Source organism: Streptomyces sp. NPDC044044, from assembly GCF_056434405.1.
The window spans coordinates 564,993-607,500 of the sequence record NZ_JBWKFG010000009.1; the positions used below are offsets into that span (position 1 = coordinate 564,993).

31 protein-coding genes (1 of these 31 running past the window's edge) are annotated in these 42,508 nt (G+C 71.7%); 14 read left to right on the top strand and 17 right to left on the bottom strand.

From position 1 onward, the window contains the following. The 4 genes in view from AC07AG_RS33355 to AC07AG_RS33370 are tightly spaced (at most 36 nt apart) and all read right to left on the bottom strand, a layout consistent with a single transcriptional unit that may run on beyond the window. Positions 1-568 carry the 5' portion of a 5-oxoprolinase subunit B family protein gene (locus tag AC07AG_RS33355; RefSeq protein WP_478759882.1) on the bottom strand. The gene continues 53 nt to the left of window position 1, outside the view, so the window shows 568 of its 621 coding nt (coding positions 1-568); its start codon is at positions 566-568; its stop codon lies off the left edge, out of view. Further along, positions 565-1,332 (bottom strand): LamB/YcsF family protein, encoded by a 768-nt coding sequence (locus tag AC07AG_RS33360; protein WP_478759884.1) that lies wholly within the window; start codon positions 1,330-1,332, stop codon positions 565-567. Before AC07AG_RS33360 ends, AC07AG_RS33355 begins: the two co-directional genes overlap by 4 nt. Before the next feature lie 36 nt (positions 1,333-1,368). Beyond that, positions 1,369-2,151: a putative hydro-lyase gene (locus AC07AG_RS33365; RefSeq protein ID WP_478759970.1), complete on the bottom strand. Its 783-nt coding sequence runs from the start codon at positions 2,149-2,151 to the stop codon at positions 1,369-1,371. A 5-nt stretch (positions 2,152-2,156) separates the two neighbouring features. Beyond that, the gene (locus AC07AG_RS33370) at positions 2,157-3,458 is read right to left on the bottom strand and encodes an MFS transporter (RefSeq protein ID WP_478759886.1); all 1,302 of its coding nucleotides are present in this window, start codon (positions 3,456-3,458) and stop codon (positions 2,157-2,159) included. A gap of 173 nt (positions 3,459-3,631) precedes the next feature. Here AC07AG_RS33370 and AC07AG_RS33375 point away from each other — a divergent pair, with 173 nt between their 5' ends. The 4 genes from AC07AG_RS33375 to AC07AG_RS33390 all read left to right on the top strand — a co-directional run bounded on the left by AC07AG_RS33375 (position 3,632) and on the right by AC07AG_RS33390 (position 11,681). Continuing rightward, positions 3,632-4,348 (top strand): GntR family transcriptional regulator, encoded by a 717-nt coding sequence (locus AC07AG_RS33375; RefSeq protein ID WP_478759887.1) that lies wholly within the window; start codon positions 3,632-3,634, stop codon positions 4,346-4,348. A gap of 80 nt (positions 4,349-4,428) precedes the next feature. After that, entirely contained in the window at positions 4,429-5,955 is a 1,527-nt protein-coding gene (locus AC07AG_RS33380; RefSeq protein ID WP_478759889.1) for a hypothetical protein, read from the top strand. A 55-nt stretch (positions 5,956-6,010) separates the two neighbouring features. Beyond that, positions 6,011-6,904, top strand: a complete 894-nt coding sequence (locus tag AC07AG_RS33385; RefSeq protein ID WP_478759891.1) for a hypothetical protein — start codon at positions 6,011-6,013, stop codon at positions 6,902-6,904. Positions 6,905-6,986: 82 nt separating this feature from the next. Beyond that, positions 6,987-11,681 carry a coiled-coil domain-containing protein gene (locus tag AC07AG_RS33390; protein WP_478759892.1) on the top strand — a complete coding sequence of 1,565 codons (4,695 nt, stop codon included), beginning with the start codon at positions 6,987-6,989 and terminating at the stop codon, positions 11,679-11,681. On the opposite strand, the gene AC07AG_RS33395 is transcribed toward AC07AG_RS33390, so the two are convergent. From AC07AG_RS33395 to AC07AG_RS33410, 4 genes are all read right to left on the bottom strand, one after another. Next, positions 11,678-12,805: an aromatic ring-hydroxylating oxygenase subunit alpha gene (locus tag AC07AG_RS33395; RefSeq protein WP_478759894.1), complete on the bottom strand. Its 1,128-nt coding sequence runs from the start codon at positions 12,803-12,805 to the stop codon at positions 11,678-11,680. The two genes, AC07AG_RS33390 and AC07AG_RS33395, sit on opposite strands and share 4 nt — an antisense overlap. Positions 12,806-12,828: 23 nt before the next feature. Next, a complete protein-coding gene (locus AC07AG_RS33400; RefSeq protein ID WP_478759972.1) occupies positions 12,829-15,234 on the bottom strand; it encodes a GcvT family protein in 2,406 nt (801 codons plus the stop codon). Positions 15,235-15,329: 95 nt separating this feature from the next. After that, positions 15,330-16,415, bottom strand: a complete 1,086-nt coding sequence (locus AC07AG_RS33405) for an S-(hydroxymethyl)mycothiol dehydrogenase (protein ID WP_478759896.1) — start codon at positions 16,413-16,415, stop codon at positions 15,330-15,332. Between the two features lie 226 nt (positions 16,416-16,641). Beyond that, positions 16,642-17,493 (bottom strand): IclR family transcriptional regulator, encoded by an 852-nt coding sequence (locus AC07AG_RS33410; RefSeq protein ID WP_478759898.1) that lies wholly within the window; start codon positions 17,491-17,493, stop codon positions 16,642-16,644. 191 nt (positions 17,494-17,684) lie between these two features. On the opposite strand from AC07AG_RS33410, the gene AC07AG_RS33415 reads away from it, so the two are divergent. Then, on the top strand, positions 17,685-18,005 hold the full coding sequence (locus AC07AG_RS33415; protein ID WP_478759900.1) for a bifunctional 3-phenylpropionate/cinnamic acid dioxygenase ferredoxin subunit: 321 nt from the start codon (positions 17,685-17,687) through the stop codon (positions 18,003-18,005). Further along, positions 18,002-19,159, top strand: coding sequence for an NAD(P)/FAD-dependent oxidoreductase (locus AC07AG_RS33420; protein ID WP_478759902.1), 1,158 nt, complete (start codon positions 18,002-18,004; stop codon positions 19,157-19,159). The genes AC07AG_RS33415 and AC07AG_RS33420 overlap by 4 nt, the downstream gene beginning before the upstream one ends. 91 nt (positions 19,160-19,250) lie before the next feature. Here AC07AG_RS33420 and AC07AG_RS33425 read toward each other — a convergent pair whose 3' ends face one another. Continuing rightward, the gene (locus AC07AG_RS33425) at positions 19,251-19,712 is read right to left on the bottom strand and encodes a hypothetical protein (protein WP_478759903.1); all 462 of its coding nucleotides are present in this window, start codon (positions 19,710-19,712) and stop codon (positions 19,251-19,253) included. A gap of 441 nt (positions 19,713-20,153) precedes the next feature. Between AC07AG_RS33425 and AC07AG_RS33430 the strand changes: the two genes are divergently transcribed. Genes AC07AG_RS33430 through AC07AG_RS33450 form a run of 5 tightly spaced genes read left to right on the top strand, consistent with a single transcriptional unit; the run spans position 20,154 to position 28,333 of the window. Then, positions 20,154-23,153 (top strand): sensor histidine kinase, encoded by a 3,000-nt coding sequence (locus AC07AG_RS33430; RefSeq protein WP_478759905.1) that lies wholly within the window; start codon positions 20,154-20,156, stop codon positions 23,151-23,153. After that, positions 23,150-23,590: a roadblock/LC7 domain-containing protein gene (locus tag AC07AG_RS33435; RefSeq protein ID WP_478759907.1), complete on the top strand. Its 441-nt coding sequence runs from the start codon at positions 23,150-23,152 to the stop codon at positions 23,588-23,590. Before AC07AG_RS33430 ends, AC07AG_RS33435 begins: the two co-directional genes overlap by 4 nt. Positions 23,591-23,599: 9 nt before the next feature. Beyond that, the gene (locus tag AC07AG_RS33440) at positions 23,600-24,004 is read left to right on the top strand and encodes a DUF742 domain-containing protein (RefSeq protein ID WP_190084953.1); all 405 of its coding nucleotides are present in this window, start codon (positions 23,600-23,602) and stop codon (positions 24,002-24,004) included. A gap of 23 nt (positions 24,005-24,027) precedes the next feature. After that, on the top strand, positions 24,028-27,747 hold the full coding sequence (locus tag AC07AG_RS33445; RefSeq protein ID WP_478759908.1) for a hydantoinase B/oxoprolinase family protein: 3,720 nt from the start codon (positions 24,028-24,030) through the stop codon (positions 27,745-27,747). Next, a complete protein-coding gene (locus AC07AG_RS33450) occupies positions 27,728-28,333 on the top strand; it encodes a GTP-binding protein (RefSeq protein ID WP_351168855.1) in 606 nt (201 codons plus the stop codon). The genes AC07AG_RS33445 and AC07AG_RS33450 overlap by 20 nt, the downstream gene beginning before the upstream one ends. Positions 28,334-28,440: 107 nt before the next feature. Here AC07AG_RS33450 and glpK read toward each other — a convergent pair whose 3' ends face one another. From glpK to AC07AG_RS33475, 5 genes are all read right to left on the bottom strand, one after another. Then, positions 28,441-29,961: a glycerol kinase GlpK gene (gene glpK, locus AC07AG_RS33455; protein ID WP_478759909.1), complete on the bottom strand. Its 1,521-nt coding sequence runs from the start codon at positions 29,959-29,961 to the stop codon at positions 28,441-28,443. A gap of 14 nt (positions 29,962-29,975) precedes the next feature. Beyond that, on the bottom strand, positions 29,976-30,731 hold the full coding sequence (locus tag AC07AG_RS33460) for an MIP/aquaporin family protein (RefSeq protein WP_478759910.1): 756 nt from the start codon (positions 30,729-30,731) through the stop codon (positions 29,976-29,978). A gap of 395 nt (positions 30,732-31,126) precedes the next feature. After that, on the bottom strand, positions 31,127-32,317 hold the full coding sequence (locus AC07AG_RS33465; protein WP_478759912.1) for a lipid-transfer protein: 1,191 nt from the start codon (positions 32,315-32,317) through the stop codon (positions 31,127-31,129). Further along, positions 32,314-32,757 carry a Zn-ribbon domain-containing OB-fold protein gene (locus AC07AG_RS33470; RefSeq protein WP_478759973.1) on the bottom strand — a complete coding sequence of 148 codons (444 nt, stop codon included), beginning with the start codon at positions 32,755-32,757 and terminating at the stop codon, positions 32,314-32,316. Before AC07AG_RS33470 ends, AC07AG_RS33465 begins: the two co-directional genes overlap by 4 nt. A 102-nt stretch (positions 32,758-32,859) precedes the next feature. Then, positions 32,860-33,666, bottom strand: a complete 807-nt coding sequence (locus tag AC07AG_RS33475) for a M15 family metallopeptidase (protein WP_478759913.1) — start codon at positions 33,664-33,666, stop codon at positions 32,860-32,862. A 97-nt stretch (positions 33,667-33,763) separates the two neighbouring features. Here AC07AG_RS33475 and AC07AG_RS33480 point away from each other — a divergent pair, with 97 nt between their 5' ends. Beyond that, entirely contained in the window at positions 33,764-34,297 is a 534-nt protein-coding gene (locus tag AC07AG_RS33480; protein WP_478759915.1) for an NUDIX domain-containing protein, read from the top strand. Here AC07AG_RS33480 and AC07AG_RS33485 read toward each other — a convergent pair. Continuing rightward, positions 34,288-36,672: a glycoside hydrolase family 31 protein gene (locus tag AC07AG_RS33485; RefSeq protein WP_478759916.1), complete on the bottom strand. Its 2,385-nt coding sequence runs from the start codon at positions 36,670-36,672 to the stop codon at positions 34,288-34,290. The two genes, AC07AG_RS33480 and AC07AG_RS33485, sit on opposite strands and share 10 nt — an antisense overlap. Before the next feature lie 215 nt (positions 36,673-36,887). Here AC07AG_RS33485 and AC07AG_RS33490 point away from each other — a divergent pair, with 215 nt between their 5' ends. Together AC07AG_RS33490 and AC07AG_RS33495 are read left to right on the top strand one after the other, a co-directional pair. Next, positions 36,888-38,870, top strand: coding sequence for an acetoacetate--CoA ligase (locus AC07AG_RS33490; RefSeq protein ID WP_478759917.1), 1,983 nt, complete (start codon positions 36,888-36,890; stop codon positions 38,868-38,870). Positions 38,871-38,946: 76 nt separating this feature from the next. Beyond that, entirely contained in the window at positions 38,947-39,840 is an 894-nt protein-coding gene (locus AC07AG_RS33495) for a hypothetical protein (protein WP_478759919.1), read from the top strand. Between the two features lie 58 nt (positions 39,841-39,898). Here AC07AG_RS33495 and ptsP read toward each other — a convergent pair whose 3' ends face one another. Both ptsP and AC07AG_RS33505 read right to left on the bottom strand, forming a co-directional pair. Next, positions 39,899-41,569 (bottom strand): phosphoenolpyruvate--protein phosphotransferase, encoded by a 1,671-nt coding sequence (gene ptsP / locus AC07AG_RS33500; RefSeq protein WP_478759921.1) that lies wholly within the window; start codon positions 41,567-41,569, stop codon positions 39,899-39,901. A gap of 77 nt (positions 41,570-41,646) precedes the next feature. After that, positions 41,647-42,096: a PTS sugar transporter subunit IIA gene (locus tag AC07AG_RS33505; protein WP_478759923.1), complete on the bottom strand. Its 450-nt coding sequence runs from the start codon at positions 42,094-42,096 to the stop codon at positions 41,647-41,649. Between the last annotated feature and the right edge of the window lie 412 nt (positions 42,097-42,508).

A 42,508-nucleotide genomic window follows, 5' to 3' on the forward strand; every position in this document is an offset into this window, starting at 1 on the left:
GCGCGGCAGGCACGCGCGCGTGGTCCCACAGGACGGCGTCCGTCGTGCCGATCAGCTGCCATCCGCCGGGTGAGGAGCGCGGATACGTTCCCGTGTACGGCCCGGCCAGGGCGACGCTGCCGGCCGGGACGCTCGTGCGGGGCGTGGCCCGGCGTGGCACTTCGTAGCGCTCCGGCAGCCCGGTGAGATAGCCGAAGCCGGGGGCGAACCCGCAGAAGGCGACCCGGAATTCGGCCGCCGAGTGGATCCGCGCCACCTCCGTCACCGGCACACCCCAGTGGGCCGCCACATCCGCCAGGTCGGGGCCGTCGTAGCGGACCGGGATCTCGCGCACGTCCTCGTCGCGCGCCGACAGCGGCGGGATCTCCAGGGCGGCGAGCTCCGCGCCGACGCGGTCCGGCTCGTCGAGGCCGTCCAGGAGCACCGTGCGGGCCGCGGGCACGATCTCCCGTACGCGGAGCAGGCCCGCGGCCCTGCGGCGCAGCAGCTCGGCGTGGAGCGCCTGCGCCTCGTCGCCGTCGGCGAGTTCGACGAGCAGCGCCAGATCGCCGACCGGGAGCACCCTCACGCGAAGGCCTCCACCCGGACGCCCGCCGACGCGAGGCGCGCACGGACCTGCCGGGCGAGGGCCACCGCTCCCGGGGTGTCGCCGTGCAGGCACAGCGAGCGCGCGCTGACGTCGATCCGCTGTCCGTCCTGGGCGGTGACGGTCCCGAACCTGGCCATGCCCACGGAGCGTTCGACGACGGCGTCCGCCTCGGTGATGACGGCGCCGTCGCTGCCGCGCGGCACGAGAGTGCCCTGCGGGGTGTACGCGCGGTCCGCGAACGCCTCGGTGACGACGGGGAGTCCGGCCTTGCCGGCCACCTCCAGGAAGCGCGATCCGGGCAGCCCCAGGACGGGCAGCGTGTGATCCGCGAGCAGGACCCCCTCGACGACGGCGTGCGCCTGCTCCTCGTCGTGGACGACGCGGTTGTAGAGCGCGCCGTGCGGCTTCACGTACGACACGCGCGTGCCCGCCGCCCGCGCGAAGACCTCCAGGGCGCCCATCTGGTACGCCACTTCGGCCGCCAGCTCGTCGGCCGGTACGTCCATGGAGCGGCGCCCGAAGCCCGCCAGGTCGCGGTAGGAGACCTGGGCGCCGATCCGCACGCCCCGCGCGGCGGCCTGCTCGCACACGCGGCGCATGGTGGCCGCGTCCCCCGCGTGGAAGCCGCAGGCAACATTGGCGCTGGTGACGACGGAGAGCAGCTCCTCGTCGTCGGTCAGGCGCCAGCGGCCGAAGCCCTCACCGAGGTCGGCGTTGAGATCGATCACGGCATCGGTCGTCATGCGGGTGGTTCTCCTGTTTCCGTCCGGGTGGCCCGCTCAGGCCACCCGGTACTGCTCGTCACGTGCGTCGGTGATGAACATCTGGCCCGGCGCGTGCGTGATCGCGAACGGCGGACGCGAAGCCATCACGGCGGCCTGCGGTGTCACTCCGCACGCCCAGAACACCGGGATGTCACCGGGCTCGGCGGCCACCGGATCACCGAAGTCGGGCCGGGCCAGATCGTCGATGCCGAGCCCCGCCGGGTCGCCGCAGTGCACCGGACTGCCGTGCACCGCGGGCAGCAGGGAGGTCTCCCTGATCGCCGCCGAGAGGTGCTCGGGCGGCACATGGCGCATGGAGACCACCATGGGGCCGTGCAGCCGTCCCGCCGGGCGGCAGGGGTGCGCGGTCACGTACATGGAGACGTTGCGGCCCTGCTCGACATGGCGCATGGGGACGCCGGACTCCGACAGCGCCCACTCGAAGGTGAAGCTGCAGCCGATGAGGAAGGACACCAGGTCGCCGCGCCACCGGTCGACCACGTCCGTGGGCTCGTCGGTCAACTCGCCGTCCTCCCACACGCGGTAGCGCGGCAGGTCCGTCCGCAGATCGGCGCCGGGCGCCAGGGGAGTGGTCCAGGAGCCCGCGTCGGTGACGTCGAGCACCGGGCAGGGCTTCGGGTTGCGCTGGCAGAACAGGAGCATGTCGTACGCCCAGTCGGCGGGCACGGCGATCAGATTGGCCTGGGTGTGGCCGGCGGCCCAGCCCGTGGTGGGCCCGCTCGTGCCCGCACGGAAGAGCGCGCGGGCTTCCGCGGGGCTCTGCAGCGCCGTGGTCATGGAGCTCACACCAGCTCCTTCCCGCGTGTCTCGGGCAGCCCGAGAAGCGCGAGCACGGCGATCGCGTAGCCGATCGCGCCGAAGATCAGCGCGCCGCCCACGCCCCAGCTGTCGGCCAAAAAGCCGACCATGGTGGGGAACACGGCGCCCACGGCGCGGCCGGTGTTGTACGTGAAGCCCTGCCCGGTGCCGCGCACGGCCGCCGGATAGAGCTCGCTGAGGAACGAGCCGAAGCCGCTGAAAATGGCCGACATGCAGAAGCCGAGCGGGAAACCGAGCACAAGGAGAAGGCCGTTGGCCCCGTCCGGGATGTTTGTGTACGCCAGGATGCTGGCCGCGGAGAGGAACGCGAAGAGCGTGATGTTCCGTTTGCGGCCGAGGATGTCGGTGAGATAGCCGCCTGCCAGGTAGCCGATGAAGGCCCCGGAGATCAGGAACGTGAGGTAGGCGCCCGTGCCGACCACGGTGAGGCCGCGCTCGGTTTTCAGGTACGTGGGAACCCAGGTGGCGAGGGTGTAGTAGCCGCCCTGTACGCCGGTGGACAGCAGGACCGCGAAGAGCGTGATGCGCAGGAGGCCGGGCTTGAAGATCGCGGTGAACGACCCCTTGTCCGCGCTCTTCTTGCGCTCCTCGGCCGCGTCCGGGGCGTCGTGCACATTGCGTCGTACGTAGACGACGAGCAGGGCGGGCAGCGCGCCGGTCCAGAACATCACGCGCCAGGCGAGGTCCTCGTCGAAGACCTGGAACACCACGGTGTAGACGATCACTGCGAGCGCCCAGCCGATCGCCCAGGCGCTCTGGATCGCGCCGAGCGTGCGGCCGCGGTTCTTGGCGGTGGCGTACTCGGCGACCAGGATCGCGCCGACCGCCCACTCGCCGCCGAAACCGAGGCCCTGGAGGGCGCGGAAGACCAGCAGGGTCTCGTAGTTGGGCGCGAAGCCGCAGGCGACGGTGAAGACGGCGTACGTGACGACCGTGATCATCAGTGCCTTGACCCGGCCGATCCGGTCCGCCACCACCCCGGCGATCGCGCCGCCTATCGCGGAGACGACCAGCGTGACCGTGGTGAGCAGGCCGGTCTGGCCGCTGTCCAGGCCGAAGTACGCGGCGATCACGACCATGCTCAGCGGCAGCGTGAAGTAGTCGTAGGAGTCGAGGGCGTAGCCGCCGAAAGCGCCGCCGAAGGCGCGGCGGCCACGCGGGCCGAGGGCACGCAGCCAGCCGAACGCGCCGTCTTCGTTGGGGGGTTCGCCGTCCACGGGAGGTGTGTCGGTCGAAAGGGCCTGGGGCGGAGGGGGTGTGCTCATGGGCACCTCGCAAGAGGGGGGACGGAGGGTGCGGAGCGGGCAGGGGTGGTGCGGAGCGGGCAGGTCGTCCGGCACGGGCGGGGACAGTGCCGTGCCCGACAAGGTAGAGGATCGTTGAACGATCCCTCAATACCCATGTTGTTTCGTTCTTGCATCTGCGATTGAATCCGGGCATGGCTGAGGGAATGGCTGACGCGCGCGGACTGGCCGACGACCGTGCGCTCCTGGGGCGCACCAGCACCGCGGAACGGGTCTCGGACATCCTCCGGAGCCGCATCGCGGAGGGCTACTTCCCGCCGGGAGCGCGCCTGTCGGAGGACAGCATCGGCGGCGCGCTCGGCGTCTCGCGCAACACGCTGCGTGAGGCCTTCCGCCTCCTCACGCACGAACGGCTGCTCGTCCACCAGCTCAACCGTGGGGTATTTGTCCGAGTTCTCACGATTGATGACGTGGAGGACATCTACCGCACCCGACGCCTCGTCGAATGCGCGGTCGTCCGCGGACTCGGGGATCCGCCCTTCGCGCTCGACGGACTCGTGAGCGCCGTGGCGGACGGCACGAAGGCCGCGCGCGAGCGGAAGTGGAAGGGCGTCTCCACCGCCAACATCCACTTCCACCGGGAACTGGTCGCCCTCGCGGGAAGCGCCCGCACCGACGAGGTGATGCGCAGCGTCTTCGCCGAACTGCGCCTGGCCTTCCACGTGGTGGACGATCCGCGCCGGCTGCACGAGCCGTACCTCGTACGCAATCGGCAGCTCCTGCAGACCCTCCAGGAGGGCGACGCCGCACAGGCCGAGAGGCTGCTCGCGGTCTACCTGGACGACTCGCGGCGCGGCCTCGTCGAGGCCTACGGCCAGCGCGTGGCGGAGGGCGAGCGGGCGGGTTCCTGAGCCCCGCGGGGGCTGCGGCCGGCGCTGTCAGATCTGCGCCGTTTCGACCGTTGTCAGACCGAGGATCTAGTCTGTGCACCGTGACTTCGCCTGCCGTTTCGGACACCGCTCCGCCCCAGCTCAGCGCGGGGCCGAGGCCCGCACCGGGCCCGGCCGCCGACGAGGGCCTGGCGCGGCGGCTCCGCGCGCTCGCCTGCACGGCGCCGCTGCACGACCTGGACGTGCGCAAGGCCAACCTCGCGGGCGAGTACTCGGTGTACGCGATGGCGGAAGTGGCCCTCTCCGCCATCGACCTCGTCACCCTGAACATGGACTTCGACACCGGCGCCGACCACGAGCAGATAGTGGCCAGGCTGCTCCCGCGCGTCGGAGCCCAGGCGCCCCGGCGCCCCGTGGCCGAGCACGAACGCGTCGCCCGCTGGGTCCTGGAGAACCTGATCAACGTCGGCAGCGTCGACCGCGGCTTCCGCGCGGTGTACGGCACGTTCGCGCCCGACGGCACCTATGTGCGCAGGGACTACGACTTCAAGCTGATCGAAGAGGTCCCCGGGTACGGCGGGAGCGTCTACCTCCGTACGACGGACGAGGCGGTCAACGTCCTCGTGGGCGCCCTCGACACGGACGTCACGAGCGCCCAGATCGCCGCCGAGGTGAAGCTCGAGGTGCTCATCAGCCGTGGCCGCCTCGCCGACGCCCAGCTCGCCGCCGAGCAGGCGCGGTATCGGACGGTGCAGTATTCGGAGACGCTCCGCAGAGCCCTGGACGCCACCCGGCGCAACGTCCGCGCGGTGGACTGGCTCCAGGCCGTCCCCGACATGATCGCGGAGGCGCTCGACCACGTGGCCGACCGCTATCGCCACGAGAACGCGATCCTGACGAACATCCGCAAAGCACGCGACGAGTCCGAGGACCCCGAGCAGAAGCGCCGCGCCGCCGAGCTCGTCGACATCGTCAAGGACTGCATCCGCCGCCACACACAGCTCCAGTCCCGGCTCCTGGACGCGGGGCCCCTGTTCCGCGCCGAGCAGGACCGCCAGGCCTTCGCCGCGCCCACCTCGCAGACCGGACTCGATCTGTACGGCCAGGTTCTCGCGCCGCTCCTGCCGCTCCCGGTCGAGCAGGCCAGCCGCGTGACGAACGCGTTCTTCGCGCGCGGCACGGGACTGCGCACCCCCGTCTCCGTCCGCGTCGGAGACCTCGTCGACATACTGCTCACGCCGCCGCAGGAGCGTGAACACCTAGGCGTGGAGATGCCCGAGCCCGACCTCATCGCCACGCCGGACGACAGCCGCTTCAGCGAGGAGCAGCTCGCCGGTGCCATGGAGCTGCTCGACCTGCCGGCCGACGCGCCACGGCGCCTGTCCGGACTGCTCGCCGACGCCCGCCGCCGCGACACCGAACTGCCGTACCTGGTCGCCCTGCTCGCCGTCCACGCGGCCAGCCCGCCGGTCGGCACCGCCTACCGCCAGGGCGAGGAGAAGCTCCTGTTCGCCGTGGACGACGGCACCGAACTCGACGACCCGGAATTCGGCGGCGCCGACCTCATCGTGGGCACGGCACTGCTCGACGCCGCCGGCATGGCGGCCGGCCGGACGGAGGCCGCGTGAACACTCCCGCCCCTCTCAGGACTCACCAGCACGACCGCCGCAAGGAGCACAAGCCGTGACCGAGCACCCCGCAGAGCACACCGCGTGGGTCGAGCCCGAGGCATCGGCGGCGCCCGCCGCGAGTGCCGCCGTCACCCCGGCCGACGCCGCCGACGCCGCGCGCCTCGTCGCCTTCGGGCTCCAGCCCAAGCTCCAGCCCGCCCGCGACCAGGAGTACGCCGAGCTGCTGCGCCGGTACCGCGAGGACCCGCCGTTCGCGCGGCTCGCCGACGCCGTCGCCGCCGGGCTCGGCCTCGTCGTCCTCGAGGTGTCCCCGCGCGCGGGGATGGCCGTGACGGCCGCCGAGGACTCGGTGTTCGCCGTCCGCATGGGCGACTACGCGCGCCGTACCGCCGCCGACTCCACCGACCGCTTCCTGCACGGCCTCGCCCATCTCGCCGTCGCCGCCCTGGCGTTCCCGCGCCCCGAGGACCTCGCCGACGACGGATACATCGGCCGGGTCACGGTCAACGGCGTGGACGCCTTCGTGCGCCAGGCCTGCCACCGCCTGGAGGAGCGCGCCGAGGAGCAGGGCGAGAACACCGACCCGCAGACCGACACCCCCGGCCTCGAGGCCGCCTGGCGGATCTGGGCACGGCGCAGCTCGACGGGCGCCACCAAGGACGCCCGCCGCCTCGCCGGGTCGACCACCGGGATCATCGGCAAGGCCGTCGGATTCCTCACCGACTCCGGGTTCCTGCAGCGCACGGGCGACGACTCCGGCGGCACGTACCGCACCACCGCCCGCTATCAGCTGCAGGTGCGCGACATGGCGGGCGGCGCCGCCATGGCCGAGCTCCTGGAGCTCGGCATCGTGCCCGTCACGGACGGGTCCGCGACCCTGTTGCCCCCCGATGAGACCGACGACCTGGAGCTGGCCGCCGACGCGGGTCTGCCCTTCCACTCCTGAGGCCCCGACCCACCCCTGACGCCCCGACGTCACACCGCAACTTCCTGTTGTTCCGCACGACTTACGACGAGAGTCCGCCGCCATGTACGAGCTGTCCCGGGTCCGCCTCTACTCCATCGGCCCCGCCGGTGCGCGCTACGCCGACACCGTGCTTGACCTGCGCGGCGTCGGCGCGGAGGTGCCCGACCCCGCGCCCGCCCAGGCGGAGTTCTTCGAGGAGGAGCCGACCGGGCCGCCGCGCCGCCCGGCACCCGCGGGCGTGCTCTTCCTGGAGAACGGCGGCGGCAAGTCCGTCCTGCTCAAGCTGATCTTCTCGGTGATGCTGCCGGGCCACCGGAACACGCTGGGCGGCGCGAGCTCCGGAGTGCTGCGCAAGTTCCTGCTCGCGGACGACTGCGGGCACGTCGCCCTGGAGTGGCAGCACACGCTGACCGGTGAGTGCGTCGTCGTCGGCAAGGTCAGCGAATGGCGCGGGCGGCAGGTCTCCAACGACCCGCGGAAGTTCGCCGAGGCGTGGTACTCCTTCCGGCCAGGACCCGGGATGAGCCTCGACTCGCTGCCGGTCGCCGAGTCCACCGCCGTACGGCCGTCCGTGGAGGGCGTGTCGGGCGCGCAGGGCCGCAGGCGCACCATGAAGGGCTTCCGGGACGCGCTGACCGAGGCGGGCAAGGCGTACCCCCACCTCGAAGTGCACTGGGAGGAGATCCACGACCGCTGGATCGAGCACCTCGGCGACCTGGGCCTCGACCCCGAGCTCTTCCGCTACCAGCGGGAGATGAACGCCGACGAGGGCGAGGCCGCGGGTCTCTTCGCGGTCAAGAAGGACTCCGACTTCACCGACCTGCTGCTGCGCGCCGTCACGGACACACGGGACACGGACGGCCTCGCCGACCTCGTCCACGGCTTCGGCAACAAGCTGGGCCGCCGCTCCGAACTCATCGCCGAGCGGGAGTTCACCGCGGGCTCCGTCGATCTGCTCGGGCGGATCGTCGACGCCGCCGACACGCGCTCACGCGCGCGTGACGTGCACGCGGGAGCCGAGCGCCGCACCCGGACCCTCGCCCGCCGCCTCTCGGCGCGGGGCGTCACCGAGCGGGGCCGCGCCGGGGAGCTCTCCGAGCGGGTCACCGCAGCCGCGCACACCGTCACCACGGCGGAGGAGGCACGTGGCAGGTCCGCGCTGATCTCCGCGGAACTCGCCTTCCGGCACGCCTCGTTGGCGCTCACCGTCGCCGAGAAGGCCGCCGCCGCGCAGCGCCGCGAGCTCGCGGACGCGCGCCAGCTGCACTCCGCCTGGCAGGCGGCCGAAGCCGTCCTGCGCCACCGCGCCGCAGCCGACCGCTCCGCGCGCGTGGCCTCCGCCATCCTGGAGGCCGAGCGGGACGCGGCGCCCGCCCTCGCCGCACGCTCCAAGGCGGCGGGCGATCTCGTCCGGGTCCTGCACACCGCGGCCGAGGGCGCCGAGTCCCTCGCGAACGAAGAAGAGGAGCGCTCCGCCGCCCTCCAGGAGACCGGCGAGGCCGCCCACCGCGACGCCACCGTCGCCGCGACGGAGGCGCAGCGCGCCCGCAGCGAGGCCGGACACCTGCGCCAGCGCCTCGCCGAGGTCGAGCAGGAGACCACGGAGGCGGTCCGCGCCGGCTGGCTGGACGACACCGCGCCGGACGCCGACCCGGCACGCGCGGCGCTGGCCGCGAGCGATGCCGAGAAGACCACGGTGACCGCCTGGGACACCGCCCGCGAGACGTCCCTGCGCGCCTCCGAGCACGCCAAGGAAGCGGCCGCGGCCGAGGCCCGCGCCGAGCTCACCGCGGCCCGCGCCTCGGACGCCGCGGACGCCGCGGAGCACGCGTACGACGCGGAACGCCGTGCCGCGGAGTCGATCGCCGAGGACGAGCGCCTCGCCGAGCTGCTCGGCCTGCCGGGAGCGAGCGCCCTGGGCGGAGTGCCGCTGCCCCGGAAGAGCGCGGCCGGTGCGGACCCGGACCCCCGCGGCCCCGCGGGCCCCGGCGCGGACGGGGAGACCGGCACCGCCAGCAGCCCCCTCGCCGAAGGCCCCCTCTCCCTCGTCGAGTTGGACCGCAGCGCCGACGACCTGCGCACGCTCCTCGAAGACGGGGTCGCCTCCGCCGAGCGCCAGCTCTTCGAACTGCGCACCGCGGCCGCCGACGACTCCCGGATCCTGGGCGCCCTCGGTGACGGCGGGCTGCTGCCGCCGGGCCCTGACGTCCTGGCCACCGTCGAGTTCCTCGGTGAGCACGGCATCCCCGCCCTGCCCGGCTGGCGCTACCTCGCGCAGGCCGTCGACCCCACCGACCACGCGCGCGTGCTCGCCGCCAGGCCCGAGCTGGTCGACGGCGTGGTCATCACCGACCCCGCCACCCACGCACGGGCCCGCGAAGCGCTCGCGGGCGCCGCCCTGCTGCCCCGCTCCGCGGTCGCCGTCGGCACCGCCGCCGCCCTCCTCGCGCCGACCCCCGGTGCGGACGCACAGGGCGAGGACGTCTTCCTCGTACCGCCGAACCCCGCCATGCACGACGAGCACGCCGCCGACGAGGAGCGGACGACGCTCCGCGCGCGGGCGGCCCAGCGCGACGAGGAGATCAGGGCGCTCGCCGTCCGTCTCGCCAAGGACCGTGAGCTCGCCGCGCGGCTCGCCTCCTGGCGCGGCGGCTGTCCGGCCGGGCGCATCGAAGAGCTCGCCGTCGCCGCACGCAACGCGCGCGCCTTCGCCGAAGAGGCCGAGGCCGAGCTCGCCGAGGCCCGCACGGTCCGTGCCGAGGCCGACGAGGCCGCGGCCGAAGCGGCACGCGCGCGTGACGAGCGGCAGGAGGCCGCCCAGCGCGCGCGGCGCGTCGCCGACGCACTCGCGGGCCTCGCCTTCCGCCTGCGCGAGCGCGCGGGCTGGCAGACCAAGCTGCGCGAACTCGCCGACGACGCCGTCGAGTCCGAGGCCCGCGCCCAGACCTGCCTGGACCGCGCCCGCGCCGCCGACGAGGACCGCCGCGCCGCCCAGCGCGCGGCCGACGACGCCCGCCGCACCGCGCGTGCCCTGCGCGCCGAGCGCGCCGAGATCGCGGGCGCTCCCGAGGACCTGCCCGAGGAGGCAGGCGCCCCCAAGACCTCGCTGCCCGCACTCCGCGAGGCCTACCGCGCCGCGTCCCAGCTCTACGAAAAGGTCGGCGTCGGCGCCGACCTGCGCGCCGAACAGGCCCGCGCCGAGAGCGACGAGAGCGGCGCACTCGCCGAGCTCGACCGGCTCAGCAACAAGGTCCGCACCCGCGCCGCCCTGCTCCTGGAGGGCACGGACGGCTCCGACGGCCCGTCCCGGCAGGCCGCGTCCGCCCGCGCGGAGGCCCAGGTCCAGCTCATCGAGACCCGCGCCTCCACCGCGAGCGAGCAGCTCGGAAGGCTCCGCGGCGAGGCCGAGCGCCTGGCGCCGCAGGACGGCGACGCGCACACCGAGCTCCCCGAGGACCTCGTCCCCGCCGACGCCGAGCAGGCACAGACCCTGCTGCGCACCGCGACCACCGAACTGGCCGCCCATACCGACGCGTTGAGCCAGGCCAAGGACGCGCACGCCACCCTCCTCCAGGCTCACCGCGCCGCCGAGGACGCCGCCGGAGGCTTCGACGAGACGGCGGCCCTCCTGCGCGACCTGCTGCGCGATCAGCACCAGGACACCGAGGGCGCCGCAGCGGCCGAAGAGCCCGAGCCCTACCCCGGCACCCTCGAAGAGGCCCGCCAGTCCGCGTCCGAGACCCGGCGCTCCCTGCGCGGCTGCGCCGCCGACCTCTCCGCCGCCGAGGCCGCCGTCCGCGAGGCCAGCGACATCCTCGTACGGCACGCGAACTCCACCCGCTACGAGCAGGTGCGCACCCCCGCACGCCAGCAGATCCGCGAACTGCCCGCGTCCGCGCTGCCGGAGCACGCCAAGAAGTGGGCCGACGCCTTCGCGCCCCGTCTGCGCGTGCTCACCGACGAGCTGGAGCAGCTGGAGCGCAACCGCGACAGCATCGTGGACCGCCTGCGCGGGCTCGTGGAGTCCTCGCTCGCCACGCTCAGGTCGGCCCAGCGCCTGTCGCAGCTGCCCGAGGGCCTGGGGGAGTGGTCGGGCCAGGAGTTCCTGCGCGTCCGCTTCGACGAACCCGACCAGGCGACCCTGACGGAGCGCCTCGGCGAGGTCATCGACGAGGCCACGCGGGCTGCGGTCAAGAAGAACTCCGACATGCGCCGGGACGGAATGTCCCTGCTGCTGCGCGGAGTCCAGGCCGCCCTGGAGCCGCGCGGCATCGCCGTGGAGATCCTCAAGCCGGACGCCGTGCTGCGCGCCGAGCGCGTGCCGGTCGGCCAGATGGGCGACGTCTTCTCCGGCGGCCAGCTGCTCACCGCCGCCATCGCGCTGTACTGCACGATGGCCGCCCTGCGCAGCAACGACCGGGGCCGCGACAAGCACCGGCACGCCGGCACGCTCTTCCTCGACAACCCCATCGGCCGCGCCAACGCCACGTATCTCCTGGAGCTCCAGCGGGCCGTGTCGGACGCGCTCGGCGTGCAGCTCCTGTACACCACCGGCCTGTTCGACACGACGGCACTCGCGGAGTTCCCGCTGGTCATCCGCTTGCGGAACGACGCGGACCTGCGCGCGGGCCTGAAGTACATCAGCGTCGAGGAGCACCTGCGGCCGGGCCTGCCGCAGCAGGACCCGGCCGAGGAGACGGTGCACGGCGAGATCACGGCGACGCGCATGTACAAGCGCCCGGCGCCTACGGCCTAGCCCAACAGGCCGGTCAGCCACTCGTGGAACTGCCCGATGTGGTGCTCGGTCGGCACGAGCACCCCGCCCCCGCGATAGGCGCGTGACGCCATCGCGGGCTGGGTGCGCTCGCAGGCCTCGAAGTCCTGTTCGTTGACCCGGTGGAAGAGCTCCACCGACTTGGTGAGATCGACGCCGGACGCCACGACCTCGGGTGCGTACAGCCAGTCGCACTCGACGACCGTGCGGTCCTCGGCCAGCGGGAACATCCGGTGCAGGATCACGTGGTCGGGGACGAGGTTGATGAAGACGGTCGGCTTGATCGTGATCGCGTAGTAGCGGCGGTCCTGGTCATCGGCGACCTCGGGGAGGCGGCCGAAGCCCGCGCTGCCGTCGACGGTGAATCCGCTGACCTCCTCGCCGAACGAGGCGCCGTGCCCGACGTAGTACTGGGCGGCGAATCCGTCGGCGAACTCCGGCAGGACGTCGGTCAGTTCGGGGTGGATGGTCGCGCAGTGGTAGCACTCCATGAAGTTCTCGACGATCAGTTTCCAGTTGGCGCGCACGTCGTACGTGACGCGCTTGCCGAGGTCGAGTCCTTCGGTTCCGTAATGCTCAATGGATGCGGCGTCGCCCAGCCGCTCCACGGCCGCACCGATGACGCTCTCTTCGAAGGAGGGCGGTTCGTCGGACAGACACACCCAGGCGTAGCCGAGCCACTCCCGCAGCGCGACCTTGACCAGGCCGTACGCGGTGCGGTCGACGTCGGGCATCTTCACCAGGTTCGGCGCGGCGATCAGCTTGCCGTCCATGTCGTACGTCCAGGCGTGGTACGGGCATTGGAGGGCGCGGCGCACCTCGCCCGACTCCTGTGTGCACAGCCGGGCGCCGCGGTGGCGGCAGATGTTGAGGAACGCGCGCAGCTCTCCGGAGCGGGAGCGGGTGACAAGGACGCTCTCGCGGCCGATCTGGACGGTGCGGAAGGCGCCGGGTTTGTCGAGGTCGGCGGCGCGCACCGCGCAGAACCAGAGCGACTCGAAGACGCGCTCCTGTTCCTGGCGGAAGATCTCCGGGTCGGTGTAGAAGTGGCCCGGCAGCGTGGTCATCAGGCTGGCGGCTGACGGGGCCTCAGGGGTCGTCGTCACGGTGGCGTACTCCTCAAGCGGCTTCAGCGGCGGATGCGGGTCATCTTCGGGTCGAACAGCGGTTCTTCGGCGACCGTCGCGGAGACCTTCTCGCCGAAGTACTCGATGTGCACGCCCGTGCCCGCCTCCAGGGGCGGCAGCCACGCGTAGGCGACACAGCGGCCCAGCGTGTAGCCGTACGAGGCGCTGGTGACGTACCCGGACGGGACCCCGTCGACGGACACCGGCTCCTTGCCGAGGACCACGGCGGCCGGATCGTCCAGCAGCAGCGCGGTGAGCCTCCGCGCGGGGGAGCCGAGCCGTTCGAGCGCGGCACGGCCCACGAAGTCGCCCCGGTCCATGCGGACGGCGAAGCCGACACCCGCCTCGTACGGGGTGTGCTCGGCGGTCATGTCGTGGCCCCACGCGCGGTATCCCTTCTCCAGGCGCAGGCTGTTGAACGCCGACCTCCCGGCCGCGATCACGCCGTGCCGCTGCCCCGCCTCCCAGAGCGTGTCCCAGAGGCGAAGGCCGGTGTCGGCGCTCGTGTAGAGCTCCCAGCCCAGTTCACCGACGTACGACAGCCGCATCGCCGTCACCGGGACCTGGCCGATGTAGGTCTCCTTGGCCTTGAAATAGCCGAACGCCTCGTGCGAGAAGTCGTCACGCGTGAGCGGCTGGACGAGGTCGCGGGCGAGGGGGCCCCAGACACCGATGCAGCAGGTGCCCGACGTGATGTCCCGCAGGTGCACGTCGTCGGGGGAGTGGCGCAGCAGCCAGTCCAGGTCGGCCGGGCTGTTGGCGCCGACCTGGAAGCGGTCCGGGGCGAGCCGGGCCACCGTGAGGTCGGATCGGATGCCGCCCGCCTCGTCCAGGAGGAGGGTGTAGGTCACCGCGCCGGGCTTCTTGGCCAGGTTGTTGGAGGTCATGCGCTGCAGGAAGGCGAGCGCGCCGGGCCCCGACACCTCCAGGCGGCGCAGGGGAGTCATGTCGTAGAGGGCGACCTTCTCGCGGGTCGCCCTCGCCTCCGCCGCCGCGATCGGCGACCAGTGGCGGGCCGACCAGGCGTCGCGTCCGGGGACCTCGACGTCCGCGAGGAGCGGGGCGTTCGCCTCGTACCAGTGCGGACGCTCCCAGCCGCCGCCCTCCAGGAAGACGGCGCCCAGCTCCTGCTGCCGGGCGTAGAAGGGGCTGACCCGCAGGGGCCTCGGCTGCTCCATGGGCTGCAGGGGGTGCAGGACGTCGTAGACCTCGACGAACTGCTGGGCGCCGCGTTCGGCGACGTACGCGGGGGAGCGCTGGGCGTCCTCGAAGCGGGTGAGGTCGCAGTCGTGCACGTCGACGGAGGGCCGCCCGTCGACCATCCACTCGGCGACGGCCTTGGCCACGCCCGCGGAGTGCGTCACCCACACCGCCTCGGCCAGCCAGAAGCCGCGCAGCGCACGGGACTCGCCGAGGACCGGCATCCCGTCCGGGGTGAAGGAGAAGACGCCGTTGAAGCCCTCCGCGACGTCGGTGCCGCGCAAGGAGGGCAGCAGCCAGCCGCAGTCCTCCCAACTCGGCGCGAAATCGTCCTCGGTGAAGGGGTACGAGGACGGCATCTCCGCGGACGCGTCGTACGCCGGGACCGTGAACGCGTCCACGGGCAGCGGACGATGGGCGTACGAGCCGATGCCGATGCGGTCATCGTGCTCACGGAAGTACAGATCGCGGTCCTGGAAGCGGAGGATCGGCTTCGAGGCCTCCGTGCGCGGGTCGTTGACGCCCGCGAGCTCCGGGAGCGGCCCGGTCTTCGCGTACTGGTGGGCGAGCGGGAGGAGGGGTATGTCCACGCCGGCCATGCGCCCGATCACCGGACCCCAGAAGCCGGCCGCCGACACGACGTGGTCGGCGGGGAACGTGCCCCGGTCGGTGACGACGCCCGTGACGCGCCCCGCCTCCTGTTCTATGCCGGTGACCGTGTGCCGGTCGAGGAACCGCGCGCCACGCGCGCGTGCCCGTTCGATCTGCGCCCGGCAGGCGAGCACGGCGCGGGCGAGCCCGTCGTCGGGGGTGTGCAGACCACCGATGATCTTGCTCTCGTCGACGAGCGGCCACATCTCCTTGCACCGGGCTGCGTCGACCAGCTCCGCGCGGATGCCCCAGGACGCGGCGTATCCGGCCTTGCGGTGCAGGTCGGCCCAGCGCTCGGGCGTGGTGGCGAGTTCGAGGCCGCCGACCGGGTTGAAGCAGGACAGGCCGTCCACTTCCAGGGCCCCGAACTTCTCCACCGTGTACGTCGCGAAGGCGGTCAGGGTCTTGGACGGTCCTGTCTGGAAGACCAGGCCGGGGGCGTGCGACGTGGAGCCGCCGGGGGCGGGGAGCGGACCCTGTTCGAGGACCGTGACGTCGGTCCAGCCGCGGGCGGTCAGCTCGTCCGCGAGGGAGCAGCCGACGATGCCGGCGCCGATGACGACGACGCGGGGGGATCCTTCCGGGGGTGTGGGTGTGGGTGTGGGTGTGGGTGTGGGTGTGGGTGTGGGTGCGGGCGTGGGCGCGTGGCCGCTCACAGGACCACCACCGAACGCAGGACCTCACCGCGGTGCATCCTGCCGAACGCCTCCTCGACCTGGTCGAGCGTGATCGTCTCGGAGACGAATGCGCCGAGGTCGAGCCTGCGGGTGAGGTACTGGTCGACGAGGATCGGGAAATCGCGGGTCGGCAGACAGTCGCCGTACCAGGACGACTTGAGGGCGCCGCCGCGCGAGAACAGGTCGATCAGCGGCAGATCGATCGTCATATCCGGGTCGGGCACGCCCACTTGGACCAGCACACCCGCGTGATCGCGCATGTAGAAGGCCTGTTTGTACGTCGACGGGGTGCCGACCGCGTCGATTGCGACGTCGACCCCGAAACCGCCGGTGAGTTCGCGGACCGCGTCGACCGGGTCCGTGCCACGGGAGTTGACGGTGTGCGTGGCGCCGAACCGGGTCGCCCCGTCGAGCTTGGCCTCGTCGATGTCGACGGCGATGACGCGGCGCGCGCCCGCGAGCGATGCCCCGGCGATCGCGGCGTTGCCGACCCCGCCGCAGCCGATGACGGCCACGGTGTCGCCGCGGCCGACCCGGCCGGTGTTCACGGCGGCTCCGTAGCCGGCCATCACGCCGCAGCCGATGAGCCCGGCGGCCTCGGGGCGGGCCGCCGGGTCGACCTTCACGGCCTGCCCCGCGGCGACCAGGGTCTTCTCGGCGAAGGCGCCGATGCCGAGGGCGGGGCTCAGGGGGGTGCCGTCCAGGAGGGTCATGGGCCGGGCGGCGTTGCGCGAGTCGAAGCAGTACCAGGGGCGGCCGCGCAGGCAGGAGCGGCAGCCTCCGCAGGGGGCGCGCCAGGCGAGCACCACATAGTCGCCGGGGGCGAGATCGGTGACGTCGGCGCCGATGGCCTCGATGGTGCCCGCGGCCTCATGGCCGAGCAGGAACGGGAAGTCGTCGTTGATCGCGCCTTCCCGGTAGTGCAGATCCGTGTGGCAGACCCCGCAGGCCTGCACGGAGACAAGTACCTCTCCCGGTCCGGGATCTGGCACGACGATCGTCTGCACCTCGACGGGTGCGCCCTTTTTCATGGCGACGACGGCACGGACCTCGTGTGGCACGGCCAGGCTCCTCTGCTGTTGCGCACTGCACGACGGGTTGCGCTATGAGAGACATACTGGGAACGCCATCAAGAGGCCGTCAAGGGGTGGGAGTTAACCCTTGGCAAATCGCCTGGGCGCAGCGAAACGCGATCGACACGTGACCGGGGGCGCGGCGGAAACGGGACGAGGGCGGAGCCAGGAATCCCCGGCTCCGCCCTCGTGTCAGGCGTCTAGTGGCGTCCCGTCAGAAGCCGTAGCCCATCCGCCTCGACAGCTCCACGGCGGCGGCGACCGTGCGCTTGGCGAGCTCGGTGAGCCGGTCCTCGGTCAGCCGGTACACGGGCCCCGACGCGCTGAGCGCCCCGATCACCTTGCCGTCGTGCGCGCGCACCGGCGCGGCGACGGCGGCAAGGCCCACCTCGAGCTCCTCCACGGCGATGGCGAACCCCTGCTCGACGACGGTCTCCAGCTCGCCGCGCAGGGCCACCGTCCCGGTCACGGTGTGCTCGGTCAGGCGCGGCAGCGTCCGCGCGACCAGGCCCTCGCGCAGTGTCGTCGGCAGGTGGGCCAGCAGGATCTTGCCGCTCGATGTGGCGTGCAGCGGGGTGCGCCTGCCCAGCCAGTTCTGCGCGGTCACGGACGCGGGGCCGCGGGCCTGCATGATGTTGACCGCGGCGTCGTCGTCCAGGATCGCGATGTTGACCGTCTCGCCCAGCTCGTCGGCGAGGTCGCGGCAGACCGGGCCGCCCTCCTGGGAGATGTCCAGACGCACTGCCGCCGCCCCCGCGAGGCGCAGTACGCCGGCCCCCAGGAAGTACTTCCCGCGGTCCTTGGCCTGTCCCACAAGGCCCCGGTTCTCCAGGACGCCGAGCAGCCGGAAGGCCGTCGACTTGTGCACCCCCAACTCGTCGGCGATCTCGGTGACCCCGGCCTCGCCGAGCCGGGCGAGTATCTCCAGGACGCTGACCGCGCGGTCCACGGACTGGACAGATCCCGGGGCCCCTTTCGGCTGCTTCTCGCGCGACTCGGGCTGGTCCTCGGGTCGGTTCTCGCGCGGATCCTCGTTCTGATCAGGCTGTTTCCGCGTGCCGGTCATATCTCAACTCTCACCACCTCGCGGCCTGTTGAAGCCGCATCTTCGGGAAGCCCTTGACGCGGTGGGCATCCCGACCGGATTCTGTTGCGCATAGCGCTCCCTCGTGCGCCATGCGAAACATCATGTTACCGAAGGGTCCTGGGCCGAGAAGGTGTCAGGACCGGGCCGAGAGAGATCAAGAGGGGGGCCCAATGATTCCCGTCTGCCGCCTTGAAGACCTCCCCGCGGGCGAATCCGTCCGTGTCGACACCACACCGCCCATCGCGGTGTTCAACGCCGACGGCGAGATCTACGCCATCGACGACACCTGCAGCCACCAGGACGCCTCTCTCTCCGAGGGCTGGCTCGAAGGATGCCTGGTCGAATGCCCGCTCCATGCCGCCTCGTTCGATCTCCGAACGGGGCGTCCGACCTGCCTGCCGGCCCGCCGCCCCGTGCGCACCCATCAGGTGAGCGTCGACGACGGCACGATCCACGTCCACCTCGTGGCCGAGGAGGGTTCCGCCGCATGAGGACCATCACCGTGGTGGGCGCCTCGCTCGCCGGGCTCTACGCGGCGCGCGAGCTGCGCGCCCAGGGATACGACGGACGGCTCGTGATCATCGGCGACGAGCCGCACCCACCGTACGACAGGCCGCCGCTGTCCAAGGACTTCCTCACCGGGAAGGCGGACGAGGATCAACTCGCCCTGTCGGACGACGAGGAGGCGGACGAACTCGCCGCCGAATGGCTGCTCGGGGTGCGCGCCCGCGCCCTGGACCCGCGGGGCCGCACCGTGCTCCTGGACGACGGCAGGACCGTCGCGAGTGACGGGGTGGTCATCGCGACCGGGGCCTTTGCACGCCGCCTGCCGGGCCCGTCCCTGGCGGGGGTGCACACCCTGCGCACCCTGGACGACGCCCGCGCCCTGCGCGCGGACCTCGCCGCGTGGCCGCAGCGGGTCGTCGTGATCGGCGGCGGCTTCATCGGCGCCGAGACCGCGTCCTCGTGCGTGGCGCTCGGGCACGACGTGACGGTCGTCGAGGCCGCCCCGCTGCCGCTGCTTCCGCAACTGGGCGCGGACATGGCAGCGGTGTGCGCCGGACTGCACGCGCGCGGGGGAGCGGAGCTCGTGACGGGCACCGGTGTCGCCGCGCTGCACGGCGACGCGACCGTGCGCGCGGTGGAGCTCGCCGACGGCCGCATGCTCCCCGCCGATGTGGTGGTCGTCGGGATCGGCGCCACCCCCAACACCGGCTGGCTCGCGGGCTCGACCCTCGCCCTGGGCGACGGCGTGCTCTGCGACGACGGCTGCGTCACCGGCATTCCGCACGTGGTCGCCGTGGGCGATGTCGCCCGCGTGGGCACCACGCGCGCCGAACACTGGACGAGCGCCACGGAGCAACCCCGCGTCGCCGTACGCAACTTGCTGGCCGGCCACACCGCCGAGACCGTGCGCCCGCTGCCGTACTTCTGGTCCGACCAGTACGGCTCCCGCATCCAGTTCGCGGGGCGGCGGCGCGCCGACGACGCCGTGCGCCTCCTCGAAGGCTCACTGGAGGAAGGCAGTTTCCTCGCCGCTTACGAGCGGGAGGGGCACACCACGGCGGTCCTCGCGGTGGACCGGCCGCGCCCGTTCATGCGGATGCGGCGCGGGCTGCTGGCCGCGGTGCCTGTCGCGGCCTGACTCCCGGTGCGCGAGTCCGCGCCGGTGTGCTCCCAGAGGCTCCCAGAGGCCTGAGTGCCCCTAGAAGTGCGGCAACTGGCGGCCGACTCCGCTAGGAGTGCGACAACTGGCCTGCTCCGCCACGCCGCCGTATGCGTTCCTCGCTCCGTGCCGCCGTCCGGGCCTCCCGACGGGCCCGGCGCCGCTCGCGGCGCAGCTGACGCGCCGTGCTGCTCGGGACCGACACCACGCCGTGCCGCTGGTTCCACACCTGCCGGGTCACCCAGACGTCGAGGACGCCCCAGGTGGCGACCACGGTGCTCGCCACGCTGCTCAGCACCATCGGGAAGGACAGCCAGGATCCGGCCAGCGCGCACAGGAAAGCCGTCATCGCTTGCATCAGGGTCAGCGCCACGATGATCACGGCGCGCACCGCGGCCGTACGCACCGGATCGGGCAGGCGCCGTCTGCGCGCCGGCTCCTCGATCCACAACTCCCTGCGGTCCTCGCCGGACTGACGCCTGGATGTCTCGTGCTCATCCTCGGTCGTCCTCCGGCGCTCTGCCGTGCCCATCAACTCGTCACTCCCCCGGTGCCCCACGGGCCGTTCGATGAGATGTCGGCGGACCCGACTCCCCAGTGGCTGCCCGGTATACGCGGCTTTATGTCACCTGGGTACGGCATGCGGTCCCCTGGCGTCCGCTGTCCCCAACTCCCGTACTGAAGGACGTACGAGAGGCCCGGAAGATTCCCGCCCGGTTCGGGAAAGCGAAGAGATCCGGCCAACTGGGGCGACAGGCAAAGGGGAATGTGCCGAGTGGCATGTGCCACACGCGGGATGCAATCTCCCGAATTGGAGGGACAACTGGGGACGTCGCTTTTACGTCACGGCTGAAATCCATCCGGACGTGCCTTCGAGTTGCTCCTGGGTCAGTAGTAGGCTCACGCCGTTTGTTGACGCACATGTGTGCCCCTGGCCATAGCGCGGCCGCAGGGGGCCGATCTGGGGGAGGCCATGCGCTTTCGCGGGAAGTCCATCCGCCGGAAGATCGTGGCATTGCTGCTGGTGCCGCTCATTTCCCTGACCGCGATGTGGGGTTTTGCCACCTACCTCACCGGTCAGTCGGCCAAGGACCTCATCGACGTCTCCAATGTCGTCGACAAGATCGGGTATCCGATCGAGGACACCGCCCGGGTCGTCCAGCAGGAACGCCGCCAGACCCTCGTCTATCTCGCCGACCCCCGCGCATCCGACGCGCTCGCGGCCCTGCGCCGCAGCCGCACGGCCACCGATGACATGGTCGCCAAGGTCGTGGAGAACGCCGAGCACCCGGACGTGCGGGACGAGGTCACCGGACAGTCGGCGGATCGCCTCGCCTCCCTCCTCGACTCCTTCGAGGGCATCGAGTCGCTGCGCCGCACGGTCGAGGAAGGCACGATCACCCGCGCCGGCGCGCTGAAGATGTACACGAAGCTGATCGACCCCTGCTACGGCTTCCTGATGACCCTCCACGGTCTCGACGACGTGACGATGGACCAGCAGGGCCGGGCGCTCGTCGGCGTGACCCGCGCGCGTGAACTGCTCTCCCGCGAGGACGCGTTGCTCGGCTCCGCGCTCGTCGCGCGCCGGCTCACCAAGGCCGAGATCCGGGAGATATCCGACCTCAGGGCCCAGCGCACGCTGCTGTACGAGGTCAACCTCGCGCAGCTGCCCGACGACGAACGCGCCGGCTACGAGCGCTACTGGAACGGCGCACAGACGACCGAGCTGAGGGCCGCGGAGAAGGCAGTCGTCGAGTCCTCGCCCGGCACCCCGCGCTCCGTCACGTCGGCACGCTGGGACGCCGCTTCGGGCAAGGCGCTCAAGGACCTCGCCGAGCGCGACAAGGCGGCGGGCGACCGCTTCCAGAACCGCGTCGAGCCGGTGGCCGTCGGCGTCATCGTGCGCGTCGCCGTGGCGGGCGTGTTCGGTCTGCTCGCCCTGCTGTTCTCGGTCTTCATGTCCGTACGCATCGGCAGCAGCCTCATCCGTGACCTGCGCCGCATGCGCCTGGAGGCCCACGAGGCGTCCGGCGTCCGGCTGCCCGGCGTGCTGCGCCGCCTGGCGGCGGGCGAACAGGTCGACGTGGAGACCGAGGCACCGCGCCTGACGTACGAGAAGGACGAGATCGGCCAGGTGGGCCAGGCGCTCAACACCCTGCAGCGCGCCGCGGTCGAGGCCACCGTCAAACAGGCCGACCTGCGCCGCGGCGTCTCCGAGGTGTTCGTCAACCTCGCACGGCGCAGCCAGGTTCTCCTGCACAAGCAGCTCACCCTGCTCGACACCATGGAGCGCAGGACCGAGGACACCGACGAGCTCGCCGACCTCTTCCGCCTCGACCACCTCACCACGCGCATGCGGCGGCACGCGGAGGGCCTCGTGATCCTCTCCGGCGCCGCCCCCTCCCGGCAGTGGCGCAAGCCCGTCCAGCTCATGGACGTCGTCCGCGCGGCCGTCGCCGAGGTCGAGGACTACGAACGCATCGAGGTGCGCCGCCTGCCGCGCATCGCCGTCACCGGGCCCGCGGTCGCCGACCTCACCCACCTGATGGCCGAACTCCTGGAGAACGCCACGGTGTTCTCGCCCCCGCACACCGCGGTGCAGGTCCTCGGTGAGCACGTCGCCAACGGCTTCACCCTGGAGATCCACGACCGGGGCCTCGGCATGGCGGCCGACGCGCTCCTGGACGCCAACCTCCGCCTCGCGGAGACCCCGGAGTTCGAGCTCTCCGACACCGACCGCGTCGGCCTCTTCGTGGTGAGCCGCCTCGCCCAGCGCCAGCGCGTGCGCGTCTCCTTGCAGCCCTCTCCGTACGGCGGGACCACCGCCGTCGTGTTCATCCCCGAGACGCTGCTCACGGACGACGTACCGGACACGAACGGCATCGGGTTCCGTCTCGACCGTCCGCAGCCCAAGGAGGCCCTGGGCCGCGACACCGCGGGCGACAAGCAGGCCGCGCTCGGCCAGGTGCCCGTGCAGCTTCCGGGACTTCCCGCGTCCCTCCTCGACGGTCCCGTCGAGCTCGAGGCGCCGGTCGGCATGGCGGGACTCGACCCCTTCCCCGGCGCGCTCGGCGACCTCGGCGACGACGACAGCGAACGCGGCGGACTCTTCCGCCCCCGCCGCCGCATGGCCGGCGTCCAGAGCGACGAACAGCACCAGCAGGCCCGCGACGAGCGGGAGACGGGCGAACGCGAGCCCGCCCGCCCCGGCGACCTGCCCTCGCGAGGCGGAGGCAGCGTCGGGACCGGCAACGGCCGAGGCTTCGGCGCCTCCGTTGACGACACGCCCCCCGAGGACCCCGTCGAGCTGCCCCGCCGCAGGACCCCGAAGCTGGTCTCCTCGCACGGCCGTCCCGTGACGCACAACAGGCCGCGAGGCGCGGCGGATGACGACGAGGCGGCACCGGAGCGCTCAGAGCGCCCCGCGCGCTCCCAGGCCCCCGCGGGCCGCCCTCAGGGCGGCGCCGTGGACCGGGACCGCGGCACCGCGGCCGAGCCCATCGACCTGCCGCGCCGCCCCGAGCCCCAGTCAGCCTGGCCCGACCTCTCGCCGCCGCACCGCGACGTCACCGCGGCCGACGCCCCGCCGGACCTGCCGAGGCGCAGCCGGCGTACGGAGTCCACACGTACGGAGTCCACCCGTACGGAAGCTCCGCGCGCGGAAGCCCCGCGTACGGAGACCGAGCCCCGCGCCGGCCAGGCGCCGGCGCCCACCACCGCCCCCGGCGGACTGCCCCGGCGCGTCCGCCAGGCCAATCTCGCCCCACAGTTGAAGGACGGGCCGGACCAACGCACGGAACGCGACTCGGCACCGGCCACGACCAGGCCGGAAGAGCGCGACGCCGACGAGGTCCGCAGCCGGATGGCTTCGCTCCAGCGTGGCTGGCGGCGCGGCCGTGAAGAGAACGCCGCGGGCGAAGACGCCCTGGACGGCACAGCACCAGGAACGACATCTGAGGGGGACGGTCGATGACCGCACCGAAGGCCGACGCACGTACCGCCGCATCCGGGGCAACGGGAGAGCTGAACTGGCTCCTCGACGACCTGGTGCAGCGGGTCGCCAGCATCCGCAAGGCGCTCGTGCTCTCCGGCGACGGCCTGCCCACCGGCGTATCGAAGGATCTGACCAGGGAGGACAGTGAGCATCTCGCGGCTGTCGCCTCCGGCTTCCACAGCCTCGCCAAGGGCGTCGGACGCCACTTCGAGGCGGGCAGGGTCCGCCAGACCGTGGTCGAGCTCGACGACGCCTTCCTTTTCGTCACGGCCGCGGGTGACGGCAGCTGTCTCGCCGTCCTCTCGGACGCCGACTCCGACGTAGGTCTGGTCGCCTACGAAATGACGCTGCTGGTCAAGAGGGTGGGTGTGCATCTGGGTACGGCGCCGCGCACCGACCTGGCCACGGGAGGGTAGCGGGAGGGTATGAGCGAAGACGGGCAAGGGACACAGGGGACGCATCGCTGGTTCGACGACGACGCCGGGCCCGTGGTGCGGCCGTATGCCATGACGCGCGGCCGGACCACCAGTCCGGCCCAGCACCGCCTCGACCTGATCGCGGTGGTCATCGCGGAGGCCCGCGCCGGTGACCCGGAGGCGGACCGGACGCTGTCCCCGGAGCACGTGGACATCGTCGGGCTCTGCCGTGACAGCCCCCAGTCGGTCGCCGAACTGGCGGCCGAGCTGGACCTCCCCATCGGCGTGATCCGTGTGCTCATCGGCGATCTCGTCGACGACGAACTGGTGCACGTGACACGTCCCGTACCCCCCGCGGAACTGCCGGACGAGAGTATTCTGCGCGACGTGATCAACGGCCTCCGGGCGCTCTGAACAGCGCGGAAGCGGGGAGAGACGTGACTGGCTGGCAGTTCTGGGTCGACAGGGGCGGCACCTTCACGGACATCGTCGCGCGGCGTCCCGACGGGCGGCTGCTCACGCACAAACTCCTGTCGGACAACCCGTCCCGCTACGCAGACGCGGCCGTCGCGGGCATCCGTGAACTCCTGGGCGCCGCCCCTGGCGTCCCCGGCGACACGGCGGACGTCCCCGTCGACGCCGTCCGCATGGGCACCACCGTCGCCACCAACGCCCTCCTGGAGCGCAAGGGCGAGCCCACCGCCCTGGTGATCACCCGCGGCTTCGGTGACGCCCTGCGCATCGCCTACCAGAACCGTCCGCACATCTTCGCCCGCGAGATCGTCCTCCCGGAGCTGCTGTACGACCGGGTCATCGAGGTGGACGAGCGGGTCACCGCCGAGGGCGAGGTCCTGCGGGAACCCGACCTGGAGCAGCTGGCCGGGCCGCTGCGCCGGGCGTACGAGGACGGCATCCGGGCCGTCGCGGTGGTCTGCATGCACAGCCATCTGTACCCGGCCCACGAGCGGGCGGTCGCCGACCTCGCCGTGCGCACCGGCTTCCCGCAGGTCTCGCTCTCCAGCGAGGTCAGCCCGCTGATGAAGCTGGTCCCGCGCGGCGACACGGCGGTCGTCGACGCCTACCTGTCACCCGTCCTGCACCGCTACGTCCAGCACGTCGCCGACGAGCTCCGGGGCGTGCGGCTGATGTTCATGCAGTCGAACGGCGGCCTCACCGAAGCGGGCCAGTTCCGGGGCAAGGACGCGATCCTGTCCGGGCCCGCGGGCGGCATCGTCGGCATGGCCCGTATGTCGCACCGCGCGGGATTCGACCGTGTCATCGGCTTCGACATGGGCGGCACGTCCACGGACGTGTCGCACTACGCGGGCGAGTACGAGCGGGTGTTCACCACGCAACTCGCGGGCGTGCGGCTGCGCGCGCCGATGCTGGACATCCACACCGTCGCGGCGGGCGGCGGCTCCGTGCTGCACTTCGACGGCAGCCGCTACCGCGTGGGCCCCGACTCGGCGGGCGCCACTCCGGGCCCGGCGAGCTACGGAGGCGGCGGCCCGCTCACGGTCACCGACGCCAACGTCGCCCTCGGGCGCATCCAACCCGCTCATTTCCCTCGGGTGTTCGGGCCGGAGGGCGACCAGCCGCTCGACGGGGAGCTCGTGCGCGACCGCTTCGCCGCGCTGGCCCGCGACATCCGGGAGCACACCGGTGACGATCGCACCGCGGAGCAGGTCGCCGAGGGCTATCTGCAGATCGCCGTCGCCAACATCGCGGCCGCCGTCAAGCGCATCTCGGTCCAGAAGGGGCACGACGTCACCCGCTACGCCCTCACGACGTTCGGCGGCGCGGGCGGCCAGCACGCCTGCATGGTCGCCGACTCGCTGGGCATCCGCACCGTCCTCGTACCGCCGATGGCGGGAGTGCTCTCCGCGCTCGGCATCGGCCTCGCCGACACCACCGCGATGCGCGAGCAGTCCGTGGAGGCCCGCCTCGAACCGTCCGCCATGGAGCGCGTCCTGAAGACCGCCGACGACCTGGAGGAAGCGGCCCGCGCCGAACTCCTGGCCGAGGACGTGCCCGAGGACCGCATCCGCGTCACACGCCGTGCCCAGCTGCGCTACGACGGCACCGACACGACGCTCACCGTGGAGCTCACGGAGCCGGACAGCATGACCCGCGTCTTCGAGGAACGGCATCGCACCACCTACTCCTTCACCCTGGACCGCCCCGTCGTCGTCGAAGCCCTCTCCGTGGAGGCGACCGGCCTGACCGAGCAGCCCGATCTCTCCGTGCTCGTCGGTGACGCGCGCCGAGGCGCCCCGCGGACCGTCAGCCTGCACACGGGCGGCACCTGGCGCGACGTGCTCCTGCACCGGCGCGAGGAGCTGCCGCCCGGCGAGACCGTCGACGGGCCCGCGATCATCACCGAGGCCGGCGCCACGACGGTCGTGGACGACGGCTGGCAGGCGGCCATGACACGCGAGGGACACCTGGTCATGGAACGCGTGGCGGTGCCGGAGGGTTCCGAGGCGAGTACGGCTGCCGACCCGGTCCTCCTCGAAGTCTTCAACAACCTCTTCATGTCGATCGCCGAACAGATGGGCGCTCGCCTGGAGTCCACGGCCCAGTCGGTGAACATCAAGGAGAGGCTCGACTTCTCCTGCGCGCTCTTCGACCCGGACGGCAATCTTGTCGCCAACGCCCCGCACATCCCCGTGCACCTGGGCTCGATGGGCACCAGCGTGAAGGAGGTGATCCAGCGCCGGGGCAGCGGCATGCGCCCCGGGGACACCTACGCGGTCAACGACCCGTACCACGGGGGGACCCACCTCCCGGACGTCACCGTCATCACGCCGGTCTTCGGCACCGCGGGGGAGCTGGACACCGCGGGGGAGCAGAGCACCTCGGGAGATCAGGACACCCCGGGCGAGGAGATCCTCTTCTACGTGGCATCGCGCGGGCACCACGCCGAGATCGGCGGCATCGCACCGGGCTCCATGCCGGCGAACAGCCGCACCATCGAGGAGGAAGGCATCCTCTTCGACAACTGGCTGCTCGTGGAGGGCGGCCGCTTCCGCGAGGCCGAGACCCTGAGCCTGCTCACCGACGCCCCGTACCCCTCCCGCAACCCGGCCACCAACCTCGCCGACCTGCGCGCCCAGATCGCCGCCAACCAGAAGGGCGTCGACGAAGTCGCCCGCATGATCGAGAACTTCGGGCTCGATGTCGTCCAGGCGTACATGAGGCACGTGCAGGACAACGCCGAGGAAGCAGTGCGCCGCGTCATCGACGCCCTGGAAGAGGGCGAGTTCGCCTATCCGACCGACTCGGGGGCCGTGATCCGGGTCCGTGTCTCGGTGGACCGCGAGGCCCGTTCGGCGACCATCGACTTCACCGGTACGTCCCCCCAGCTCGCCACGAACTTCAACGCGCCCTTCGCGGTGGTCAACGCCGCGGTCCTGTACGTCTTCCGCACCCTGGTGGCCGAGGACATCCCGCTCAACGACGGCTGCCTGCGCCCGCTGCGCATCGTCGTGCCGCCGGGCTCCCTGCTCTCCCCCGAGCCGCCGGCGGCCGTGGTCGCGGGGAACGTGGAGACGTCACAGGCCATCACAGGCGCCCTGTACGGCGCCCTGGGCGTCCAGGCCGAGGGCTCGGGGACGATGAACAACGTCACCTTCGGCAACGACCGCCACCAGTACTACGAGACCGTGGCCTCGGGGTCCGGGGCGGGCGACGGCTTCGACGGGGCGTCCGTCGTCCAGACCCACATGACCAACTCCCGGCTCACCGACCCCGAAGTGCTCGAATGGCGTCTGCCGGTGCTGCTCGAGGAGTTCGCGGTCCGCCGGGGCAGCGGAGGCACCGGGACGTGGCACGGCGGGGACGGAGCGGTGCGCCGCATCCGCTTCCGCGAGCCGATGACGGTGTCCACGCTCTCGCAGCACCGCAGGGTGGCGCCGTACGGCATGGCGGGCGGCGGCCCCGGAGCGCTCGGCACAGGCCGCGTGGAGCGTGCCGACGGCAGCGTCCAGGCGCTGCACGGCAGCGACTTCGCGGACGCGGGCCCCGGCGACGTACTCGTGATCGAAACCCCCGGCGGCGGCGGATACGGCCCGGCCCCGCGCGACACCTCCGCAACCAGCGACAGCACTGACCCAACCGATCCAGGAGAAGCGAGCGATGATCTTCAAGCGTTCTGAGCGCGGCAAGGCCCCCGTCGAGCCGGTCACGCTGAAGATCCTGGTGGCGGGCGGCTTCGGCGTGGGCAAGACGACCCTCGTCGGCGCCGTCAGCGAGATCAAGCCGCTGCGCACCGAAGAGCTGCTCAGCGAGGCGGGCCGCCCGGTCGACGACACCAGCGGCGTCTCCGGCAAGCACACCACCACCGTCGCCATGGACTTCGGCCGGATCACGCTCCGCGAGGACCTGGTCCTCTACGTCTTCGGCACCCCCGGCCAGGACCGCTTCTGGTTCCTCTGGGACGAGCTGGCCACCGGAGCGCTCGGCGCCGTGGTCCTCGCCGACACCCGCCGCCTGGAGGACTGCTTCGCGGCCGTCGACTACTTCGAGCGCCGCTCCATACCCTTCGTCGTCGGCGTCAACTGCTTCGAGGGCGCGTCCCGTTACCCCGCCGACGCCGTGCGCCAGGCGCTCGACCTCGACCCCGGCGTCCCCGTGGTGATGTGCGACGCGCGCGAGCGGCAGTCCGTCAAGGAAGTACTCATCGGAGTGGTCCAGCACGCGATGGCGACCGCCGCCGCGGCCAGGGAGCCCGCGACCACGTGAGCGCCTGAGCGCGCGCGGGCCTGAGTGCGTGAAGACCTGAAGAACCACGGCCCGTACCCTCGCCGACCGGGGTACGGGCCGTGGTCATCCTCGGCTCGGCTCCCGGCTCAGCTCGCGCCGTCCTCCTGCCAGCCGAAGCTCCGCTCCACCGCCTTGTGCCAGTTGTGGTACTCGCGCTCGCGGGACTCCGTGTCCATCGAGGGCGTCCACTCGACGTCCTGCTGCCAGTGCGCCTTCAGCTCGTCCAGGTCGTTCCACACACCGGTCGCGAGCCCGGCGGCGTACGCGGCGCCCAGACATGTCGTCTCGGAGACCTTCGGCCGGATCACCGGCACCCCGAGGACATCCGCCTGATGCTGCATCAGCAGATTGTTCTTGGTCATGCCGCCGTCCACCTTCAGGGTCCGCAGCTGCACCCCGGAGTCCTGGTACATGGCGTCGACGACCTCACGGGTCTGCCAGCTGGTCGCCTCCAGGACGGCGCGCGCCAGATGCGCCTTGGTCACGTACCGGGTGAGCCCGGTGACGACCCCGCGCGCGTCGGAGCGCCAGTAGGGCGCGAAGAGGCCGGAGAACGCCGGCACGATGTACGCGCCGCCGTTGTCGTCCACGCTCGCCGCCAGGGACTCGATCTCGTCGGCGCTGCGGATGATGCCGAGCTGGTCGCGGAACCACTGCACCAGTGCGCCGGTGATGGCGATCGCGCCTTCGAGGCAGTAGACGGGCGCCTCGGAGCCGATCTTGTAGCCCATCGTGGTGAGCAGCCCGTTCTTCGAGGGGACGGGCCGGTTGCCGGTGTTGAGCAACAAGAAGCTGCCGGTTCCGTACGTGTTCTTGGCCGTCCCCGTTTCGTAGCAGGCCTGCCCGAAGATGGCCGCCTGCTGGTCTCCGAGGGCCGAGGCGACCGGCACACCGGAGAGCTGTCCGACCGCCGTGCCGTAGCACTCTGCCGATGACCTGATCTCCGGCAGGATCGCCTCGGGGACGTTCATCGCGGCCAGGATCGACTGGTCCCACTGGAGGGTGGCCAGGTTCATCAGCATGGTGCGCCCGGCGTTGGTGACGTCCGTGACGTGCACGCCGCCCTCCGTGCCGCCGGTGAGGTTCCAGATCAGCCAGGAGTCGATCGTGCCGAAGGCTATCTCGCCCCGCTCGGCGCGGGCCCGCAGACCGGGCACGTTGTCGAGCAGCCAGGCCGCCTTGGGCCCGGAGAAGTAGCTGGCGAGGGGCAGTCCCGTCTGCTCCCGGAACCTGTCCTGGCCGTCCGCGCCGCCCAGTTCGTTGCAGAGCGCCGACGTCCGGGTGTCCTGCCAGACGATCGCGTTGTGCACGGGCTTGCCCGTGGCGCGGTCCCACAGGACCGTCGTCTCGCGCTGGTTGGTGATGCCGAGCGCGCTGACCTGGTCGGCGCGGAGCCCGGCCTTGGCGATCGCTCCCGCGACCACGGCCTGCACCTTGGACCAGATCTCGGTGGCGTCGTGCTCCACCCACCCCGGCTTCGGGAAGATCTGGCGGTGTTCGCGCTGATCGACGGCGACGATCTCGCCCGCGTGATTGAAGATGATGCAGCGGCTTGAGGTGGTGCCCTGGTCGATGGCGGCGACGAACTTCTCGGAGTTGTCCGGCATGGCTACCCCTTGAGTCAGAAGGCTACGTTGTAGATGAGGCCTGCGAGCACTCCGCCGATCAGGGGCCCGGCCACGGGGACCCAGGCGTAACTCCAGTCGGACGTCCCCTTGTTCGGGATCGGCAGGAACGTGTGCACGATGCGCGGGCCCAGGTCACGGGCAGGGTTGATGGCATAGCCGGTGGGCCCGCCGAGCGAGAGGCCGATGCCGACCACCAGGAACGCCACGATCAGCACGAGCGTGCCGGACTCGCCGAGGCCCTTGTTGAGGCCGAAGGCGAGGAGCGGAAGCACCAGGGCGATGGTCCCGATGACCTCGGTGAGGAGGTTGGCGACCGGGTTACGGATCTCGGGGATGGTCGAGAAGATGCCGAGGGTGGGCGTCGGCTGATCCACGCTCCGGCCGTCGTTCGTCTTGCCGCGCGGGACGTTGGCGTTGAACTGCGCGAAGTAGACGAGATACGCGAGCGCGGCGCCGAGCATGGCCCCGATCATCTGCCCGAGGACGTAGACCCAGACCTTGCCCCACTCGCCCGTGTCGACGGCGATGCCGAGCGTGACGGCGGGGTTGAGGTGACCGCCGGAGAGCGGCGCGGCGGTGTACGCACCCGCCATCACGCCGAAGCCCCATCCGAAGGCGATGACGATCCATCCGGAGGCCTTGGCCTTCGAATAGTTCAAGGTGACGGCGGCGCATACGCCGGCGCCGAAGAGAATAAGAATCGCGGTGCCGATGATCTCACCGACGAAGATGTCCCCATTCGAGTACATGGCGGCTCCTAGGCCCTCGCCCGGGGCGGTGGCCCCGGTGCTCCCGTGCAGGGTGCGTTCCCACGACTACTGCCTGGCTGCGCCCTGTGACTTCAGCCGAAGGCAGGGGAGTCCCGCGCCCCGCCCGGCTTCCATGGCGAGCGTGCTGTCGCAGCCGAATCGCCCAGAGGGGGATGACCCGCTGAACAGGCCCTTCGTGCAGACCCTTCGCGCGTACAGGGGCCCTGAATGGCGCGGAGCCGAAGTGCGGCGATGCCGACTGACACCGGAAGTGTTCACCGGTGGTGATGGAGCGTCAAGGTCGCGGACGGCAACGGTTAACCGGCGTGAGCGCTTCCCCCACGACACACCCCGGTCTTCCCCCGTGACAAGCCGTGCGGGACCGGTGACAGCACTCAGCGCACGGCGACGACCGAGGAACCGTGCCCGAAGAGACCTTGGTTCGCGGTGATGCCCGCACGCGCCCCCGCCACCTGACGCGCCCCTGCCCTGCCCCTCAACTGCCAGGTCAGTTCGCAGACTTGGGCGATCGCCTGAGCCGGAACGGCCTCTCCGAAGGAGGCGAGCCCGCCACTGGGGTTGACCGGTATGCGCCCGCCCGGCGCGGTCGCACCCTCCCGTAGCAGCTTGGCCCCCTCTCCCTCGCCGCAGAGGCCCAGGTCCTCGTACCACTGCAGTTCGAGCGCCGTGGAGAGGTCGTAGACCTCAGCGAAGGAGAGTTCGTCGGGCCCGATGCCCGCTTCTTCGTACGCGGCACGCGCGATGGAGGCGCGGAACGTCCCGTCGGCAGGCTCCACGGCGACCGCGGAGTCGGTCGCGATGTCCGGCAGGTCGAGGACGGTGGTCGGATACGTCGGCGTCACCGTGGACACGGCGCGGATCCGCACCGGATCCGCCGCGCCGTGGCGCCGCGCGAACTCCATGCTGGAGAGCACGAGGGCCGCGGCACCGTCGGAGGTCGCGCAGATGTCGAGCAGCCGCAAGGGGTCGGCGACGACGGCCGACGCGGCCACGTCGTCGGCGGTGAGGGTCTTTCGGTAGCGCGCGTTCGGATTGAGCGCCCCCGATGCCGCGTTCTTCACCTTGACCTGGGCGAAGTCCTCCAGTGTGTCGCCGTGCAGCGCCATCCTGCGGCGGGCGTACAGGCCGAAGTACGTGGGGTTGGTGGCGCCCAGGACGCGGAACCGCAGCCAGTCCGGGTCGTCGTGCCGGTCGCCACCCGCGGGCCGGAAGAACCCCTTGGGCGCGGCGTCGGCCCCTACCACAAGGACGACGTCGGCGAGGCCCGCGAGGATCTGCGTACGTGCCGTGTTGATCGCCTGGGCCCCGGACGCGCACGCCGCGTACACGCTCGTGACCCGGGCGCCCTGCCAGCCCAGCGCCTTGGCGAAGGTCGCCCCGGCCACATACCCGGGATAGCCGCCGCGCACCGTGTCGGCGCCGACGATCGAGCCGACGTCGCGCCAGTCCACCCCGGCGTCGGCGAGGGCCGCGCGGGCCGCCGCGGTCCCGTACTCGATGAAGCTGCGGCCCCACTTGCCCCACGGGTGCATGCCCGCGCCGAGCACCGCCACCTCGCTGGTCATGCGCCCACCCCCACAGGCCGCCAGTGCCACGTCGTCCAGGTCGTCGCCGCGTCCCCGTCGGCCTCATCGGCCTCTTCGAGCACGCCGGGTACGACCTCCACCTCCATGCCGACCTCCAGATCGGCGGTGGTGACTCCCGGAACCGCCTGGCCGAGCACCACCATGCGCTCCGCCTCCAGCTCCACAGCGATCAACGCGTAGGGCTGCCAGGGAAGTTCCGGATCGGAGGCGTAGGGCGCGGGCGGTCGGTAGCGGCTGTCCGTGTACGACCAGATGCGGCCGCGGGGGGAGAGCGGCACCTCGTCGAGGTCACCGCCCGAGCAGCCGGGATTGCGGCAGAATCCGTCCTCGCGGGGGAAGAAGACACTGGCGCAGGCCGAGCAGCGTGTGCCCAGAAGGCGGAAGTTGTCTCCCTCCCCGGCGAACCAGTCGGCCACCACGGGAGTACGCGTACGCGACAAGGCTCCTCCACGACACTGGATCTGACGGAACGTCAGAAGTGTGCCACGGGCAACCGGATCGCGTCAGTAGTGCGGCACCCGCTACTTCCCGCCCAGCGAACGGCGCGTCACAGGAAAGTCGAAGTAGGTGTCGGGGAAGAGCTCGGGCTTGTACGTGAAGTGCCACCACTCCTCAGGGAGGTTCGCGAAGCCGACCTTGGTCAGCGCGCCCCGCAGCAGATCGCGGTTGGCGCGCTGCTTCCCGGTGATCTGGGGATCGTCCGTGTGGGAGAGGGTGTCGAAACAGTCGAACCCCGTCCCCATGTCCACGGAGTTGTCAGGGAACCGCTCACCCTTGGGCCCGAAGCAGGGCGTGAGCGCCTCGCCGGGGACGTACGGACGCGTCGGCAGGGCAGGCAGCTTCACGACCGTCAGATCGAGCGTCGAGCCGCGGCTGTGCCCGGACTTCGCCGCGATGTAACCGTCCTCGAACAATCGCGACTTGTCGACATGGGGATAGAACTCCGCCTTCATGCGTACGTCGCCGAGATCCTCGGCCCAGCGCACGAACTGGTCCACGGCCCGCTGCGGCCGGTAACAGTCGTACACCTTCAGGGAGTAGCCCTTGCGCAGCAGCGTGCGCTGAGCCTTGTGCAGTGCCTTCGCCGCGGGCTCCGTGAGGATGCACATCGGCTTCTTGTAGCCGTCGATGGGCTCACCCACGAAGTTGTGCGGCGTGATGTAGCGCATCTCCTGGATGATCGTCGGGTCGACGTCGCGCAACGCGACGAACTCGTCGGGCGCCTTGGGCTCGGGCTTGGCATGGGCGGGCGCGGGGGCGGCGGCCACGGCCACGAGGGCGGTGGCGGTGACGGCGAGATTCCGCACGGCGGGGGCAAGTCCTGTCATGAACCCTGCATTTATCAGGATTCGGCCCCGGAGGGAAAGCCGGAGGGAAGGACCGTCACCGGAGTGAGCGGACAGGTGATCGGATACAGTCCGCGGCGTGTCCGCATCACAGCACCACGCCGACCCCGCCCCGGGCTCCCACTGTTCGAGCTGCGGGACGTCCTACGGGGAGCACCTTTCCGCCTGGCCCCGCACCTGCCCGGCCTGCGGCGCGGTGGCCTACCGCAACCCGCTGCCCGTGGCGGTGGCGGTGCAGCCCGTGTACGACACCAAGGGCACCGCCCTCGTCGTCGTGACCCGGACCATCGCCCCCGCGCGCGGGGGAGTGGCCCTGCCCGGAGGGTTCATCGACGACCGCGAGGACTGGCGGGACGCCGTCGTCCGCGAGCTCAAGGAGGAGACCGGCATCAGCGCGGCGAGCCGCGACGTCCGCCTCGCGGAGGCACTCAGCGCACCCGACGGATACCTCCTGCTCTTCGGGGTCCTGCCCGAGCGCCCGGCGGCCGAGCTGCCGGACCCCGCCCCGACGGACGAGACCGAAGGCTGGCACCTGCTGCACCGCCCGGCCGAACTGGCCTTCCCCCTGCACACGTCGGTGGTCCGCGCCTGGTTCGAAGGGCGCTACATCTGAGGCTGCGGCAGCCCCCGCACCGTCACCGGCAGCCCGACCTCACCCGCGGCAGCCTCCTCGCCGTCCCGGCCGTCCCGCTCGACCACCACGCGGCCCCCGGACCACCGCGCGGCGAACCGCTCGATCTCCGGCTGCTCCCAGCCGTCACCCGCGTCCACGACCACCAGGCCGCCGCCCGTACGCCCCGGGGCGGGCGCCCACACCTCCAGCTCGAGCCCGCCGTCGGCGCCCCGCACCGGCAGCACCGCGCCGGCCCGCGCGAGCACCGGGATCCGGGACAGCGGCGCCTCCAGGAGCACACGGGCCGGCCCCTCGTACGCCTGGCCGGTCGCCGTGTCGTACCAACGCCCCGGTGGCAGCCGCACCGTACGGCGAACGGCCCCCGGCTCGAACACCGGCGCCACCAGCAGACAGTCCCCGAGCAGGAACGCGTCCTCGCAGTCACGCAGCGCACGGTCCTCGGGATTGCCCCACCACAAGGGCCGCACATACGGCGTGCCCGTACGCCGCGCCAGATGCGCGAGCGTCACGAAGTACGGCAGCAGCCGCCTGCGTTCGACGAGCGCCACGCGCGCGTGCTCGAGCACATCGGGACCGAACTCCCAGGGCTCCCTGCGCCCGGCCCGCAGCGCGGCGTGCGTACGGAACAGCGGCAGATACGAACCGAGCTGGAACCACCGCAGATACAGCTCGGGCGACGGGCTGCCGTCGAACCCGCCCACATCGGGACCCGAGTACGGCACGCCGCACAACCCCAGGCCGAGAACCAGCGACAGGGACGCCCGCAGACCCGGCCACCCCGTGGCCACATCCCCGGACCACGTCCCTCCGTAGCGCTGCATTCCCGCCCACCCGGAGCGCGAGAAGAGGAACGGCCGCTCCTGGGGATGCAGTTCGCGCAGCCCCTCGTACCCGGCACGGGCCATGCCAAGGCCGTACACATTGTGCGCCTCACGGTGGTCGCCGCCGCGTCCCTCCAGGGCGTGCCGGGCCGAGCGGGGCAGCGTCGGCTCCCCGAATGCGGCGAAGGACACCGGCTCGTTCATGTCGTGCCAGAAACCCGCGAACCCCTGGGCGAGCCGCTCCTTGTAGAGGCCGCCCCACCACGCCCGCACCCGCGCGTCCGTGAAGTCCGGATACACCGCCTGGCCCGGCCAGACGACCCCGTGCACCGTCCGCCCCGCGGCATCCCGCACGAAGGCGTCCGTCGCCCTGCCGCTGTCGTAGACCTCGTTGCCCGGCTCGGCCTTCACCGCGGGGTCCACGATCGACACAAGGCGCACGCCGTCGCCGAGCAACTCGTCGGCCAGCTGCGGCAGATGGGGATAGGTCTCCTTGTCGACGGTGAACACCTGGTGCGCTTCGTAGTGATCGATGTCCAGATGGACGGCGTCAAGCGGCAGCCCCCGATCGCGGTAGCCCGCGACGATCCGCCGCACCTCCCGCTCACCGCCGAAGCCCCACCGCGCGTGATGGTGCCCGAGCGCCCACGCGGGAGGCAGCGCGGGCGGCCCGGTGAGCGAGGCCCAGGTGTGCAGCACGCGCGCGGGGGTGCCCACGATGACCCAGCACCGCAGCGGCCCCCCGTCCATGCGCACCTCGCAGGCGCCCGCCTTGTCATGCCCGGAACCGGCACCCTCCTCGCCCTCGCGCACCGTCACGCTGCCGTCCCACGTGTTGTCGTGGAACACCAGATGACAGCCGACGTCGGCCACCACGAGCTGCACGGGCATGGTGATGTACAAGGGACCGTCACCGGGCCCGAACGAACCCCCCGGATCGGTGTTCCACAGGCGGTACGTCCCGTTCCGCAGCCGCGGCCCCCGCGCGCGTCCCCCCAGCCCGAAGAACCGTGCGTCCGCCGCCACGCTCGAGCGCTGCAACCAGTGCGCCGCACCCCCGCCGACCGGCTCCCACCAGCGCGGCGGCAGATCGCGGCGCAGCGTCAGACCTCCGGGCGTCCGCAGCTCCACGGCGCCGAGCCGCGAGACGACCACCGTCGCCCGCTCCGACACCACCCGCCAGCCGCCCTCCTTGTCCGGTTCGAGGACGGCCCGCGGGTCCGCCTCGGGGCTCCCGCTGACGAGCGCGTACGAAGGATCGGGCTCCGCACCGTCCCAGCCCCAGAAGATGGCCCCGCCCGTCGTGACCCGCACCCTCAGCTCGGAACGGGCGAACCGCACCACCCCACCACCGGGCCCCGGCTCCACTCCCGTCACCGGACCGGGCATCCGCGCGCGCTCGACACCCCGGGGGGCGAGCCCGACCGCGTCCACCCGCCGCCTGCGCCAAGATGCCCGCACCGCACGCAACCCCTGCGCCGTACCGACCAAGCTGACCGCCTTCACCGAACGCACCAGGTCACGACCGTTCATGCTGCTCACCCTGCCACCGAAGAAGCCGCGCGTGTGGATCGTTCAACTGCCGTTCACCTGGGGTGACGGCACATAGTCGCCGCGCCGACTGTGTGAGGGACACCCTGGTGTCGAAATCGATCACATGGCATCGTCCCTGTCAGCCGTGTCGCGCGCACAAACCAGCACGCGCGCACCACACACGCAACGACGCGTACAGCCCGGGAGCCGCCCCAATGTCCTCAGCGAACCCCTCGCCGCTCTGGCAGCCCGACCAGGAACGGATCGCCGCAGCGCAGGTCACGCGCTTCCAGACCTGGGCCGCCGAACACCACGGAGCACCCGCCGACGGCGGCTACGCGGCACTGCACCGCTGGTCCGTGGACGAACTGGACACGTTCTGGAAAGCGGTCACCGACTGGTTCGACGTGCGGTTCTCGACGCCCTACGCGCGCGTACTCGGCGACCGCTCGATGCCGGGCGCCCAGTGGTTCCCCGGAGCCACGCTCAACTACGCCGAACACGCACTGCGCGCCGCCGAAGACCCCACGCGGGCGGGCGACCCGGCCATCCTGCATGTTGACGAGACCCACGATCCGGCCACCGTCACCTGGGGCGAGCTGCGCCGCCAAGTCGGCTCCCTGGCGGCGGAGCTGCGCGCACTCGGCGTCCGCCCCGGAGACCGTGTCAGCGGCTACGTCCCCAACATCCCGCAGGCCGTCGTCGCCCTCCTGGCCACCGCGGCCGTCGGCGCCGTCTGGACCTCCTGCGCCCCGGACTTCGGCGCGCGCAGCGTCCTCGACCGCTTCCAGCAGGTCGAACCGGTCGTCCTGTTCACCGTCGACGGCTACCGCTACGGCGGCAAGGAGCACGACCGCCGCGACGCCGTCGCCGAGCTGCGCCGCGAACTGCCCACCCTGCGCGCCGTCGTCCACATCCCGCTCCTTGGCACCGAAGCCCCCGAAGGCGCCCTGGAATGGGATGCCCTCACCGCATCGGACACGGACCCCGTCTTCGAACCGGTCCCGTTCGACCACCCCCTGTGGGTGCTCTACTCGTCCGGCACGACGGGCCTGCCCAAGGCCATCGTCCAGTCCCAGGGCGGCATCCTGGTCGAACACCTCAAGCAGCTGGGCCTGCACTGCGACCTGGGCCCCGATGACCGCTTCTTCTGGTACACGTCCACCGGCTGGATGATGTGGAACTTCCTCGTCTCCGGCCTCCTCACCGGCACCACGATCGTCCTCTACGACGGCAGCCCCGGCTATCCCGACACCGGCGCGCAATGGCGCATCGCCGAACGCACGAAGGCCACCCTCTTCGGCACATCGGCTGCGTACGTCATGGCCTGCCGCAAGGCGGGCGTGCACCCGGCCCGTGACTTCGACCTCTCCACCGTCCAGTGCGTCGCCACCACCGGCTCCCCGCTCCCGCCCGACGGATTCCGCTGGCTGCACGACGAGTTCGAGGACACCCCCGGCGGCCTCTGGATGGCCTCGGTCAGCGGTGGCACGGACGTCTGCTCCTGCTTCGCCGGAGCCGTACCGACCCTGCCCGTCCACATCGGAGAGCTCCAGGCCCCCGGCCTCGGCACGGACCTCCAGGCCTGGGACCCCCAGGGCAAGCCCCTCATCGGCGAGGTCGGCGAACTCGTGGTCACCAACCCGATGCCGTCCATGCCCATCCACTTCTGGAACGACCCGGACGGCAGCCGCTACCACGACAGCTACTTCGACACCTATCCCGGCGTCTGGCGCCACGGCGACTGGATCACCGTGACCCCGCACGGCTCGGTCGTCATCCACGGCCGCTCCGACTCCACGCTCAACCGCCAAGGCGTACGCATGGGCTCGGCCGACATCTACGAAGCCGTCGAACGCCTCCCGGAGATCCGCGAATCCCTCGTCATCGGCGTCGAACAGCCCGACGGCGGCTACTGGATGCCCCTCTTCATCCACCTCGCCCCCGGCGCCACCCTCGACGACGGCCTCCGCGACCGCATCAAGCAGACGATCCGCGCACAGCTCTCCCCACGCCACGTCCCCGACGAGGTCATCGAGGTCCCCGGCATCCCGCACACCCTCACCGGCAAGCGCATCGAGGTCCCGGTCAAGCGGCTGCTCCAGGGCACCGCACTGGACAAGGCGGTCAACCCCGGATCGGTGGACAACCTCGACCTGCTCCGCTTCTACGAGGAACTGGCCCGCAAGCGCTCCTGATCTCCCGCCCGGCGGCCGTTGTCAGTGCTCGGAATTACTCTGAGTGAGCATTGATCGACGGACCGCAGGGGGAATCATGGCTCGCACCCAACACACCACCATGCGACGCGCACTGCGCCGCGAAGTCGCCGGAACCATCGGCCTGTTGGCCGACGAGGACGACTTCGCGGCGATGCGCCGCTACCGCACCTTCACCTTCGACGACCACAAGACCTACCTCCGGCAGGCCGAAGGCCTCCTCAGGTCACTCGCGTCCGAGGGCGGGCACACCACCATCGCCCTCTTCGACCCGGAGGAGTACGAGGAATACTGCGCCGAAGCCGGCCTGGACCCCGACGCCCCGGCAAGCCGCACCCGCTTCACCGCGGAGCTCGCCGCCGTCGGGCCCACCGTGCCCTATGACGGCCAGCCCCTCTCCGATCTCCTCCCGGACCTCGTCGACGAGGCGGTCCGCCAGGCCACCTGGGAGTACGCGACGATGCTCCTGGCCCGCCTCGGCACCTGCGCCGTCTGCGGCGAGGACATCGGCCGAGCCGCCTTCAGCCGGGCCGCGGACCTGCTCGTCCAACTGCTCGACACATCAGGACCCGGCACCCGCCACCTCGTCTGCAGCGTGCCCGCCGCCCCGGAGACACTCCTCGCCGCACTGCACGCCGCGCAGGACACCGAGGGCAACGCAGAGCTCGACGAGACCGAAGCCCTCGAGTTCACCACGGTCCTCGCGGTCGGGATCGCCACCCACAGCGCCGCGGGCCTGGTCATGCGCACCACCGCGGACGGCAGGCCCGACCGCGTCCAGGGCTGGCGCCTGCACGGCGAGCGACTGCTGCCCCTCACCGCGGCCGAGGTCTTCGACGCCTACTGCACCGACGCGGTCTCAGGGGACATCGTCGCCCCGGAATCCGGCGTCGACTACTGCGCCGCACCACCCATCGGGGACGACGGACCCGACACAGGACACCGGCACTGAACGCCGAGGGGCGCCCCACCCATGCCGGATGGAGCGCCCCTCACACAGCTGATTCCTGCTACTCGCCGGACAGCACCGCCTGCGCGGCCTTCCGCGCCTCCTCAGCGCTGTCCGCGGCACGCGCCGCGGACGCCGCACGCTCGCACTGGGCCAGCGTGTACTTGCCCAGCGTCGCCCGCACGTAAGGAATGGACGCCGCACCCATCGACAGGGAGGTGACGCCGAGACCGGTCAGCACACACGCGAGCAGCGGGTCGGACGCCGCCTCGCCACAGACACCACAGCTCTTGCCCTCGGCCCTTGCCGCGTCGGCGGACAGCGCGACCAGGTCGAGCAGCGCGGGCTGCCACGGGTCCTGGAGCCGGGACACGGCGCCCACCTGACGGTCGGCCGCGAAGGCGTACTGCGCGAGGTCGTTGGTGCCGAGCGAGAGGAACTCGACCTCCTGGAGAATCGAGCGCGCCCGCAGCGCGGCCGACGGAATCTCCACCATGGCACCGAACTTCGCCTGCAGCCCCGCCTCACGGCACGCGTCGGCGAACGCCTTGGCGTCGATGCGGTCGGCGACCATCGGCGCCATGACCTCGAGGTAGACCGGCAGCCCTTCCACGGCCTTGGCCAGCGCCGTCAGCTGCGTACGCAGCACATCGGGGTGCTCGAGCAGCGACCGCAGCCCACGCACGCCAAGAGCCGGGTTCGGCTCGTCGCCGGGCGTCAGGAAGTCGAGCGGCTTGTCGGCACCCGCGTCCAGGACACGCACGACGACACGACCCTCGGGGAAGGCCTCGAGCACCTTGCGGTACGCCTCGACCTGCTTCTCCTCCGACGGCGCCTTGGTGCTGTCGTCGAGGAAGAGGAACTCGGTCCGGAAGAGACCGACGCCCTCGGCCCCGGCCTCCACCGCGGCCGGCACGTCCGCGGGACCGCCGACGTTGGCGAGCAGCGGAACCTTGTGCCCGTCGGACGTCGCACCGGGACCGGTCGAAGCGGCGAGCGCGGCCTTGCGCTCGGCAGCCGAAGCCTCGAGCTGGCTGCGCTTCTCCGCGCTCGGCTCGACGAAGATCTCACCGGTGCTGCCGTCCACGGCGACAACCGTGCCCTCGGCCAGCTCACCCGCACCCGGCAGGGCGACGATCGCGGGCACACCGAGCGCCCGCGCGAGAATCGCGCTGTGACTGGTCGGCCCACCCTCCTCGGTGACGAAGCCGAGCACCAGCGCGGGGTCGAGCAGAGCCGTGTCCGCCGGCGCGAGGTCACGCGCGATCAGGACGTAGGGCTCGTCGCTGTCCGGCACACCGGGCATCGGAACCCCGAGAAGCCGGGCGACGATACGATTCCGCACGTCGTCGAGGTCAGCGACGCGACCGGCCATGTACTCGCCGGCGCCCGCGAGGAGCTCGCGGTAGTGGGAGAACGCGTCGTAGATCGCGCGCTCCGCCGAACTGCCGACGGTGACGCGCCGGTCGACGTCGGCCATGAGCTCGGGGTCCTGGGCGATCATGGCCTGCGCCTCGAGCACGTGCTGTGCCTCGCCACCGGCCAGATTGCCGCGCGCATTGAGATCGGCAGCCACAGCTTCCACCGCCTGGCGAGCGCGCCCCTGTTCGCGCTCCGCTTCCTCCGCGGGAATCTGCTTGGCAGGCGGCTCGAGCACCGCCGTCCCCATGTGCCGAACTTCGCCGATCGCCACCCCGTGGCTCACGCCGACGCCTCGCAGCGTTGTCTCCATTTCACCCGTCTCCGATAGAGCGACGGGCCCAGCCGCCGCGGTGGATGTCCTAGCTGCCGTCAGGGACGGCGATGACGTCACTTCCAGCTGAAGAGAGCGTCGCCAGCCTTTACGTCGCCATCCTCCACGAGGCCGGAGAGGGACTCGGCAGTGGCCTCGAGTGCCACGATCGGACAGACCGGAGACTTGCCGGCCGCCTCGACGGCCGCGGGGTCCCAGCGCACGACGGCCTGACCGCGCTGAACGGTGTCCCCCTTGTTGACGAGCAGCTCGAAGCCCTCGCCATTGAGCTGGACGGTGTCGATGCCCAGGTGCGTCAGCACGCCGTGCCCCTGGTCGTCGACGACCACGAAGGCATGGGGGTGGAGCGAGACGACGATGCCGTCGACGGGGGCGATAGCCTCGGAGGGCTCGCGCACGGGGTCGATGGCGGTGCCCGGTCCGACCATCGCGCCGGAGAAGACGGGATCCGGTACTGCAGAGAGCCCAATGGCGCGTCCGGCAAGCGGGGACGTCACGCTGGTCATGGCAAGCCTCCCAGGGGGTGGAGATTCGTAGCCGCCGTCACTACCTGTCCTGGACGACGCACTGTTCTGAAGAGTAAGTCATAAAAAGTCCCGGTTCCGCGCGAGAGGTCCCGGATGACTGAGTAGGGGCACTGCACAAACGATTTGCGCCCGCCCAACGCCCCATGTACAGTCGGACTCCTGCCTGAGGCAAGCGACGCGGTCAAGCGTCCGGACTCGGCGGCATCTATCAAGTCAGATCCTAATCCCTGGGTCCGCTTCTGCGTGCTCGCAGTCGAGTGGTCAGGGAGCCGAGAAAGTCCTGATAGAGTTTGGATCGCCGGAAAGGGAAACGCGAAAGCCGAAAGGCAGGAGCGGAAACCTGAAAGGCACCGAGGAAAATCGGACACGAAAGAGTCTGATAGAGTCGGAA

Bases quoted from the DNA above. Each gene is read 5' to 3' on its own strand.
- AC07AG_RS33360 (WP_478759884.1), bottom strand. From the start codon at position 1,332: ATGACGACCGATGCCGTGATCGATCTCAACGCCGACCTCGGTGAGGGC.
- AC07AG_RS33365 (WP_478759970.1), bottom strand. From the start codon at position 2,151: ATGACCACGGCGCTGCAGAGCCCCGCGGAAGCCCGCGCGCTCTTCCGT.
- AC07AG_RS33370 (WP_478759886.1), bottom strand. From the start codon at position 3,458: ATGAGCACACCCCCTCCGCCCCAGGCCCTTTCGACCGACACACCTCCC.
- AC07AG_RS33375 (WP_478759887.1), top strand. From the start codon at position 3,632: ATGGCTGAGGGAATGGCTGACGCGCGCGGACTGGCCGACGACCGTGCG.
- AC07AG_RS33390 (WP_478759892.1), top strand. From the start codon at position 6,987: ATGTACGAGCTGTCCCGGGTCCGCCTCTACTCCATCGGCCCCGCCGGT.
- AC07AG_RS33410 (WP_478759898.1), bottom strand. From the start codon at position 17,493: ATGACCGGCACGCGGAAACAGCCTGATCAGAACGAGGATCCGCGCGAG.
- AC07AG_RS33415 (WP_478759900.1), top strand. From the start codon at position 17,685: ATGATTCCCGTCTGCCGCCTTGAAGACCTCCCCGCGGGCGAATCCGTC.
- AC07AG_RS33420 (WP_478759902.1), top strand. From the start codon at position 18,002: ATGAGGACCATCACCGTGGTGGGCGCCTCGCTCGCCGGGCTCTACGCG.
- AC07AG_RS33425 (WP_478759903.1), bottom strand. From the start codon at position 19,712: ATGGGCACGGCAGAGCGCCGGAGGACGACCGAGGATGAGCACGAGACA.
- AC07AG_RS33430 (WP_478759905.1), top strand. From the start codon at position 20,154: ATGCGCTTTCGCGGGAAGTCCATCCGCCGGAAGATCGTGGCATTGCTG.
- AC07AG_RS33435 (WP_478759907.1), top strand. From the start codon at position 23,150: ATGACCGCACCGAAGGCCGACGCACGTACCGCCGCATCCGGGGCAACG.
- AC07AG_RS33440 (WP_190084953.1), top strand. From the start codon at position 23,600: ATGAGCGAAGACGGGCAAGGGACACAGGGGACGCATCGCTGGTTCGAC.
- AC07AG_RS33450 (WP_351168855.1), top strand. From the start codon at position 27,728: ATGATCTTCAAGCGTTCTGAGCGCGGCAAGGCCCCCGTCGAGCCGGTC.
- glpK (WP_478759909.1), bottom strand. From the start codon at position 29,961: ATGCCGGACAACTCCGAGAAGTTCGTCGCCGCCATCGACCAGGGCACC.
- AC07AG_RS33460 (WP_478759910.1), bottom strand. From the start codon at position 30,731: ATGTACTCGAATGGGGACATCTTCGTCGGTGAGATCATCGGCACCGCG.
- AC07AG_RS33465 (WP_478759912.1), bottom strand. From the start codon at position 32,317: ATGACCAGCGAGGTGGCGGTGCTCGGCGCGGGCATGCACCCGTGGGGC.
- AC07AG_RS33475 (WP_478759913.1), bottom strand. From the start codon at position 33,666: ATGACAGGACTTGCCCCCGCCGTGCGGAATCTCGCCGTCACCGCCACC.
- AC07AG_RS33485 (WP_478759916.1), bottom strand. From the start codon at position 36,672: ATGAACGGTCGTGACCTGGTGCGTTCGGTGAAGGCGGTCAGCTTGGTC.
- AC07AG_RS33490 (WP_478759917.1), top strand. From the start codon at position 36,888: ATGTCCTCAGCGAACCCCTCGCCGCTCTGGCAGCCCGACCAGGAACGG.
- AC07AG_RS33495 (WP_478759919.1), top strand. From the start codon at position 38,947: ATGGCTCGCACCCAACACACCACCATGCGACGCGCACTGCGCCGCGAA.
- ptsP (WP_478759921.1), bottom strand. From the start codon at position 41,569: ATGGAGACAACGCTGCGAGGCGTCGGCGTGAGCCACGGGGTGGCGATC.
- AC07AG_RS33505 (WP_478759923.1), bottom strand. From the start codon at position 42,096: ATGACCAGCGTGACGTCCCCGCTTGCCGGACGCGCCATTGGGCTCTCT.